This window comes from Ciceribacter sp. RN22, from assembly GCF_024054295.1.
Lineage (GTDB): Bacteria > Pseudomonadota > Alphaproteobacteria > Rhizobiales > Rhizobiaceae > Allorhizobium > Allorhizobium lividum.
In genome coordinates, this window is the sequence record NZ_JAMXLD010000001.1 from 2,289,515 (window position 1) to 2,346,372 (window position 56,858).

Annotated in this window: 46 protein-coding genes and 1 other RNA gene (1 of these 47 cut by a window edge); 26 read left to right on the top strand and 21 right to left on the bottom strand. The window is 64.8% G+C overall.

The features are described 5' to 3' along the window. A protein-coding gene (locus tag NHF53_RS11225) for a pyridoxine 5'-phosphate synthase (protein WP_112688200.1) crosses the window boundary here: on the bottom strand, positions 1-94 show its 5' portion. It extends 659 nt beyond the left edge of the window; the window shows 94 of its 753 coding nt (coding positions 1-94); its start codon is at positions 92-94; its stop codon lies off the left edge, out of view. Between the two features lie 394 nt (positions 95-488). Between NHF53_RS11225 and NHF53_RS11230 the strand changes: the two genes are divergently transcribed. After that, positions 489-1,184 (top strand): MerR family transcriptional regulator, encoded by a 696-nt coding sequence (locus tag NHF53_RS11230; protein WP_252834242.1) that lies wholly within the window; start codon positions 489-491, stop codon positions 1,182-1,184. Between the two features lie 130 nt (positions 1,185-1,314). Beyond that, positions 1,315-1,815: a DUF4405 domain-containing protein gene (locus NHF53_RS11235; protein WP_252834243.1), complete on the top strand. Its 501-nt coding sequence runs from the start codon at positions 1,315-1,317 to the stop codon at positions 1,813-1,815. A 14-nt stretch (positions 1,816-1,829) separates the two neighbouring features. Here the strand turns inward: NHF53_RS11235 and NHF53_RS11240 are convergent, their stop codons facing one another. Both NHF53_RS11240 and NHF53_RS11245 read right to left on the bottom strand, forming a co-directional pair. Beyond that, positions 1,830-2,957 carry an ATP-dependent RecD-like DNA helicase gene (locus tag NHF53_RS11240; RefSeq protein WP_252834244.1) on the bottom strand — a complete coding sequence of 376 codons (1,128 nt, stop codon included), beginning with the start codon at positions 2,955-2,957 and terminating at the stop codon, positions 1,830-1,832. A 53-nt stretch (positions 2,958-3,010) separates the two neighbouring features. After that, positions 3,011-4,057 carry a phosphatase PAP2 family protein gene (locus tag NHF53_RS11245; protein ID WP_252834245.1) on the bottom strand — a complete coding sequence of 349 codons (1,047 nt, stop codon included), beginning with the start codon at positions 4,055-4,057 and terminating at the stop codon, positions 3,011-3,013. 268 nt (positions 4,058-4,325) lie between these two features. On the opposite strand from NHF53_RS11245, the gene NHF53_RS11250 reads away from it, so the two are divergent. From NHF53_RS11250 to NHF53_RS11270, 5 genes are read left to right on the top strand one after another with little or no spacing between them, the layout of a single operon-like run. Next, complete coding sequence (locus tag NHF53_RS11250; RefSeq protein WP_252834246.1) at positions 4,326-4,700, top strand: hypothetical protein; 375 nt, start codon at positions 4,326-4,328, stop codon at positions 4,698-4,700. Beyond that, positions 4,684-5,238, top strand: coding sequence for an RNA polymerase sigma factor (locus tag NHF53_RS11255; protein WP_252834247.1), 555 nt, complete (start codon positions 4,684-4,686; stop codon positions 5,236-5,238). Before NHF53_RS11250 ends, NHF53_RS11255 begins: the two co-directional genes overlap by 17 nt. Further along, complete coding sequence (locus NHF53_RS11260; protein WP_252834248.1) at positions 5,238-6,026, top strand: anti-sigma factor; 789 nt, start codon at positions 5,238-5,240, stop codon at positions 6,024-6,026. The genes NHF53_RS11255 and NHF53_RS11260 overlap by 1 nt, the downstream gene beginning before the upstream one ends. 50 nt (positions 6,027-6,076) lie before the next feature. Continuing rightward, entirely contained in the window at positions 6,077-7,363 is a 1,287-nt protein-coding gene (locus tag NHF53_RS11265) for an SDR family oxidoreductase (protein ID WP_252834249.1), read from the top strand. Then, positions 7,363-7,842 carry a DUF2269 domain-containing protein gene (locus tag NHF53_RS11270; protein ID WP_252834250.1) on the top strand — a complete coding sequence of 160 codons (480 nt, stop codon included), beginning with the start codon at positions 7,363-7,365 and terminating at the stop codon, positions 7,840-7,842. The genes NHF53_RS11265 and NHF53_RS11270 overlap by 1 nt, the downstream gene beginning before the upstream one ends. Here NHF53_RS11270 and NHF53_RS11275 read toward each other — a convergent pair. Further along, positions 7,834-8,427, bottom strand: a complete 594-nt coding sequence (locus NHF53_RS11275) for a LysE family translocator (protein WP_252834251.1) — start codon at positions 8,425-8,427, stop codon at positions 7,834-7,836. The two genes, NHF53_RS11270 and NHF53_RS11275, sit on opposite strands and share 9 nt — an antisense overlap. A 177-nt stretch (positions 8,428-8,604) precedes the next feature. On the opposite strand from NHF53_RS11275, the gene NHF53_RS11280 reads away from it, so the two are divergent. The 3 genes from NHF53_RS11280 to NHF53_RS11290 all read left to right on the top strand — a co-directional run bounded on the left by NHF53_RS11280 (position 8,605) and on the right by NHF53_RS11290 (position 11,702). Beyond that, entirely contained in the window at positions 8,605-9,450 is an 846-nt protein-coding gene (locus NHF53_RS11280) for an aldo/keto reductase (RefSeq protein WP_252834252.1), read from the top strand. A gap of 175 nt (positions 9,451-9,625) precedes the next feature. Next, positions 9,626-10,096 (top strand): metalloregulator ArsR/SmtB family transcription factor, encoded by a 471-nt coding sequence (locus NHF53_RS11285; protein WP_252834253.1) that lies wholly within the window; start codon positions 9,626-9,628, stop codon positions 10,094-10,096. Positions 10,097-10,412: 316 nt separating this feature from the next. After that, a complete protein-coding gene (locus NHF53_RS11290; protein WP_252834254.1) occupies positions 10,413-11,702 on the top strand; it encodes a methyl-accepting chemotaxis protein in 1,290 nt (429 codons plus the stop codon). Between the two features lie 99 nt (positions 11,703-11,801). Here NHF53_RS11290 and ilvN read toward each other — a convergent pair whose 3' ends face one another. Then, positions 11,802-12,374: an acetolactate synthase small subunit gene (gene ilvN / locus NHF53_RS11295; protein WP_112688176.1), complete on the bottom strand. Its 573-nt coding sequence runs from the start codon at positions 12,372-12,374 to the stop codon at positions 11,802-11,804. Between the two features lie 16 nt (positions 12,375-12,390). Beyond that, a complete protein-coding gene (locus tag NHF53_RS11300; protein ID WP_252834255.1) occupies positions 12,391-14,169 on the bottom strand; it encodes an acetolactate synthase 3 large subunit in 1,779 nt (592 codons plus the stop codon). A 331-nt stretch (positions 14,170-14,500) separates the two neighbouring features. Here NHF53_RS11300 and NHF53_RS11305 point away from each other — a divergent pair, with 331 nt between their 5' ends. Further along, complete coding sequence (locus tag NHF53_RS11305) at positions 14,501-16,552, top strand: ATP-binding protein (protein WP_252834256.1); 2,052 nt, start codon at positions 14,501-14,503, stop codon at positions 16,550-16,552. 25 nt (positions 16,553-16,577) lie between these two features. Here NHF53_RS11305 and miaA read toward each other — a convergent pair whose 3' ends face one another. Further along, a complete protein-coding gene (gene miaA / locus NHF53_RS11310; protein ID WP_374591073.1) occupies positions 16,578-17,468 on the bottom strand; it encodes a tRNA (adenosine(37)-N6)-dimethylallyltransferase MiaA in 891 nt (296 codons plus the stop codon). Between the two features lies 1 nt (position 17,469). On the opposite strand from miaA, the gene serB reads away from it, so the two are divergent. Beyond that, entirely contained in the window at positions 17,470-18,360 is an 891-nt protein-coding gene (gene serB / locus NHF53_RS11315; protein ID WP_252834258.1) for a phosphoserine phosphatase SerB, read from the top strand. A gap of 14 nt (positions 18,361-18,374) precedes the next feature. Next, positions 18,375-18,923, top strand: coding sequence for a GNAT family N-acetyltransferase (locus tag NHF53_RS11320; RefSeq protein WP_252834259.1), 549 nt, complete (start codon positions 18,375-18,377; stop codon positions 18,921-18,923). Between the two features lie 131 nt (positions 18,924-19,054). Here the strand turns inward: NHF53_RS11320 and NHF53_RS11325 are convergent, their stop codons facing one another. The 7 genes from NHF53_RS11325 to NHF53_RS11355 all read right to left on the bottom strand — a co-directional run bounded on the left by NHF53_RS11325 (position 19,055) and on the right by NHF53_RS11355 (position 24,785). Continuing rightward, positions 19,055-20,596, bottom strand: a complete 1,542-nt coding sequence (locus NHF53_RS11325; RefSeq protein ID WP_374591076.1) for a Do family serine endopeptidase — start codon at positions 20,594-20,596, stop codon at positions 19,055-19,057. 95 nt (positions 20,597-20,691) lie between these two features. Then, positions 20,692-20,877, bottom strand: coding sequence for a DUF2065 domain-containing protein (locus NHF53_RS11330; RefSeq protein ID WP_112688163.1), 186 nt, complete (start codon positions 20,875-20,877; stop codon positions 20,692-20,694). Between the two features lie 12 nt (positions 20,878-20,889). After that, complete coding sequence (gene hflC / locus NHF53_RS11335) at positions 20,890-21,816, bottom strand: protease modulator HflC (protein WP_170141779.1); 927 nt, start codon at positions 21,814-21,816, stop codon at positions 20,890-20,892. 2 nt (positions 21,817-21,818) lie between these two features. Further along, positions 21,819-22,892, bottom strand: a complete 1,074-nt coding sequence (gene hflK, locus NHF53_RS11340; protein WP_252834260.1) for an FtsH protease activity modulator HflK — start codon at positions 22,890-22,892, stop codon at positions 21,819-21,821. A gap of 140 nt (positions 22,893-23,032) precedes the next feature. After that, positions 23,033-23,554: a dihydrofolate reductase gene (locus NHF53_RS11345; RefSeq protein WP_252834261.1), complete on the bottom strand. Its 522-nt coding sequence runs from the start codon at positions 23,552-23,554 to the stop codon at positions 23,033-23,035. 34 nt (positions 23,555-23,588) lie between these two features. Further along, positions 23,589-24,383, bottom strand: coding sequence for a thymidylate synthase (locus NHF53_RS11350; RefSeq protein ID WP_252834262.1), 795 nt, complete (start codon positions 24,381-24,383; stop codon positions 23,589-23,591). Between the two features lie 93 nt (positions 24,384-24,476). Beyond that, complete coding sequence (locus tag NHF53_RS11355; protein ID WP_114361822.1) at positions 24,477-24,785, bottom strand: DUF2853 family protein; 309 nt, start codon at positions 24,783-24,785, stop codon at positions 24,477-24,479. Between the two features lie 267 nt (positions 24,786-25,052). On the opposite strand from NHF53_RS11355, the gene NHF53_RS11360 reads away from it, so the two are divergent. The 6 genes from NHF53_RS11360 to NHF53_RS11385 all read left to right on the top strand — a co-directional run bounded on the left by NHF53_RS11360 (position 25,053) and on the right by NHF53_RS11385 (position 27,530). Further along, the gene (locus NHF53_RS11360; RefSeq protein WP_252834263.1) at positions 25,053-25,439 is read left to right on the top strand and encodes an AprI/Inh family metalloprotease inhibitor; all 387 of its coding nucleotides are present in this window, start codon (positions 25,053-25,055) and stop codon (positions 25,437-25,439) included. 120 nt (positions 25,440-25,559) lie between these two features. Beyond that, positions 25,560-25,778, top strand: coding sequence for a hypothetical protein (locus NHF53_RS11365; protein ID WP_252834264.1), 219 nt, complete (start codon positions 25,560-25,562; stop codon positions 25,776-25,778). Positions 25,779-25,955: 177 nt separating this feature from the next. Next, positions 25,956-26,334, top strand: a transfer-messenger RNA (tmRNA) gene (gene ssrA, locus NHF53_RS11370). A 123-nt stretch (positions 26,335-26,457) separates the two neighbouring features. Continuing rightward, positions 26,458-26,967, top strand: a complete 510-nt coding sequence (locus NHF53_RS11375) for an SspB family protein (RefSeq protein ID WP_114361486.1) — start codon at positions 26,458-26,460, stop codon at positions 26,965-26,967. A gap of 54 nt (positions 26,968-27,021) precedes the next feature. Next, entirely contained in the window at positions 27,022-27,225 is a 204-nt protein-coding gene (locus NHF53_RS11380; protein WP_112688149.1) for a DUF4169 family protein, read from the top strand. Between the two features lie 65 nt (positions 27,226-27,290). Further along, positions 27,291-27,530 (top strand): ribbon-helix-helix domain-containing protein, encoded by a 240-nt coding sequence (locus tag NHF53_RS11385; protein WP_252834265.1) that lies wholly within the window; start codon positions 27,291-27,293, stop codon positions 27,528-27,530. 22 nt (positions 27,531-27,552) lie between these two features. Here NHF53_RS11385 and NHF53_RS11390 read toward each other — a convergent pair whose 3' ends face one another. The 3 genes from NHF53_RS11390 to NHF53_RS11400 all read right to left on the bottom strand — a co-directional run bounded on the left by NHF53_RS11390 (position 27,553) and on the right by NHF53_RS11400 (position 34,601). Beyond that, positions 27,553-29,217 carry a hypothetical protein gene (locus tag NHF53_RS11390; RefSeq protein WP_252834266.1) on the bottom strand — a complete coding sequence of 555 codons (1,665 nt, stop codon included), beginning with the start codon at positions 29,215-29,217 and terminating at the stop codon, positions 27,553-27,555. A 100-nt stretch (positions 29,218-29,317) separates the two neighbouring features. Then, a complete protein-coding gene (locus tag NHF53_RS11395) occupies positions 29,318-33,079 on the bottom strand; it encodes an AsmA-like C-terminal region-containing protein (protein ID WP_252834267.1) in 3,762 nt (1,253 codons plus the stop codon). Between the two features lie 112 nt (positions 33,080-33,191). Next, entirely contained in the window at positions 33,192-34,601 is a 1,410-nt protein-coding gene (locus NHF53_RS11400; protein WP_252834268.1) for an FAD-binding oxidoreductase, read from the bottom strand. Positions 34,602-34,784: 183 nt separating this feature from the next. Here NHF53_RS11400 and NHF53_RS11405 point away from each other — a divergent pair, with 183 nt between their 5' ends. Beyond that, entirely contained in the window at positions 34,785-35,747 is a 963-nt protein-coding gene (locus tag NHF53_RS11405) for an alpha/beta hydrolase (RefSeq protein WP_252834269.1), read from the top strand. Positions 35,748-35,752: 5 nt separating this feature from the next. Here the strand turns inward: NHF53_RS11405 and NHF53_RS11410 are convergent, their stop codons facing one another. Beyond that, on the bottom strand, positions 35,753-38,881 hold the full coding sequence (locus NHF53_RS11410; RefSeq protein ID WP_252834270.1) for an efflux RND transporter permease subunit: 3,129 nt from the start codon (positions 38,879-38,881) through the stop codon (positions 35,753-35,755). Continuing rightward, a complete protein-coding gene (locus NHF53_RS11415; protein ID WP_252834271.1) occupies positions 38,878-40,041 on the bottom strand; it encodes an efflux RND transporter periplasmic adaptor subunit in 1,164 nt (387 codons plus the stop codon). Before NHF53_RS11415 ends, NHF53_RS11410 begins: the two co-directional genes overlap by 4 nt. Before the next feature lie 278 nt (positions 40,042-40,319). Between NHF53_RS11415 and NHF53_RS11420 the strand changes: the two genes are divergently transcribed. From NHF53_RS11420 to NHF53_RS11430, 3 genes are all read left to right on the top strand, one after another. Next, entirely contained in the window at positions 40,320-42,911 is a 2,592-nt protein-coding gene (locus NHF53_RS11420) for an ATP-dependent helicase (RefSeq protein ID WP_252834272.1), read from the top strand. Between the two features lie 279 nt (positions 42,912-43,190). After that, positions 43,191-45,773, top strand: a complete 2,583-nt coding sequence (mprF, locus tag NHF53_RS11425) for a bifunctional lysylphosphatidylglycerol flippase/synthetase MprF (protein ID WP_252834273.1) — start codon at positions 43,191-43,193, stop codon at positions 45,771-45,773. After that, positions 45,770-47,131: a virulence factor family protein gene (locus NHF53_RS11430; RefSeq protein ID WP_252834274.1), complete on the top strand. Its 1,362-nt coding sequence runs from the start codon at positions 45,770-45,772 to the stop codon at positions 47,129-47,131. Before mprF ends, NHF53_RS11430 begins: the two co-directional genes overlap by 4 nt. A 36-nt stretch (positions 47,132-47,167) precedes the next feature. Here the strand turns inward: NHF53_RS11430 and NHF53_RS11435 are convergent, their stop codons facing one another. Next, positions 47,168-47,461, bottom strand: a complete 294-nt coding sequence (locus tag NHF53_RS11435) for a DUF6074 family protein (RefSeq protein ID WP_114361819.1) — start codon at positions 47,459-47,461, stop codon at positions 47,168-47,170. Between the two features lie 91 nt (positions 47,462-47,552). Beyond that, entirely contained in the window at positions 47,553-48,605 is a 1,053-nt protein-coding gene (locus NHF53_RS11440) for an endonuclease/exonuclease/phosphatase family protein (RefSeq protein WP_252834275.1), read from the bottom strand. A 284-nt stretch (positions 48,606-48,889) separates the two neighbouring features. Here NHF53_RS11440 and NHF53_RS11445 point away from each other — a divergent pair, with 284 nt between their 5' ends. From NHF53_RS11445 to NHF53_RS11455, 3 genes are all read left to right on the top strand, one after another. Next, on the top strand, positions 48,890-50,479 hold the full coding sequence (locus NHF53_RS11445) for an MBL fold metallo-hydrolase (protein ID WP_252834276.1): 1,590 nt from the start codon (positions 48,890-48,892) through the stop codon (positions 50,477-50,479). A gap of 10 nt (positions 50,480-50,489) precedes the next feature. Beyond that, positions 50,490-51,725 carry a TIGR03862 family flavoprotein gene (locus tag NHF53_RS11450; protein WP_254007840.1) on the top strand — a complete coding sequence of 412 codons (1,236 nt, stop codon included), beginning with the start codon at positions 50,490-50,492 and terminating at the stop codon, positions 51,723-51,725. A 145-nt stretch (positions 51,726-51,870) separates the two neighbouring features. Beyond that, on the top strand, positions 51,871-56,858 hold a 4,988-nt coding region (locus NHF53_RS11455; RefSeq protein WP_374591079.1), incomplete at its 3' end, for an MG2 domain-containing protein.

Below are 56,858 nucleotides of genomic sequence, written 5' to 3' on the forward strand. Positions count from 1 at the left end.
TGCGCCCGAAACGGGCGAGATCCGGCCAAGGCAGATCCCGGCGGTTTCGCAGCATCGCGATGGCGTTAAGGTTGACGGAAAGCTTGGCGGGCATCGGCGCGGTTCCATGAGGGCGTGGGTCTTGCAGATCGTCATTTACGGCATCGCTCGAAAGAACGCCAACGACAAAAACACATGGCTTCATGTGAAGTCTTGATGGAAACCGCCCATGGTTGGTTGCAGCCAGTACAGCCAATTGCAATCGGCGATAGGGACGAGCCGTCGGAAAACGACCCATTCCGACCGGCCCGGTTGCAATTACCAAAGTTGGGCACCTGCAGAGGTTTACAACCTTCGCAGGAGGTCGTTAATCTGCACGTTTATTCAGGAAGCTCCATGTCCAAAAGCCTTGCGCCGCCGCGCCCGAAAGGCTTGATACGGATCATCGAGGGTCAAGCAGGAAAGACGTAGACGAGACGATGTAGACGCGAGAAAGCAAGGGGGACATCATGGCGGAACGGTTGCAGGAGGGCCCGCGACAGGGCAATCGATCACTGTCCTCTGGCGGCGGCGTTCCCGGCTACCTGCCGCAGATACCGCTTCCCGGCAACGTGCCGGCGGAGCCGGTCGCCATAGCCGACATGGCGAACATGTTCCGCATCACCCATCGCACGCTGCACTTCTATGAGGAGAAGGGTCTCATCAAGGCGGGGCGCATCGGCCTCATGCGTGTCTATACCCACGCCGACATCGCACGCATGGCGCTTATCAATGCGTGCCGGGAAATCGGCATGCCGGTCGCCGTCATCCAGGAGCTGATGGTCGAACTCGCGACCGCCGCCTCGGAGGAGGACGCGAGCGCAATCTTTCAGCAGGCGCTCGTCGCCCGCAAGCGCGAACTCATCGCCGCGCTCTCGACCATTCGCCGCCAGATGCAGCAGATCATCGCCCTTCTCTCTCCCGATGGCGCAGCCGACCAAGCCTCCGTTGCCGACCTGGGCGACGGTGTCGAGCTTTCCGATCTGGAACGGCGTTGCCTGGAGCTGATAGCCGAGGGCTACACGCCAACGCGGATCGCCCGCACCCTCGACATGGCAGGCGAAGAGATCACGGCCATAGAGGCCACCATCATCCGCAAGTTCGACGCCAGCAATCGCTTCCAGGCCGTCGCCAAGGCGGTCCTGTCCGGAGTGATCGCCTCGTAATTCCCGCTGAGAGCCGTGCGGACAGGTTGTCGCATCGTTGACGATTGTCGTACCTGACAACTTTGTAACACGACGACAGGGTCGACTCCGCCTATCACAGGTCCGTCGCCAACAACGATGGACAACGAAAATGCCCGCGCTTCTTTCCCGCTACGCCACGCCATTCACCACCGGTCTATTTCTCATATCGCTCGTCTCCGGTGTTGCCCTCTTCTTTCACTTCGGCACGAGCGCGTTCCGGGAGATGCACGAACTGCTGAGCATGGTGCTGATAGCACCCTTCCTGCTGCACGTCTGGCGAAACTGGCGCCCCTTCGTGAGCTACTTCAAGCGCCCGCCGATGGCGATTGCGCTCGGCCTCTCGCTCGCCGCCGGGATCGCCTTTGCCTGGCCGGCGATGACCGGAGAGACGAGCGTCAGCCCGCAGGTGGCAATGATCGAGCTGGTGGTCGGCGGCACGCCGGCGCAGATCGCGACGCTCTACGGCCAGACGGAGGAGGCCTTCGTCGCAACGCTCAAGGAAAAGGGTTTTGCCGCCGCGGAGGCCGGCAAGCCGTTGACCGAGATCGCCACCGCCTCCGGCAAGACGGAGCGTGATGTCGTGATGACGCTGACGACGCTAAAGCCGTAAAGCGCCTGAAACGCTCACCGCACGATGGTGAGCGTTTCCGCCGCGCGGGTGACCGCCGTATAGAGCCAGCGCTCGCGCGTATCGCGGAAGGCGAAACTCTCGTCGAAGAGAACGACATTGTTCCACTGCGAGCCCTGCGCCTTGTGCACCGTCAGCGCATAGCCGTAATCGAACTCGTCGTAACGCTTGCGGGTCGTCCAGGGAATTTCCGTCTCGATGTCCTCGAAGGCTGCCTTCAGGAGCTTGATCTTGGCCGCGCCCCGGTCCATGTCGTCGTCTTCGGGCTTGATCAGCAGGTTGATGCCGGGCTTTACGGTCTCGCGCGACGACGTCATGACCTGCCAGAGAGAACCGTTGAGCAGCCCCTTCACCTGGTCGTTGCGCAGGCAGACCAGCTTGTCGCCCGCCTGCGGGTACTCGGCGGTGAAGCCCTTCAGTTCCCTAAGCCGCTTGTTGTAGCGCCGCCGCGTACGGTTGGTGCCGACCAGCACCTGATCGGCTTCGAGGACGAGATCCTGCGAGACCTCGTTCTTGGAAATCACCTTCGCCGTCCCGTAGTCCCCGTGCATGATCTCCTTGCCCTCGCGGATGTGCATGGCAAGCTCGATGATCGGATTGTCGCGGGCCTGGCGGTGGATGTCCGTCAGCAGGAAATCCGGCTCGTGATCGGTGAAGAAGCCCCCGCCCGAGACAGGCGGCAGCTGGCCGGGGTCGCCGAGCACCAGGATCGGCGTTCCGAAACTCATCAGGTCTCGGCCGAGCTGCTCGTCGACCATCGAGCACTCGTCGATGACGATCATCGCAGCCTTCGCCACCGGGCTCTGGCGATTGATCGCGAACATCGGCGAGATCGAGGTCTTGCCGGTCTCCTCGTCCTCGACCGCCTCCTCGCCGCGCGGCCGATAGATCAGCGAATGGATGGTCTTGGCGTTCGACGCACCACGCGAGCGCAGCACCTGCGCCGCCTTGCCGGTAAAGGCTGCAAACAGCACGTCGCCGTCGACATGCTCGGCAAAGTGTTTCGCAAGCGTCGTCTTGCCGGTGCCGGCATAACCGAACAGGCGAAAAACCGGCTGCCTGCCCTCCTTCAGCCATTTCGAAACGGCCTTCAAGGCGTCGTCCTGCTGGGGTGCGAACTGCATGCGCCGTGCTTGGCAGGATTCGTACTGCCAATGCAAGCAAATTGCTCCCGCACTCAACTGTCCGGGGGCCGATTCGGCAGCGCGGGAAGCCCGTAGTAGCGGCTGAGACCGACCCAGATCGCAGAAACCACCAGGAAAGACACTACTCCGTCGAGCAGGTAGTGCCAGCCCGTGTAGACGGAGCTTACGCCGATGACGGTCGCGTACACCCAGCCGATGACGGCCAGCCATCGATGATGACTCGTCAGGAACCATGCCGTCAGCACCGCCACCGCCACGTGCAGGCTGGGCATTGCCGATATACCGGAACCGAGTTGCGGCTGGTTCTCCCGGTAGCTCCACAGGAGAAAGTCCGCATATTGGCTGATGTAAACGATGCCCGGATTTGCCTGCAAGGCGTCGGTGAGCTCGGCAAAGCGATTGCCCGCATAGAAGTCGTCATAGAAAATCGGACCGACGCACGAAAAGACCAACGCGAGGATCGAACCGAGACCCGCGTAAATCGCCAGTGCAGTCCACATAAAGCGCTTGAAACGTGCTCCCTCCTCGATGACCGCCGCAAAGGCATAACAGCAGATCAGCCCGACGAACCAGAATTTCGAATAGATGAAATCGACCACGCCCGCGACACGATCCGGAACTATCGCGTGGGCAAGCCTCCATGCGTCGACACCGAGAATTGTTCGCTCGAGGCCCGCTATGTATCCGTCTGCATAAAACGGAACCACGTTGGGGATATTCACCTTTATGGTGGAGAATGCCGACAGTCCGAAGACGAGCGCACCGAAGGCGGCAAAGACGACCAGGCCGCGTCTCCTTACATACGCGCGAAAGGACGACCAAGGCGATGCAGGCGTCCGTATGACGGAGACGAAGACCACAACCAGAATGGCGAACGAGAACGCCGTCGCGAGATGATGAACCTTGGCCGTCCAGAAATGTGCGTAGGTCTCCGGAAAGAAGACGATTGCGCATGCAACATAACCGGAGAACGCCACAAGAAGGCGTTGGGAACGGGCAGGTTTCAGCCATGCAACAAACGCTGCACTCACCCCTTCATTCGTCCGAACCGTCGTATCTGCCGACTGTTCAAGGCTCATAGAATACCCCCTCAAAAGATGAACTTGCACAACGTTTGCAATCATAAGTGATATGGAAAATCTTAAAGGGAACTAAACCTGAGGTGGCAAAATTCACTAATGAACGCCCGCGTGCATAGGGGGAGCCGGCGAGCGAGAACCTGCCCCTTGCATCGGTCCCTCTCTTTTTTCGTCAAGCCGGGAATAAAACGCGCCGCTCCGGTGTCTTAGACATCAGGCACGGCCGATCCGGACGTGCCCGACAACCGCAGACTCGGAGGATCCCGCCATGAAATCCCGTCTCCTTCTTTCTCTCGCCATCGCAGCGCTCGCCAGTCCGGCCCTTGCGCAGGCGCCGGTCAAGACCGTCAAGACCGACAAGGGCGAGGTCGTCGCCGGCGACAACGGCATGACGCTCTACACCTTCCAGAACGACCAGAAGGGCGTCTCGAACTGCTATGACGACTGCGCCAAGAACTGGCCTCCGTTCCTCGCCGCTTCCGGTGCCAAGGCGGACGGTGCATACTCGCTGGTGGACCGCAAGGATGGCTCCAAACAATGGGCCAAGGACGGCATGCCGCTCTACTTCTGGGTCAAGGACATGAAGGAAGGCGATGCCACCGGCGACGGCGTGAAAGGCGTATGGGATGCCGCAAGGCCCTGACAGGGAGAATGCGACGCCGGGGAGCCCAGCCCCCGGCACCAGCCCTTTCGAAGAGGGCATGCTGGCGCTGCTGCCCGGCCTGCGGCGCTATTCGCGCAGCCTCACGCGCTCGGATCCCGACGGCGAGGATCTGTTGCAGGACTGCGTGGAAACGGCGCTCGCCAAACGCGGGACGTGGCGCGGCGGCAGCCTGAAGGCCTGGGTCTACACGATCATGACCAATCTGCACCACAATCGCGGCCGCAATGCCCGCCGGTTTCCCGCCGTCGACATCGGCGAGGCAGACCACCTCGAAGCGCCGACGGCCGCGGCCGATCCGCTCGAACGGGATCGCCTGCACGCCGCCCTCGACGGGCTTGCCCCGGAATATCGCGCCGTCCTGATGCTCGTCGTCGTCGAAGGCTATGCCTATCAGGAGGTCGCCGATATGCTCGGCGTTCCGATCGGAACGGTCATGTCGCGCCTCTCCCGCGCCCGTGAGCGGCTGCGGCTCGTGCTGGCCGAACAGAACATCGTTACTCTCCGGAGACCAAAGTAATGCCCGATCCCGGCTCCATCGACGAAAAAGACCTGCACGCCTATGTCGACGGACAGCTCGACGCCGCGCGCAACCGTGAGGTCGAAGCCTGGCTCGCGGCGCACCCGGACGACGCCGCCATGGTCGCCGACTGGCGGGCGCAGAACGACGGCATCCGTGCGCTCTTCTCCAATTACGCCCGTAGCGAGCCGGGCGATCCGGAACTCCTGCGGAAGCCGGAGGCGAAGGCAGTGCGACGGCCACGCCCTTTCCCCGTCCCGCAGATGGCCGCGTCGCTGGTCCTTCTCGGCGCCGGCATCGCGATCGGACAGGCGATGCCCTCTCTCCTGGGAAGAGCGCCCCTTTCGGTGCAGCAGACGGCTGCCGCCTTGCCGCAAGAGGCCCGCTCCGCCTTCCTGATCTATGCGAGCGATGTCCGCCATCCGGTGGAGGTCGGCGCCGACGAGCAGGAGCATCTTGCCGCCTGGCTCGGCAAGCGGCTCGATCATCCGCTCCGCATCCCCGATCTCTCCCGCTTCGGATATCGCCTGGTCGGCGGCCGGCTGGTGCCTGTCGGCGGAAAGGCCGGCGCCATGCTGATGTACGAGGATGCCGGCGGCGAGCGGGTTACCGTGCTCGCAGGGCGCAACGACGCCAACCGCACGACGAGCTTCCGTTACGCGACCGAAGGCACCATCGAGACCTTCTACTGGATAGACGGACCGGTCGGCTATGCACTGAGCGGCGAGATCTCGCGCGAACGGCTCCGCAAGATTGCCGAGGAATGCTACCGGCAGTTCGAAGGGTAATCGGCCCAGCCCTGGTCTGACGACACGCGTCTGACCTGCTAGTCTCGGCCATGCACATTCTGATTCTCGGCGGTACAGGTTTCATCGGTTCGGCGGTCATGCGACGGCTGGCCAGCGACGGACATGCGGTCACCGGGCTCGCCCGCACCGTCGCGCAAGCACGCGCCCGCTGGCCGCAGGCACAATGGATTGCCGCCGACCTGGCCGAGCTCCAGACCGCGGAATCCTGGCGGCTGCACCTCGACGGTTTCGAGATCGTCGTCAATTGCGCCGGCGCCCTTCAGGACGGCCTTGTGGACGATCTCGCCGCCTCCCAGCAGAATGCCATGCTCGCGCTCTACGAAACCGTGAAGACGAGCGGCATCCGCCGCATCGTGCAGATCTCCGCCCGGGTCGACGGCGGCGGCGCCGACCTGCCGTTTCTGGCGACCAAGCGCCGGGCCGATACGGCGCTCGCGGAAAGCGGCCTGCCGTTCGTCATCCTGCGGCCGGCGCTCGTCGTCGGGCGCAATGCCTTTGGCGGAACCGCCCTGCTGCGGGCGCTCGCCGCCTTCCCCTTCGTCCAGCCGCTCATCCATGCCGAAAGTCCGGTCGAAACGGTGGATGTCGAGGATGTGGCAAGCGCCGTCGCGCTCGCCGTCGAAGGCGCGATCCCGTCAGGCAGCGACCTCGAGCTCGCGGCAGCGGAGCGCCTGACGCTTGCAGCGACACTCGCGCTGCATCGCCGCTGGCTCGGTCTCGCCCCCGCCCCGACGGTCGTCGTGCCGGCGATCCTCGGGCGAGCGGTTACGGCACTGGCCGACCTCGCCGGCCGGTTCGGCTGGCAGTCGCCGCTGCGGTCGACCGCCATGACCGTGATGGAAGGCGGCGTCACCCGCCGCAATGACGGGGAACCGGCACCGTTCGCCTTGCGGACGTTGGCCGAAACGCTTGCCGCCCACCCGGCCGGCGTGCAGGACCTCTGGTTTGCGCGCCTCTATCTCATGAAGGCGCCGGTGATCGTCACCCTGTCGCTCTTCTGGCTGCTCTCCGGCCTCGTGCCGCTTGCCGATGTCGAGCGCGCCGCAAGCCACCTCCTGCCGCTGTTGCCGCCGGCGGCCGCGACGGCTGCGACGCTGCTTTCCTGCCTTCTCGACGTCACGCTCGGGATCTGCGTCCTCCTGCGTCCGCTCGCCCGCCGCGCCCTCCTCGGCATGCTCGCCGTCACCGCGCTCTACCTCGCCGCCGCATCGGTCGTGGAGCCGGCCCTCTGGCTCGATCCGCTCGGCCCGCTGGTCAAGGTCTTGCCGTCGGCGCTGCTCACCCTCACAGGCCTTGCGATTCTGGACAACCGCTGATGCCAATCGATATTCTCCTCCGCTTCTTCCATGTCATCGGCGCGACGGTGCTGCTCGGGACGGGCGCGGGCATCGCCTTCTTCATGGTGGCTGCGCGGCGTACACGCGATCCGGCGGTCGTCGCCCACGTCGCCGGCACCGTCGTGCTTGCGGATGCGGTCTTCACGGCAACCGCCGTGGTCGTGCAGCCGATCACCGGATATCTGCTCGCCAAAACCATAGGCTGGCCGCTCACCGAGGGCTGGATCGTGCTGGCGCTGGTACTCTATGTCGTCACCGGTCTTTTCTGGCTGCCGGTCGTCTGGATTCAGCTGAAGCTGCGCGATATTGCGCGTGCGGCCGCCTTGGCCGGCACGGCTCTGCCGCCGGCCTTCACATCGCTCTACAGGATCTGGTTCGCCTGCGGCTTCCCGGCCTTCTTCTCCGTGCTCGCGATCATCTGGCTGATGCTCGCGAGACCGTCGATCGCGTTATTTTAGCATCGGCCACAAACTCGCGACCAGCAGCACCGCCATGGTGATGTTGAACCACTTGAGCCTGACGGGATCGGACAACCAGCCCTTGAGCGCCGAGCCGAAGCCCACCCAAGCGGCCGTGCAGAAGATGCCGACCGACATGAAGGCGAGAAAGATCAGCGTGGAGTCGCGGATGTAGGAATTGGGGCTCTGATAGGCGGCGACCGCGCCGGCCGCCATGACCCAGGCCTTCGGGTTGACGAACTGGAAGAGAGCCGCCTGAACGAAACTGAACGGGCGCGCCTCACTGGCCGCCTCCCCCATCTGCCGCGTCATGGCGATGTGCCAGGCCATCCAGAGAAGATAACCGCCGCCCAGCACCTTGAGGCCGAGATAGAGCCGGGGTTCGGTCGACAGGATCGTCCCGACGCCGAGGCCGACGGCGAGGATCAGCGCTCCGAAGCCGAGCTCGATCCCGAGAATATGGGGAACCGTACGCCGGAAACCGAAGTTCACGCCCGAGGCAAGCAGCATCATGTTGTTCGGCCCCGGCGTGATCGAGGTCGAGAAGGCAAACAGCATCAGCGCGATCAGCATTTCCGAGGTCATGACCATCCCCTTCGGAGACTTGTTTTTCGTCAGGTCAACATAGCTGACCCAATTTGTCGGTCCAGCGCGGAATTGTTGCAGTGACACACGAGCCCGACCCGATCCGGCAATGCCGGCTGCTTGCCGGTCCGACACCGCCTGCTATGCTCGACTGACAGATGCCAGAAGGAAGAAGCGATGCACGACCCCATCCCGACCGTCACCCTGCCCGGCGGCGTCTCCGTTCCCGCGCTGGGGCTCGGCACCTGGCAGATGGGCGAGATGAAGGCCCGCGCCAACGAAGAGATCGACAGCATGCGGCTCGGTCTCGACCTCGGCATGACGCTGATCGATACGGCCGAGATGTATGGCGAGGGCGGCGCCGAGCGCGTGGTCGGGATTGCCCTCGAAGACCGGCGCGACGATGTATTTCTGGTCAGCAAGGTCTATCCGTGGAATGCCAGCCGGTCCGGCACGATCGCCGCCTGCGAGAACAGCCTCAAGCGCCTGAAGACCGATCATCTCGACCTCTATCTCCTGCACTGGCGCGGCGAACATCCGCTCGCCGATACCGTCGCCGCCTTCGAAGAACTGAAGGCTGCCGGCAAGATCGGCGCCTGGGGCGTGTCGAATTTCGACGTTGCCGACATGGAGGAGCTTTTCGCCCTGCCCGACGGCGCCAATTGTGCGGCCAACCAGGTGCTCTACAATCTCGGCCAACGGGGCATCGAATACGACCTGTTGCCCTGGTGCCGGGCTCATGATGTGGCGGTCATGGCCTACTCGCCGATCGAGCAGGGCCGACTGGCCCACCATCCGGAGCTGATCCATATTGCCAAGGCCTACCAGGCGACGCCCGCGCAGGTCGCCCTTGCCTTTCTTCTGAGGCGCGAAGGCGTGATCGCCATCCCGAAATCAGCGAACCTCCGCCGTGTGCGCGAAAACCGCGACGCCGTCGATCTCCACGTGACCGAAGAAGACTGGGCGGCCCTCGACGCGGTCTTCCCGCGGCCTGAGCACAAGATGCCGCTGGCGATGATCTGAGCGGAGCCCGAAAGCACGACGCTCTGCCGTGACGCTGTCGAGGAACCCATTCAACACGAATTACCGAATTAGCTTGTTAACTAACCGTCACCCACCCATCTGGAGGTGCTGGAGGGGATTGCCTGACGCCGCGATTCCGGAAATATCTGCGTCGATGCAAACGAGGCGACGGGACATGCAGAAGCGCGGCAAGAAGACGGCAACAGCCGGTAGGGACGAAAAGCGGGAGCAGAAGATCTTTCAGGCGCTGGCGGCAGCACCGCGCCGGGCGATCCTGAGGCATCTCGCCGCCTCCAGCCTGACTGCCGGCGAGATCGCCTCGCACTTCACCATGGCGAAGCCGTCGATATCGCAGCACCTCGCGATCCTCGAAGGCGCCGGTCTCGTCTCTCGGGAAAAGCGCGGCCAGTTCGTCCACTACGCACTGGCGCACAAGGTGCTGGAACCATGCCTTGCGGGATTTCTGCAGGACGTCGGCATGACCCGGCACGCGACCCCGGCGCCGCCCGAGGACGAGAAGCCGGCAGGAACCCGCGCAAGAGGCGCCGCAAGATCCGCTTCGACGGAGAAGGCCACGCCGGCGGAACCCGAGGCGGACGCAGGACCTGCAGAGAAGCCGGCTCCGGCCCAGATGTCGATGTTCTAAAGCATGATAACGAAAAGTTGCGACCAGAGACATGGCGCAAGCGAAGCGCTCACGCACGTCCATAAAGCATGATCATTACAATACCGATGAATTTCTAATTTATAACCGTTTAAATAAAGTACATTTCCATATTCTCACGGACAAATGTCGGGAAGTTACTGGTATTGGCGTCACACTTTAAGTTTGATTAAGGATAAAATTCTAAAGTCGTGCTTACCGCGGCAGATACCTTGAGCCGCGCCATGATCTTTGGAAAGCCGAAATGGGACTGCCGCTACTTCAAGAGACTCCTTCCTCCGAAGCACATCAGGTGGACATGCTCACAGCCCTGCGAAGGGCAGCCGCCGGAGACTACAATTCCGTCGTGGAGGGTAGCGACGACGTCGCGGCCGCCCTCAACGGACTTCTCTCCAGGCTTGGAAGTCAGGCCGCCACCGTCCTTACGAGCGTCGTAGACACGTCCGTCGCCGTAAACGAGACCGTCGTCCAGGGGGCGAACCTGCTCTACGGCCTTCGCCGGGTAGACGACTACTCCCAGTCGATTGCCACTGCCGCGGAACAGATGGCCGCAACCGTTGCCGAAATCGGCCGCAGCGGCGAGGAGATCTCGGCAAGCGCGCTCCAGGCGAACGAAAGCGTCGCGAAGGGCGCGACGGCACTCTCGACGGTCGAACGGGAGATCGGCAAGATCTCGGCGTCGGTCTCGGAGACCGGGGAGCGCCTCAGTGCCGTCCACGCCCTGACCGGCAATATCGCCACCATTGCCGACACCATCAAGAAGATCGCCGCACAGACCAACCTGCTCGCCATCAATGCCGCGGTGGAGGCCGCCCGCGCCGGCGATGCCGGCAAAGGATTTGCCGTCGTCGCAAGCGAGGTGAAATCACTCTCGGACCGAACATCCGCGGCGACGCGGGAGATCGGCGAAATCGTCTCCCTTCTGACCGACGGCATGCAGAGTATGATGCAGGCGATGCAGGCAAACACCGCCTCCGTCGGAGCGGGCGCCACGGCTGTCGGGCAGCTTGGAACTGCGATGGGCGCAATCGACGGCAATATTTCCGCAGTGGTCCGAAACAGCCAGGACATCGCCATTGCGCTCGAACAGCAGAAGGAAGCCGCCGAGAGCGTTGCCGGCGGGGTCGCACGCATTGCGAGTCATGCCGGCAAGTCGAGCACTGCGCTGGAGACCGTCCTTGCCACCATGGACAAGGGTCAGGGTGCGGTGAACGTGCTCCTCGGCGTCGTTGCCGAGACGCAAGTGCCGAACAGGCTGGTGAAGCTTGCACAATCCGACCACGTCATCTGGAAGCGGCGGCTCGCCAACATGATCATCGGGCGCGAAGGCTTGCGGGCGAACGAACTCGCCGACCATCACCATTGCCGGCTGGGCAAATGGTACGACCAGGTAGAGGACGTCCGGTTCAGGCGACATCCGGCCTTCGCCGCACTCGAGGCGCCGCACTGCAGGGTGCACCAGCAGGGAATCCAGGCAGTCGAATGCTTCAACAACGGCGACATCAGAGGGGCACTCGAACGGATATCGGCGGTCGAGACAGCCTCGCACGAGGTGCTCGATCTCCTCGGCAAACTGGAAATCGAATAACACCGGATCGCGGCACGCGAACGTCGCGCATACGGCAGGCCCCAGAAAGAAAACGGGCGGCACAAGGGCCGCCCGTCCAGTCCATCGGCAGAGATTGCCTCACATTCCCTGCGAGCCACGGTTCATCGCGGCAATCCCGGTGCGGCAGATCTCGTTCAGGCCGAGCGGCTTCATGATCGCCACGAACTGGTCGATCTTCGAGGATTTCCCGGTGATTTCGAAGATGAAGTGATCGACGGTCGCGTCCACCACCTTCGCCTGGAAGGCGTCGGCAAGACGCAGGGTCTCGGCGCGCATCTCGCCGGAACCGGTGACCTTCACCAGCGCCACCTCGCGTTCGATCGGCCGCTCCTGACCGAGCTCGCGCGCACGCACCGTCAGGTCCACGACACGGTGGACCGGAACAATGCGCTCGAGCTGCGTCTTGATCTGCTCGAGCACGCTCGGCGTCCCGCGCGTGACGATGGTGATCCGCGAGAGGTGCGCCTCGTGCTCGGTTTCCGAGACGGTGAGACTTTCGATGTTGTAGCCGCGGCCGGAAAAGAGGCCGATGACGCGGGCAAGGACGCCCGGCTCGTTGTCGACGAGGACCGAAAGCGTATGGCTTTCGACACTCGCCGTTTCCGGGGCGATGAAGTAGGCGGAGCCCGTGGGCTGAAGGTGTGCGTTCATTGTAAACCCCTTGAAATCAAACGAGCTGGCGGCCCTTGGCGTCGATGGCGTTGGCGACCGCCTCATCGGTGGCCTCGTCGGGCAGCAGCATTTCGTTGTGTGCCTTGCCGGACGGGATCATCGGGAAGCAGTTGGCGAGATTGGCGACGCGGCAGTCGAAGATCACCGGCTTCTTGACGTTGATCATCCCCAGGATGGCGGCGTCCAGGTCACCCGGTTTTTCGCAACGCAGGCCGACGGCGCCGTAGGCCTCGGCGAGCTTCACGAAGTCCGGCATCGCCTCGGTATAGGAGTGCGACAGGCGGTTGCCGTGCAGGAGCTGCTGCCACTGGCGGACCATGCCCATGTACTGGTTGTTGAGGATGAAGATCTTGACCGGCGCCTCGTACTGAACGGCGCACGACATTTCCTGGATGCACATCTGGATCGAGGCGTCGCCGGCGATGTCGATGACGAGGCTTTCAGGATGGGCGATCTGCACGCCGATTGCCGCCGGGAAGCCGTAACCCATGGTGCCGAGGCCGCCCGAGGTCATCCAGCGGTTCGGCTCCTCGAAGCCGAAGAACTGGGCCGCCCACATCTGGTGCTGGCCGACTTCGGTGGTGATGTAGGTGTCGCGGTCCTTGGTGAGCGCCGCAAGCCGCTCGATCGCGTATTGCGGCATGATGACGTCGCTCGACGGCGTGTAGGCGAAGCTGTTGCGCGCCCGCCAGCGGGCGATGCTGTCGCGCCATTCCGCCGTCTGACCGGCATCCGGTTTCTTCGGAAGCGCCCGCCAGAGGCGGACCATGTCTTCCAGCACATGCCCGACATCGCCGGCGATCGGAACGTCGACCCGGACGTTCTTGTTGATGTTGGACGGATCGATGTCGATGTGGATCTTCTTCGAATTCGGCGAGAAGGCGTTGAGGCGGCCGGTGATGCGGTCGTCGAAACGGGCGCCGATGCAGACCATGACGTCACAGTCGTGCATGGCCATGTTGGCCTCGTAGGAGCCGTGCATGCCGAGCATGCCGAGCCAGTTCTTGCCCGAGGCCGGATAGGCGCCAAGCCCCATCAACGTGGAGGTGATCGGAAAATCGGTGAGCGAGACCAGTTCGCGCAGCAGCTTGGAGGCTTCCGGACCGGAATTGATGACGCCGCCGCCGCTGTAGATGATCGGGCGACGGGCGTTCGCCATCAGTTCGACGGCAGCCTGGACCGCACGGGCATCGCCCTGGACCTTCGGCTGGTAGCTCTTCTGGATCCGGTGGGCCTCCGGCGGCGTGTAGGTGCCGGTCGCGAACTGGACATCCTTCGGAATATCGACGACGACCGGACCCGGACGACCGGTTCTCGCGATGCGGAAGGCCTCATGGATGATGCGGGCGAGATCGTTGACGTCCTTGACCAGCCAGTTGTGCTTGGTGCACGGCCGGGTGATCCCGACGGTGTCGCATTCCTGGAAGGCGTCGGAGCCGATGAGCGGCGTCGGAACCTGTCCCGAAATGCAGACGATCGGGATCGAATCCATCAGCGCGTCCTGCAGCGGCGTAACCGCGTTGGTCGCGCCGGGGCCGGACGTCACGAGCATGACGCCGACCTTGCCCGTCGAGCGGGCATAGCCTTCGGCCGCGTGGCCGGCTCCCTGCTCGTGGCGCACGAGGATGTGCTGGATATCGTCCTGCTGGAAGATCTCGTCGTAGATCGGAAGCACGGCGCCGCCCGGATAGCCGAAGATGTGCTCAACTCCGTTGTCCTTCAGCGCCCTGATGACGATCTCCGCGCCGGTCATCTGATTGTCTGTACCCGTCATGCCTGTTTCCGTTTGCCTTCTGGATTTCTTGTCAGGGCTTTCACCCGGTTCTGGCCATAAAAAAAGGCCCCTTGAGGAGCCTGTCATCTAGCGCATGGGTGGCTATCGCCGGATGGTTACACCATCCTGCCCATGCGCTTTCCCACCACGATAAGAACTGCCGAAATAGTCATGGTCGAGAGTGATAGACAGAAATTCAGACCCCGTCAACGCGCATTCGCCGCAAGAAGCGCCGTTGTGCTCGAAAGGACGACACGCCTTGCGACCGTCAAGCCCTTACACGGCTTATTAAACCTCTCTTGCTACAAGTTGCCGTAGCAGGAGTTTATTATTGCGTAACAACGACCTCCATACGTCGGGCACGGCCGGCGAACAGGATCGCCGCGACCAGCAGCGGCCCGGCAACCGCATGCTGGGGCGCGTCGTCGCATGCAACGGATCGCGCGCGACCATCGCCGCCGTCGCCGAAGCGGGCGGCACCGAGCTCAGCGAACTCTGGTCGGTCGGCCGCCTGATCTCCATTTCCGTCGGCAGCAATCGCGTCGTCGCGCTCGTCTACTCCATGCAGACGGACACCAAGGCCTGGGGCGAGAACCTCGACAACACCTTCCTGATCGAGGTCGAGCTTCTCGGCGAGGTGCATGTCGGCATGAATGGCCGCGAGGAGTTCTCGACCGGCATCTCGCGCTATCCCTATCTCGGGGCGATCGCCCACCGCATCCGCACCGCCGATCTCTCGCGCATCTACGACACCGGCAAGAACGATGTCTGCGTGATCGGCAAGCTCACCCAGGACGAGAGCATCGATGCGACGATCCATGTCCCCTCGATGCTGTCGAAGCACTTCGCGGTGGTCGGCTCCACCGGCGTCGGCAAGTCGACCGCCGTGTCGCTGCTTCTGCGCCAGGCAATCAAGGCGGACCCGAAGCTGCGCGTGCTGATCCTCGATCCGCACAACGAATTCGCCGCCGCATTTCCCGAGCACGCCGTCGTCATCGACACGGAGACACTCGATCTTCCCTTCTGGCTGATGAAGCTCGAGGAGTTTGCCGAGGTCATCTTCCGCGGGCGCCCGCCGGTGCCCGACGAACTCGACATTCTCCGCGACCTGATGCCCGAGGCAAAGCGTGCCTTCCGCGGCAGCGACACCGGGCTGATGCGCCGCGCAAACGAGAAGAGCTCGGTCACCGCCGACACGCCCGTGCCCTATCGCATCGCCGACCTTCTGGCCCTGATCGACGAACGCATCGGACGGCTCGAAGGCCGGGGCGAGAAGCCCTTCCTGCGGTCGCTGAAGATGCGGATCATGTCGGCGATCAACGATCCCCGCTACCACTTCATGTTCTCCAACAACACGATCAACGACACGATCCTGGAGACCATCGGACACATCTTCCGCATCCCCGGCGACGACCGCCCGATCTCGACCTTCCAGCTCGCCGGCATTCCGTCCGAGGTGGTGAACTCGGTCGCCTCGGTGCTCTGCCGCATGGCCTTCGAACTGGCGCTCTGGTCGAACGGCGCCGTTCACATGCTCGTCGTCTGCGAGGAAGCGCACCGCTACGTGCCGTCCGATCCCAATCTCGGCTTCTTCCCGACGCGCCAGGCGATCGCCCGTATCGCCAAGGAAGGCCGCAAATACGGCTGCTCGCTCGGCATCATCACGCAGCGACCCGGCGAACTCGACCAGACCATTCTTTCACAGTGCTCGACGCTGTTTGCGATGCGGCTTTCCAACGACCGCGACCAGGAGATCATCCGTTCGGCCATTCCGGACTCGTCGATCTCCACCACCAGCTTCATCTCCTCGATCGGCAACGGCGAAGCGATCGCCTTCGGCGAGGCGATCTCGGTGCCCATGCGCATGCGCTTCACCCGCGTCGAGCAGAACCATTTGCCGAAGGCGAACGGGGTCACCGTCAAGGGCTCCGACGAAACCCCGGACACGGTCGACCTGCGCAATGTCGTCAGCCGTATGCGCGCCGTATCCGGACCGGACATCTCCGCCTTCCAGCGCAGCTACGAGGCGGCCGAACAGCCAGCGTCGTTCGTGGACGACCTGCCGATGCCCGCAGACGTGCACCGTAGCGATCCCTTCCCTGCCACCACTCCCTCCATGCTGCAGGACACGCCCTCCATCGAGCCCTACCGTCCGGACATGCTGCCCATGGGGAACGGCGCGGGGGACGAATTGCAGCCGCTGCGGCGCCGAACCGACTTGTACGAGCCAGCGCCCCGCCACGAGTACGAATCTCGCCTTCAGCCCTCCGACAGGACGATCGAACCGCCGCAACCGGCTTCGAGCTTGCGCCGGGAGCCCGGCCTGTCGCTTCGCGAAAGCATCCTGAAGAAGCCTCTCTCCAGCCTCTACCGGAAGGACTGAGGCGGCCGAAGACAAAGACAGCATCTCAGCGCGTCCTTTCCCAGCTCTCGTCCATCTGGTTGCGGGACCAGGTCATCTGACGCTTCGCATACTGGCGAGTGGCGGCAGAAGCCTTTTCGATGACGTCCTCGTGGCTCATCTCATCCTTGAGCATCGCGGCGATCTGCGAAACGCCGATCGCCTTCATCACCGGCATCTCCGGCGGCAGGTCGAGTGCCAGCAGCGCCTTCACCTCTTCCACCGCGCCGCTCTCGAGCATCGTCGAAAAGCGCCGGTCGATGCGAGCATAGAGAATATCCCGCTCCGGCAGCACGACGAACTTTTGCGCCCGCCCGGGGTCGACGATCATCGGTCCGGCCTTGCCCTGGAACTCGGAGATCGACCGGCCGGTCACCGTGACCACCTCGAGCGCCCGGAGAATCCTCTGCCCGTCCTGCGGATTGAGCTTCGCCGCCATTCCCGGATCGGCATGTTCGAGCAGCGTATAGAGGGCAGCAGTCCCCTCCTCGGCGAGACGTCGCCGCAGATTCTCCCGGATATCGGCCGGAATAGGCGGCATGTCGGAAAGCCCGCCGGTCAGCGCCTTGAAGTAGAGGCCGGTGCCGCCGACGATCACCGGAAGCGTCCCCTCGGCCTTGAGACGCGCGAGAAGCTCGCCCACCTCCCTCAGCCAGTCGCCGGTCGAATAGGCTGCGCCTGCCGGCACGTGGCCGTAGAGATGATGGGGGATGCCCTCCATCTCCTCCTCGGATGGTCGTGCCGTCAAGAGCCGCAGCGTATCGTAGACCTGCATGCTGTCGGCATTGACGACCACGCCACCGTGGCGTTTCGCCAGCTCAAGCGCCAGCGCGGACTTGCCGCTGGCGGTCGGCCCGGTTATCAGGATCGCGTCGATATCGTCCACAGGGTTCCTCATCATGGCCTTCGTTGCCACGCTTCTTGCCAATCCGTCAAATCCCGCCGTCACCCCGGCACTCGCCGAAAAGGCTGCGGAAGCGGTCGGCGCCTCCGGCCTCTACTGGCTCGCCGACGGCATCGCCTGCGACATCGTGCTGAAAGACGGCAGCGATCCGGTCGAAGCGAACGTCGACATCCGGGCAATCCTCGACACGACCCCGGTCGATCTCGCGATCCAGGATGCCGATCACCGCCGCAAGAAGTTCCTGATCGCCGACATGGATTCGACGATGATCGGTCAGGAATGCATCGACGAGCTCGCCGCCGAAGTGGGATTGAAGGACAAGGTCGCGCAGATCACCGCCCGCGCCATGAACGGCGAGATCGCCTTCGAGCCCGCGCTGCGCGAACGCGTGGCGCTCCTGAAGGGCCTGCCGATTTCCGTTGTCGACGAGGTGATCGAGAAGCGCATCACGCTCACGGCCGGCGGACCGGAACTGATCGCCACCATGAAGGCGCGCGGCTTTCACACGGCGCTCGTCTCCGGCGGCTTCACGGTCTTCACCAACCCCATCGCCGACCGCCTCGGCTTTCACGAGAACCGCGCCAACATCCTGCTCGAGAAAGACGGCTACCTGACCGGGGAAGTGGCCGAGCCCATCCTCGGCAAGCAGGCCAAGGTCGATGCCCTCGTCGAGATCAGCGAGCGTCTCGGGATCACCCCGCACGACGTGATTGCCGTTGGCGACGGCGCCAACGACCTCGCCATGCTCGGTCTTGCCGGCAGCGGCGTCGCCCTGCACGCGAAGCCCGCGGTGGCGGCCCAGGCGAAGATCCGCCTCGATCACTGCGATCTCACCGCCCTTCTCTACCTGCAGGGCTATCGCAAGACCGACTTCATACTCCCCTGACAGGCGGGGGCACCATGATCATCACCGAAACGCCGCGGCTCATCATCCGCAACTGGACGGACACCGACCGCGACCTCTTTCGCGAGATCAACGCCGACCCGAAGGTGATGGAGTTCTTTCCGATGCGTCGCACCCATGCGGAGGCCGATGCGATGATGGACCTCCTGCGGCAAATGATCGAGGAGACCGGCTACGGCTTCTATGCGCTGGAGCTGAAGGAAAGCGCCGAGCCGATCGGCTTCTGCGGCCTTGCTGAGGCGAAGATCGCCCCTGTCCTCCCCGAAGGCACGGTCGAGATCGGCTGGCGGCTTGCCACACGCTTCTGGGGCAACGGCTACGTGACGGAAGCGGCCCGTGCGCTGCTGCGGTTCGCCTTCGAGGAAAAGACGCTCGACGAAGTCGTCTCCTTCGCCGTCGCGGCCAACATCCGCTCGCAGGCGGTCATGCAGCGGATCGGCATGAGGCGCGATGCAGACGGCGATTTCGACCATCCGCGTGTACCCGACACCCATCCGTACCTGAAGCGCCACGTGCTCTACCGGATCGGCAGAGGCGACCTCTGATCGTCCCGCAGGCGGGCCACTGCGCCGGCTCCAATTTCAGAAAACGGATTCCCCGCCAAAGGCTTGATGCCCAAAGCGCGATCACAGGATCAGGCAAGCGGGCTGGAACCCGCTCGCTCTGATACCTGGCTCTATTCGAGCGGGATTGCCACGAAGCGCAGGTCGCCGGCGGGATTTGCGATCATCATGTGGGCGCTGCGGCGTCCCTCGCCCTTCAGGCGCTGCAGCACCTCGGCGACGCGGTCCGGCGTTTCCATGAATTCCTGGGCCACCTCAACGATCACCTCGCCGGCGACAAGCCCCTTTTCAGCGGCCGCCGAACCGGCCTCGACGGCGGTGATCACCACGCCTTCGACGCTCTCGGCGATCGAGAACTTCTGGCGTGCCGCGTCGTCGAGCGCAGCAAGCGACAGCCCGAGCCTTTCCACGCTCGCCGGCGCATCGGGTGTTGCCTCGTCGGACGGCTGGTCGCCCGGCTGCTGCTCGCCGGTCTCCGGCGACGGCGTCCCCTCACCCTGCGGGGCCTCCGTCACGTCGCTCTGCGAATCGGCCGGCTCGTCTTCGAGACGGCCGAGCTTCACCTTGACCGTCTGTTCCTTTCCGTCGCGAACGAGCACGACCTCGACCTCGGCGCCGACCGTGCTTTCGGCCACGCTCCGCATGAGATCGCGGCTCTCGCTGATGTCCTTGCCGTCGAAGCGAAGGATCACGTCGCCGGTCCGGATCGGGCCGTTTTCGACCGGACCGCCCTTGATGACACCGCTGACGAGCGCGCCCCTGCTGCTCTTCAGCCCGAGGCTCGCCGCGACCGCGTCTGTTACAGGCTGGATGCGCACGCCGAGCCAGCCGCGCCGCGTCTCGCCGAATTCCTTCAGCTGGCGGATGACATTTTCGGCAAGCTCCGTCGGTACGGCGAAACCGATGCCGATCGAGCCGCCGCTCGGCGAGATGATCGCCGTATTGATGCCGATGACTTCGCCGTCCATGTTGAACAGCGGGCCGCCGGAATTGCCCTTGTTGATCGCCGCATCCGTCTGGATGAAGTTGTCGTAGGGGCCGGCATTGATGTTGCGGCCACGCGCCGAGACGATGCCCATCGACACCGATCCGCCGAGCCCGAACGGGTTGCCGATGGCCATCACCCAGTCGCCGATGCGCATCTTGCGCGAATCACCGAACTTCACCGCCGTCAGCGGCTTCGGCGGCTCCACCTTGAGCACCGAAAGATCAGTCTTTGTGTCCGTGCCGACCAGCTTGGCCTTGAGCTTGGAGCCGTCCGAGAAGATTGCCTCGATGTCGTCGGCGTTTTCGATCACGTGGTTGTTGGTGACGATGAAGCCGCTCGGATCGATGACGAAACCGGAACCCAGCGAATTGACCTTCTGATTACCGCCGCCCTCGCGGTTCTTGTAGAAATCGTCGAAGAACTCCTGGAAAGGCGAGCCCTCGGGCACCTGCGGCATCGGCCCGCGCTCCTCCTCCTTGACGTTCTGCGAGGTTGCGATGTTCACGACCGCACCGATCAGGCCCTCTGCGAGATTGGCCACCGACTCCGGACCGGTCGGCTGAGCCTCGGCCACCGCGACAGGCCCCATCGTCGCGCCGAACGCGAAGGCCGCCCCGACAAGGCCGGTGATGAGGCGCGTCGATCTCGTGGAGGCGTTCGCAGTCATGAGGTTTCCCCGTTTGTCATCGTTGGTTCAGGGCCCGAACTGATTTGGCCCAGTGCCCGAACCATAAGGCGGATTGATGACCGGCGAAACGGCTTTTACCCGCGCACCAGCCAGACGATCACGACCCCGAGCGCCACCGCGGCAAGACCCGAAAACCTCAGGTGTTGCTCGGGTATCTCCGGCAGGAGTTTCGCCATCGCCACCAGAAAGTGAGGGGCCAGTGCGTACACCAGCCCCTCGATGATCAGGAAGAATGCAAATCCGGTGACCAGATCCGACATCGCCAGACCCGGTCAGTTGCCGGTCTGCGGTTCAGGCTGCGCCGGTGGGGCGGACGGCTTGCCGTCCGAACCGTTGAAGAAGCGGAAGAACTCCGACTTCGGCGACAGCACCATGCTGCTTCCCTCCGGCGTGTCGAAGGCGCCGGTGTAGGCCTGCATCGAGCGATAGAACTCGAAGAAGGACGGATCGCGGGTGAATGCCTCGCCGAAGATACGGTTGCGTTCGGCATCGCCCTGACCGCGCAGGATTTCCGAATCCCGCTGGGCCTCGGCCTGAAGCTCGACGACCTGGCGGTCGGCGATCGCGCGGCGGCGCTGGCCTTCTTCGTTACCGCGGGCGCGGATCAGTTCGGCTTCGGCCAGACGCTCCGCCTTCATGCGCTCGAACGTCTGCTGGGAGACTTCCTGCGTCAGGTCGGTGCGGCGGATGCGCACATCCTCGATGGTGAGGCCGAGCGACTCGGCGTCGGTCTTGAGGTCCGCTGCGACCTCCTGCATCATCGACGAACGCTCGTCCGACAGTGCGGCTTCGAAGCCGCGCAAGCCGTAGACGCGACGCAGCGATGCGTCGAGGCGGGTACGCAGACGTGCCTCGGCGGACTCACGGTCACCGGAGACCGTCTCGCGGAAGCGGCGGGCGTCGGTGATCTTGTAGACGACGAAAGCATCGACCTCGTAGAACTTGCCGCCGGAAACCTGCACGCGGATGTTGTCGAGGTCAAGGCGCAGGGCGAGGTCCTCGACATACTGAACCCGGTCGGCATCCATGAAGGCGAACGGCAGTTTGAAATAGAGGCCCGGCTCCTTGTGTACGGCCTGGATCTGGCCGAAGCGCACGACGATCGCCTGCTGGCGCTCGTTGACGACGAAGACCGACGAATAGACCAGAAGCAGCAGGGCTGCGAAAGCGATCAGGAAATAGGGCAGACGATTGGACATGATCAGTTGCCCCCCTGCGACTTGCGGCCAAGTTCGTTGAGCGGCAGGTAGGGAACGACCCCCTCCTGCTCATCGATGATCACCTTCTGCGAATTCTTCAGAACCTGCTCCATGGTTTCGAGATAGAGACGCTTGCGGGTGACGTCCGGCGCCTTCGTGTACTGCTCGTAGACCGAAAGGAAGCGCTGGGCTTCACCTTCGGCCTCCTTGACGACGCGGTCCTTGTAAGCGGCAGCCTCTTCACGGATCTGCGCCGCCTGGCCTCGCGCCTGGCCGAGCTTCTGATTGGCGTACTTGTTCGCTTCCTCGACGAAGCGGTCTTCGTCCTGTTCGGCCCGCTGCACCTCGTCGAAGGCGTCAGCGACTTCGCGCGGCGGTGCCGCATCCTCGATCGCAACCGCGTTGATCGCGATGCCGGCGCCGTAATGGTCCATCGTGCCCTGGATGATGCCCTTCACGTCGGCGGCGATCTGCTGACGCGCGTCACGGAAAATGTCCTGCGCCGGGCGACGGCCTACCACTTCGCGCATCGCGCTCTCGGCGACCTGCTGCAGCGTTTCCGGCGGGCTTTCAAGGTTGAACAGGTACGCCTTCGGGTCGGTCACGGTGAACAGCACCGAGAACTGCACGTTGACGATGTTCTGGTCCCCGGAGAGCATCAGGCCGGCCGTCGATGTCGAAGACGCCTTGGCGCCGATGTTCTGCTGCTGCTCGGTCACCTTTACGATTTCGACGGTTTCGAGCGGCCAGAAATGGAAATGCAGGCCCGGCATCGAGACCTCGTCCTTCGGCTTGCCGAAGCGCAGCTCGACACCGCGCTCATCCGGCTGCACCGTATAGATGGACTGGATCAGCCAGAAAGCGGCGAGCACGACGACCAGAGCGAAGATGACGCCACCGTTGAATCCGCCCGGAATGATGCTCTTCAAGCGGTCCTGGCCCCGGCGAATGAGCTCCTCGAGATCCGGTGGGGTATTGCCGCCGCCGCGTGGACGGTTCGGCCCCTGCCCCCAGGGACCCTGATTATTGCCGCCGCCGCCCCAAGGGCCGCCGCCGTTCTGATTGCTCCAGGGCATCAAGACCTCTTCTGTTGAAAATGCTCCCAGCCTCGCCCGCATCACGGGGATGCGCCGATCCTCGGACCGTTATAAGTATCGCGTGAGCCGCTTTCAACGGAACGGCGCGAACTTCTTCGGAAGAACGGCAAAATAGTCGACTATGCCGCAGCCCGCCGGTGATAGATGGCGTAACGTGTTGGGTACGTATCCTTTTCGCCCGCAGGCACGGAGGTCTCCGTCACCCTTTCGAAAAGCGCGGGATCGATCGGCGGAAAGGTCGTGTCGCCCTCAACCTCCGCCTCGACATGGGTCACGTGCAACTCGTCGGCGAAGGAAAGCGCCTGCCGGTAGATTTCGCCGCCGCCGACGATGCAGATTTCGCCGGCACCGGTCTCGGTCGCGATGACCCTGGCACGCGTGATGGCGGCATCGACGGTCTCGAAGACTTCGACGCCCTCGGGACGGAAATCGGCACTGCGGCTGACGATCAGGTGCGGACGACCCGGCAACGGCCGCCCGATCGATTCAAACGTCTTGCGCCCCATCACGAGGGGCTTGCCGAGCGTCAGGGCCTTGAACCGCCTGAGATCGGTGGAGAGCCTCCACGGCATGTCGCCCTCGCGGCCGATGACGCCGTTCTCGGCGACGGCAACGACGATCGTGGTCTTGATGGGGCTCACGCCATTCTCCCGCATGTTGTTCGCACGGCAAACGTCAGACCGCGATCGGTGCCTTGATGGTTGAATCGGCTTCGTAGCCTTCGAGCGTAAAGTCCTCAAACTTGAAGGAGAAAATGTCCTTCACCTGCGGATCGATCCGCATCAGCGGCAGGGCTTTCGGCGTGCGCGTCAGCTGCAGCTTCGCCTGTTCGAAATGGTTGGAATAAAGATGGGCGTCGCCGAACGTGTGGACGAAATCGCCGGGCTCGAGACCGGTCACCTGCGCGACCATCATCGTCAGGAGCGCGTAGGAGGCAATGTTGAACGGCACGCCGAGGAAGATGTCGGCCGAGCGCTGGTAGAGCTGGCAGGAGAGCCGCCCGTCAGCGACGTAGAACTGGAACAGGCAGTGGCAGGGCGGCAGCGCCATGTCGTCCACTTCCGCCGGGTTCCAGGCGCTGACGATGTGACGGCGCGAATAGGGATTCTTGCGGATGCCCTCGACCAGATTGACGATCTGGTCGATACGGCGACCGTCCGGCGCCGGCCAGGAGCGCCACTGCGCGCCGTAGACAGGGCCTAGATTGCCGTTCTCGTCGGCCCATTCATCCCAGATCGTCACGCCATGCTCATGCAGGTAGGCGATGTTGGTATCGCCCTTGAGGAACCAGAGAAGCTCGTGGATGATCGAGCGCAGATGCAGCTTCTTGGTCGTCAGGACCGGAAAGCCCTCCTGAAGATCGAAGCGCATCTGGTATCCGAAGACGGAACGCGTGCCCGTGCCCGTACGGTCGCCCCGGTCGCTGCCGTGTTCCAAGACGTGGCTCAGAAGGTCGAGATATTGCTTCATGGTTCCGCCGCTGATTCATCCAAGGCCCCATACTAGAGGCCGTTCACGGCAGAACCAAGCTTCTCGCGCTCTTTTCCCCGGGAACTCGATGCCTCAGACGGCGTCGAGCTTCCCGAGTTGCTTGGCGACCAGGTAGTAGAAGGTCACGCGCGACTTCGAGCGGTCGTCGGCCATGGCGAGGCAGGTACTTTTGATCGCCGCGTCGGCCGCATCGCCGTCGACGCCTAGCTTCTTGCCGCACCAGCTTTCCTTCACGCGGGCAAGCTCCGATTCGGACGAGCAGGAAACCAGAGCGGAATCCCTGTCGCGCAACGCAATCCCGAGATGACGGACGATCCGACCGACCGTCCCTTCATCTGCAGCACTGTCGTACTTATGAACATCTGCAAGATAGTCCTTCATGTCACTGTCTCCGCCGATACTCGATGCCGCGTTCTTTGCATTCATTGCAGGTGAAGGATGCTCCCGGCAGAGAAAACCGTCAACAAGTTCGGTTGACGCACCCGGACGGAGGCTTCCTTGCCTGCAGAAACACCGGTTACATCATCCGCGTCACGGGCGGACACCAATGTCCTTTTTCGGGCCTTTCTTGAAAACGCGGCAAAAAGGCTGGCGAATACTTGGCGAATTCGGCAGAAGATCCGAACCGAAGAGAAGGACGAGAGACTGATGACTGGTAGCGTATTGATGTCTGCGTTCGCGTCCCGCACCGCCACGAGCCTTTTGGTCATCATTGCCATGCTGTTTGCTGCACCCGGCGCCGACGCCGGCCCCGCCCCCGGACAGTTCGCCGGCCGATGGGTCATTCAGTCCGGTGGCACGGATGGATGCACCCTCGAGCTGCAAAGCGAGCGGAGCGGCGGTCGCCTCGTCGCCCGCAGCAAAGGCTGCAAAGGAACACTTGCCTCGGTTCGTGCGTGGAAGCCGGTCCCCCGCGGCCTGTCATTGCTCGACAAGGACGGAATCACGATCGTCACCTTCGAACCGGTCCGCGGCATCCTCTTCGGCCGGCTCGTCGACGGCACACTGGTCGCGATGCGGCGCATGCACGACTGAGCCGTTCAATTGAACCTTTAGATGCACTTCATATTGACACAACCATAGATGTAAATCATCCTCCCTCTCAGCCTCGGCGTGGGCTTTGAAGCAAGCGAAACGAGAGGTGTTGAGATGAGAGTGGAATACGAACTATCCGGCCTGAGCGCCGTTCAGACCCTTGGCCTCGATCCGATAGCCTTTGCCGGCGCCGTGCAGGTATGGGTCAACAACAACAAGGAAAACATCGATCCGAAAGGCGGCAATGCCAGGATCGCCTTTCAGAACCACACCTACACGGTGACCTACACCGTCAACGGCGACATGACGGTGTTCTTCATCGTCAACGTACAGCCCTGAGGAGTACGGCGCCACGCGGCTCTCCGCAGTGCAGGCAGCGGCGGGGGCGGCAAAGGTCGCCCCTGCATCCGCAGGACAACGCCCGCGGAGGCGCCACCCCTCGCCCTCCGCGGGCGTACCCTGTCCGGCCGCCCTTTCCCCCTCCGCACGCCGGGACTGAAAAAACGGCAGTGTCCCACCCTTTTCATCCGCCCCGGAACGACCTATATGGGGAGTGCCGGCTCTCGGGCCGGCTATGGCAATAAACGGTCGGTGTAATAAACCTATTGGACCCGGGGGCGGTACCCGGCGCCTCCACCAAAAACCGGTCGGTGACGGAGTTCTTTCCGGACCGGCTTTTGATGGGGGCGAAATAGGATCGACAAGGGCGTAAAGATCGAACTTTTGCTCGGCATGATACCGCCGTTATCGGGTCACAAGAGTAGTTGCAAACGACAACAACGCTCAGGGTTATGCTCTCGCTGCCTAATGGCGGTGCGGGAAACCCACACTAAAGCCCTTCTGGTTAGCACCTGAAGGCGGGGTTCGAAGGCACCTGGCAACAGAAGCCTTCACCTACTCCCCTGATAACAATTCATGTATTATGCTTCCGTAAGACTCGCCAACCGGGGCTTTCCCCGCATCCGGTGCCATGGCATATAGCCTTGGAAAAGACGTCACAGAAGAAAGACAGGATCACATGGGGCAGGACCATATTCGCTACGACATTCTGGCTCAGGACGCGCTGCGCGGTGTCATTCGAAAGGTTTTGACGGAAGTGGCGGCGACAGGCCGCCTGCCGGGTGATCATCACTTCTTCATCACCTTCCTGACCGGTGCGCCGGGTGTCAGGATTTCCCAGCACCTGAAGGCGAAGTATGCCGAACAGATGACCATCGTCATCCAGCACCAGTTCTGGGACCTGAAGGTCACCGAGACCCAGTTCGAGATCGGCCTTTCCTTCTCCGACACACCGGAAAAGCTGGTCATCCCGTTCAACGCGATCCGCGGCTTCTACGATCCCTCCGTCAACTTCGAGTTGGAATTCGACGTTCCGCTGGCCGACGAGGACGAGGAGAGCGCCGAAATCACCGCCTACCCGCTGGCCGCCGCCGAGGAACCGCAGGAGCCGGTCGCCACCAAGGACGGCGAGGAAGACAAGAAGCCGGCTTCGGTCGTTTCCCTCGACGCCTTCCGCAAGAAGCATTAGCAGGCCTGCGCGGGCGGGAACGTCCCGCCTGCAAGCCTTGCCCGGAGCCGAGTCATGGCTGCAGACGTCGTCAACCTTCGCCAGTACAAGAAGACGAAAGCCCGCGCCGAAAAGGACAGGACCGCGGAGCAGAACCGTATCCTCTTCGGACGCACAAAGGCGGAAAAGGAACTGACACGGGCGGAGCGGGAAAAGGCCGAAAAGACGCTCGACCAGGGCAAGCTCGAACGCCCGAAACCGGACGACAGCAAATCCTGATAGAGATTCAGCCTCAACATCTTACGGGCAGTTCGGGACTCATTTTCTCAGGGACTTGAATCAGTTTGGCAACGGCGACGATTCGCAAACGCTCGGCGACCCTTCACGGCCACCGCACGAGCTTTTCCCTCGAGGATGCATTCTGGGACGAGCTGAAGATCATCGCGGCAGAGCGCGCCCTGCCGCTTGCCGCCCTCGTCGCCGAGATCGACGACAAACGTCCGCCGGGCAGCAACCTCTCCTCCGCCCTCAGGCTCCACGTGCTCGACTGGCTGAAGAGCGGCCGGCATTTCCAGGAAGAATAGGAAAGGCAGGCCGCCCGGCCGCTTACGGCTTTGCCGGACAGGGCGCGGCCTTGACCGGGGTCAGCCCCGCCTCCATGCGGCTCACCGAATGCTGCCAGATGTCGGCGCCGTCCCTCTCGAAGATCTGGCGGTCGAGCCAGTATTCCCCCTCGCCCGTACAGAGCGCCCCGGTGACGACGCTGTCGTGCAGCACGTCGGCCCGCCCGATATGGCAGATGTACTCATAGCCGCTGACGGCGACGATACCCTTCGCCCGCGCCTCTTCGAAACGGGTCGGCCCCATCGCGCAGCCGCCCTCCGTCGTGTCGCCCGGCGCGCTGTAACCCGTCTTCGTCTTGGCGAGCTCGCCGAAGAACGCCGCCGCCGGTTCGCTGATCGCCGGCTCGATGTCGTAGCCCCAGTCCTTGAGCCGGAAGGCGACCGCCTCCTGGAAATCCTTGAAATCCCCCCGTCCTCGGCAGGCCGCGGAATCGGAGCACTTGAGATAGCTGCCCTCGAGCTTCGGGTTGATCTCGTCGAAGACCATGAACTCGAAGGCGCTGCTGTAGAGGCCGAGAAGAGCGGCGTTGGCGAGCGCCCCCGCACATGCGCCGGGATACTGCTCCTCTCCGCACAACTTCATCGTTCGCAGCAGCGCCTGCTTGACGACCGGCCGGTATGCCGCCTCCTTGGTCACGTCGACGAACTTGCCGTCGCGTAGCGCCTGGATCTGAACGGGAGGCACCGATCCCGCATAGGGCGCGAAGGCATAGAGGAAACGCTGGTCGGCAAGCTCGAACTCGTAGATGCCGTCGCCATCGAGGTCGGCCGGGTGAACCACGTCGCCGTCGAACTGGCCGAGGTCAATGATATTGATACCGTCATCCGTCGAGAGCGCCACCCGCGCCTCGATGCAGCAATGGGCACCGCCCGTATAGGAGGTGAAGAGGACCGCCGGATCGGACCAGTCGAACTTGTAGATGCCGAGCGTGCCGAAGCCACGCCCCTCGGGGACGCTCTCGGCCTTGATCGTCGCAGACCCCTTCCCCTCGCGGGAAACTTCGAGGTAGGCGGTCGCCGTACCGTCGACATTGTCCTGGCCCTTGAGCGTCAGCGTCCATCCTTCGGACGTGTAGCTCTTTCCGAAATCCTCCGACTTCCACGACACGAGATCGTTCATGCCGATGTAATCGGGTTCGGCCGGCTTGAACTCACCACGCTCCACCGCCTGTGCGCAGCCGAGGATCTGCTTCAGCGTATCGCTCGATCCGCCGAGCGAATAGGGTCCATAGTTGACGTTCTCCACCCGCAGGCTAAGCCGCGACGCGCCCCTCAAGGCGGACATGAAGCTTTCGCTCGGATCAGAGACATAGAGGCCGCCAAAACCCTCGTCGGTATCGGCCCGCATCGTTCCGTCCCAGCGCTGCCGGTCAGTGCGGATCTCGACCTTGTAGTCCTTCTCGTCGGTCACCCAGGCGAATTTCGGCCCGGCGATCATGACGACGATCTCGCGGCTCGACGGACGGATGAAATAGAGCCCGTCCGAGGCCTTCGGAACGGCGATACAGTTGTTCTGCTGCCGGTCGTAGCTCACCGTCCAGCCGCGGTTCTCGGCGAAGGTGACATAGCGTTCCTCCGCCCGAACCTCCGCGGCGAAGAGGAACGGCATAACCAGGATCGCCTGAACGAGATATAGAAGTATGCGCATGTCATGTCCCCCTGTCCTCAACGCGCCGGAACGCCATCGCCCGGCGCCCTGACCACCCCTCTGCCGTACCCCCTCGCACGGTCGAGATCATTGATACCGGTCAGTTCACGCCCGGCAGATCCTCGAACCGTAATTTCGGCGGGGTCCCTCCGGTCGTCGGGCCGGACGGCGGTGGTTTCTCTGCCGGCGGCGTTGCTGCGCCCGCAGGCGGTTGCGCCGTTCCGGCACCCTCTTCGATCGCCCGCTGCCGCGCCGCCTCTTCCTCCGCAGCCCGGCGCGCAGCTTCCTCCTCCGCCGCCTTGCGGGCCAGAGCATCAGCCTCCGCCTGCCTGCGGACCTCTTCCTCCAGCCGGGCCCGTTCGGCCGCCTCGGCCTTCTCGCGTTCCGCCGCCCGGAACTTGTAGAGCGCCGCCTCGCGTCTCAACCGCTGTTTTTCGAGCACGTTGGACTGCAACGTCTCTACCCGACGGCGCTCCCGCTCGAAGGCCCGCAGCGAAAGGTAATTGGTGACGTCCGTGACGTCGAGCGTGCGTTCCGGCGCTGGCAGGCGGCCGGAAAACCTGACGCGAATATCGGGATCGGCGCCGGCGAGATCGTCCGTTCCCACCTCGGGTGAAACGGTAACGACGGCCTCCGTCTCGCCGCTGCGCAGGTCGATCCTCGCATCGCCGCCGAGTTTGGCGAGCGCATTGCCGGCGACGAGGTTCTGCGCCCGCACGACGCCGTCACCGATGTTGAAGGGAATGGTCAGCGCCCCGAGGGAGGCACTCCTTTCAGACACCAGATTCTCCACGAGCGGCCGCACCTTGCTTTCGTCTGGCTCGCCCTCGATGAGGTCGGCGGCGGCGAGCAGCGGCGGCAGATAGCCGAGGTCGAAGTGCGGCATGACGACGTCCGAAAGCCGCATCTCGCCCGAGCCGTTGATCGACGAGACGAGGCCCGCGACGGTCCCGCCGGTCGCCTCGGCGACCGCAGTGAGATCGAAACGCCCGGTGATCTGCGGCGGCGTCACGCCCTCGCCGGCGCCGGCGAAAACGGTTGCGAGATCGCCGTGCTCCAGCGTCAGGCGGCTCTGCAGGAAAGCCGTCTTCTCGGCATTGGAAAGACTGATCCGCCCCTTGAGATCGCCGCCCAGCCACTTGCCTGCCGCATCCTCCAGCACCAGTTCGCCGGTGCGGCCGGTCAGATGGCCGGAGAAATCCTCCACCTTTCCGAGAACGCCCGGCCAGAACGTTGACGAACGGAGCGAGAGATCGAGGTCGGGGACCCCGATCGGCGCGGCGATGGCGCCGGTCGAGAGGCCTCCGGTCGCAGGATCGGTAACAGGCCCTGCCACCGCCTCCGCAAGCCAGGCGAGGTCGATTGTATCGACGTCAAGCGTCCCACCCGCGCGTAGTCTAGGCTCCGTCCAGTCGAGCGAGAGACTGCCATGGACGGCATTGCCGGCAAGGGCTCCGTCGATCGCGTCGATCTTTGTCGTACCGTCGCCGATCTCCGCCGCGGCCGCGAGCGCCACCGGCAGGCCGGCGCCGGATTGCGGAAGCCCGATGCCTGCGATCATCAGATATGGTTCGAGATCGGAGCTGCGCAGCGATGTCTGCAGGCTCCCTTGCAGGAACCGCCCTGCCCGGAGATCGAGCCGACCTTTTGCCGTCAGCAAGGTCTCGGTCCCGGAGAATGTCACCACAGTGTCGGCCGGGGCATCCGCTTGCGCCCTGAGCGAGACCGAGAGACGGCCGGGCTCGGAAGACGGGATCGGCAACGGGTCCAGTCCGGCCTGTCCGAAAAGGATTTGCGCGTCCGGGTTTTCGAGACTCGCCTCGAGTGTCATGGCGCCCGGCAGCGGTGGAATGGTCTCCCGGCCGTAGTCGAGCGCGACACGGCTGCCGTTCGCCACGCCGTCCAGCTTGACCGACATGGCGGCATCCGCCCCCGAAAGGACAATATGCGCCTTGAGGTCCGCCCCGGCGTACCAGCGGGCGTTGCGAACGAGCGCATCGAGCGCCGGGTGAGCCGGAACACGCGCCTTCAGTATGGTGAGAAACGGGCCGGGGTCTGCCGCCGCAAATGCGAGGTCGGCCTCGCCTGTCGGATCCGAAAACCCGCCCTCGATCGTCCCGGTCGCGGAGATCTTCGCGCCCGAAAGGTCGCCGATGTTGAGACGCTCGACCGCCATCCTCTCGCCGTCGGCCGTAAAGACCGCGTCGACATTCTTCGCGACGATGTCGGAGGCGGCCAGCCTCTCGACCTTGAGGCGGCCCGCAATCCGCTGCGCGAATAGATTTGCTCCGGCCTCGTCGCCGGCGACGAGAGTTGCAAGCGCACGGACCGCGTTCAGGTCGATCTCGTTCCCGGTGAGGTCGACCGACAGGTTTGGCGCCGTACCGTCGCGCGACTCGCGTTCGACACGGCCGTTGAGAATACCCGCTCCCATCGCAAGCTCCAGCCGCTCGAAGCGCTGGAGCTCGGGCGTCAGGTCCACTTTCGCCGAGAAACCGGCGGTCTTCATCTCGCGGATCGCCGGATCGACATCGCCGGTAATCCATGCGGCGAGCCCTGAAGGTTGCGTCGAGGCAACCAGCAGGTCGCCACGGAAAGACGGCTCGCCCTTGAGGTCCAGCGTTCCGCTCGCCTCCACCTGCGTGCGGCCGGGAAGCGTCGCAAGCGCGCGCTCGACCGTCCAGCCGGTGCCGGCGGGTCGCACGTCGAGCCGGATGTCGCGCAACACCGTGTCGCCGGCGACGATCGCCGGCAGTGCGAGGCTCGCCTTGCCCGGGACCGATGGGATCGGGATACGGGCGGCAATGGCGACCAGCCGGTCAAGACGCTCGCGGACCGAGACCACGACGTGCCGACTCGTCTTTCCCTTCTGAGCCCCCTCGCCGATGCGGTTGACGTCGATCTGCTGGCCGTCGGCCGTCAGCAGAAATTCCGGGTGCGCGCCGGTATCCAGCGTCGCCTCGCCGGTGACGGCGTAGGGGTTTTCGGTATCGCCGAGCTCGAGGCGGTAGGAAGGAACGCGGACGCGCTCGTTCGTCAGCTCGAATTCACCCTTGACCTTCGGTGAGACCGGATTGGCGCCGCCCACCTGAGGCTCGGCAGCGGCAGCATCACCCTCGGCCATGAGCCAGCTCGCCTGGAAACTGCCCTTGTAGAGAGGTTTGCCGTCGCTGAGCGTCAGACCACCGGAAAGATCGATCTCGAACGGGCGTGTGTCCGGCAGAAGACGGACGTTCAGCGGCACGGCGCCGGTCTTCGTATCCGGCTGCAGGCTCGAAAGGTGGAAGCGGCCGGCCTCGCCGTCGACGGAGGCGTGCCCGTCCACGGTCCAGGGGCCTGCAAGCGAGCGAGCGGACATGTCAGCGTCGAAGCCGGAAACGATGCGGGTGCGGCCCGACTGCTCGTCGATGAATTCGACCACGCCGCCGCTCACATGCACGCGCTCCAGCACGACGGTCCGCGCCGGGATCTCGGCCGCGCTGCCGCGCGCCCAGTCGAGCGTCCCGTCGGGAAGCAGGCGGATGCGGGCCTTCGGCTCCTCGATGCGCATGTCGAAGATGCGCGCCTCGCCGGAGAGGAACGGCGCCAGTTCCGCATCCATCGAAAAGCGCGCGACACTGACGAGCGGCGAGCCGTCGCGGTCCGATCCGACGGTGACGTCATGCAGCGTGACGGAGGGGAACGGCAGGATGCGGGCCTCGACCGCCCCGTGGACGGTGACCTTCTTGCCGAGGATACGGCTCGCCTGATCCTCGAAGTCGGATCGGAAATTCGTCCAGTCGACAAAGAACGGCGCCAGCAGCGCCGCGAAGAGCGCCGCCACCAAGAGACCACCGAGTGCCACCAATATGCGTCCGAGCACGACCCGTCGACTCCCGTTGCTCCCTACCCAAGATACCAGTGGTCCAGGGCGAATATTTGCATTCCGCTATGGCAATCGCCAGCCCAAATGTCGGATTCGGCACTCCTTTCCGTCACAGGCGGAAGATCTTGCCCGGGTTGAAGATGTTGTCCGGATCGAGGCTCTTCTTGATCGCCCGCATGACAGGCAGCGCCGAGCCGAGCTCCTGTTCGAGGTAGGACATCTTGCCCTGTCCGACGCCGTGCTCGCCGGTGCAGGTGCCGCCCATCGCGAGCGCCCGGCCGTTCAGGCGGGCCATGAACGCCTCGGCGCGGGCGAGATCCGCCGGCTTCTTGTCGTCGAAGAGCATCAGCACATGGAAATTGCCGTCGCCGGCATGACCGACGATCGGCGCCAGAAGCCCCGTCTCGCTGATATCCGCCTGGGTCTCGGCCACGCAGTCGGCGAGCCGCGAGATCGGCACGCAGACATCCGTCGAAAGGCCGTTCAGCTCCGGCGCCAGCGCGCGCCCTGCCCAGTAGGCGTTGTGCCGCGCCCTCCAGAGCTGCGCACGCTCCTCGGCATTGGCGGTGTAGCGATATTCGTCGGCGCCACATTCCGCGGCGATTTCGGAAAACTGCTCCGATTGCAGCGCCACGGTCTCCTCGGTGCCGTGGAATTCGAGAAAGAGCGTCGGCTTCTCCGCATAGGAGAGCTTCGAATAGGCGTTGCAGGCCTTGATCTGCATCTCGTCGAGAAGTTCGATGCGGGCAACAGGAATACCCATCTGGATCGTCATGATGACGGCGTCGCAGGCGGCTTTCAGGCTCGGGAAGGCGCAAACGCCGCCGCCGATCTTCGCCGGTATGCCCTGCAGCTTCAGCGTCACCGAGGTGATGATGCCGAGCGTTCCCTCCGACCCGACATAGAGCCTTGTGAGGTCGTATCCGGCCGACGACTTCTTCGCCCGCTGAGCGGTGCGGATTTCCTCGCCGTCGGCGGTCACAACGGTGAGCGAGAGCACATTGTCCTTCATCGTGCCGTAGCGCACGGCATTGGTGCCGGAGGCCCGCGTCGCCGTCATGCCGCCGATCGAGGCGTTCGCACCCGGATCGATCGGAAAGAAGAGACCCGTGTCGCGCAGATAGGTGTTCAGTTCCTCGCGCGTCACGCCCGGCTCGACGGTGCAGTCGAGGTCCTCGGCATTCACTTCCAGCACCCTGTTCATGCGGCTGAAGTCGACGGATATCCCGCCGCTCGGCGCGTTCAGGTGCCCCTCCAGCGAAGAGCCGGTGCCGAACGGGATCATCGGCACCTTGTGGGCTACGCATGTCTTCACCACCGTCTTCACGTCGTCGGCGCTTTCCACGAAGACGACGCCGTCGGGAAGCTGGGCCGGCAGGTAGGTGGTCGTGTGGGTGTGCTGCTCGCGAAAGGACTGGCCGGTCTGGAAACGCTCGCCGAAGGTCTGTTTGAGGATGCCGAGAACGGCCGCGATCCCCTCCTCGTTGCGCGTTCCCGGCTGCACGTCCTTCATCGCCATGTCGTCACTCCCCCTGTCCCGACGTCCCCGGCGCGCCGCGCCATTCAACGTCTGTCCAATGTGGTATGGGACAGGAGTTCCCCCCTTGTCCAGTGACGAGGCCCGGCCGCGAGAGCCAATTCACAGCGCTGCCGCGTCCCGCCGCATTGCGGAGACCGCCGGCGATCGCCTATGAATGCGGGGATGGTCAGGTTCATCAAATATCTCGCCCTGGTGTTCATCGCGATCGGTATGGCCGCCGGCTATGCCTGGTGGAACTACGACGCCATCGTCGCGGCGATCCTGCATCCGCAGACGAGCGCGGCAAGCGCCTCCGACGACAGCTTTTCGCTCGTCACCGCCGACGGCCGCCACTTCGCCCTTTCGGACCTCGACGCCGCGATCGCCAGCTTTCCTGCCGCTGACGTTCAGCAAAAGCCGCTCGTTCTCTACGTCCACGGCTTCGGCCCCGAACCGGACGGCGATTTCGGCCTCTACACCATGGAGGAACTCGCCAAAGGTGCCGGCGCCGACGTCATCATGTTCCGCTGGCCCTCCTGGATATCGGTGAGGGAGTTTCCGGTCCTCAATGCGAAAGCGGCAAGCGAGCGGCTCGTCGCGCTCCTGCGCCAGGTGGCAGAGCGCCGGGAGCCCGGAGGAACGCTTGCCGGCAGGCCGCTGGTGATCGTCGCCCATTCGCTCGCCGGAGAAGTCTTCCGCCATGTCGGAGAGGCCGATGCCGCCCTGCCGCAGGGGCTCGTGGCGCGGATCCTCTTCGCCGTGCCCGAGACAGGACTGCCCGGCCACCGTATCTGGATGGAGAAGCTCACCTTTGCGGACGAGATCTTCGTCTTCATCAACAAGGACGATCCGGCGCTCCAGGTGGCGACGACGATGTTCGGCGAAGCGAGACTCGGACGCTCGCTCGAAAACCTCGACGGCAGCGCTGAACCACTCGCCGCCAATGCCGACTACATCGTTCTCGATCCGGAAAGCTGGCGACACTACTTTTTCGTTTCGGGCCAGCGCAACGAGGCGATCGACGAAGTCTTCGGCGAGATTCTTCGCCGCGGCAGCGCCGCGCTCTCCAACCGCTACCTGCGCCGTGAGCCGGCCGGCAACGCCTACACGGTCGTCGGCCCCGGCACCGAGCAGCCGGAGGGCTGACGCGCCTACTCGCCGGCCTCGACCTTGGCCGCGATCGCCATCTCCTGATGCAGGCGCTTTTCCTCGTCCGCATGCGGTTTGGAGAAGCGCGCCAGTGCCAGATAGGCCACCGGCGTCACATAGAGCGTCACAGCCGTGGCGAGCCCGAGCCCGCCGACCATGACCCAGCCGAGTGCGACGCGCGCCTCCGCTCCGGCCCCCGTTGCGAACACCAGCGGTACGCCGCCGAGCACGGTGGAGATCATCGTCATCATCACCGGCCGCAGGCGCAGGTTGGCCGCATTCTCGATCGCCTCGCGCACCGGCTGCCCCCGGTCGCGCAACTGGTTTGCAAACTCGACGATCAGGATGCCGTTCTTGGCCATCACGCCGACCAGCAGAACCAGGCCGATCTGGCTGTAGACGTTGAGTGATGACCCCGTGAGGAGCAGCGCGAAGACGGCGCAGGCAAGGCCGAGCGGCACGGTCGCCATGATGATGAGCGACGAGATGACGCTCTCGAACTGTGCCGCCAGAACCAGGAAGATGATGATGATCGCAAAGCCGAAGGTCGCGCCCATGCCCTTCGAGTTCTCGGTCAGCGTCTTCGCTTCGGCGAGAGGCATGATGCGCACGCCGGGCGGCAGCAGCGGCGCGGCGATCGTCTGCGTCTCGTTGAGCGCATCGCCGAGCGAAAGCCCCGCCGGCAACCCGGCCGTGATCGCGACCGACGCGAGCTGCTGCTCGCGGGTCAGCGACGGCGCCACCGCCTTTTCCCGCAGCGAGGCGATCACCGACATCGGTACGGTCTTGCCGTCGGCGGTTCTCAGGAAGACGTTCTCGAGATCGGTCGGATCGTCGATCGGCCGGGTGGTGGAGGCAAGCTTCACCGGATAGGCCTCGCCGTCGACGAAGACGTCGCCGATCGAACGACCGTCGAGGAGCGATTGCAGGGCTTGCGACAGCCCCGTGAAGTCGATGCCGAGTTCGGCGGCCCGTTCGCGGTCGACGGTGACGGAGAGCTGCGCCTGACTTATGTCGTTGGTGAGCCGCGGACCGTCGAAATGGCCGCTTTCCTCCATCGCCGCAACGAGCCGGGTCGCAGCACTCGTCAGGGTCTGGTGGTCTGCGCCGACGAGCGCGAACTGCAGGCCGCTGCCGCCGCCGCGGATCCTGAGGCTGTTCGGCTGCATGGCGAAGGCCCTGACCGCCGGCACCCGTGCTGCGGCGGCGTTGACGTCTGCGGCGATCTCGTCCTGGCTGCGGCTGCGCTCCTCCCACGGGGCGAGCGTCAGCACCATGAAGCCGCTGTTCTTGCTGCTGCCGAAACCCGAAATGGAAAAGAGGTTGGCAACTTCGCCGCTCTTGCGGAGCGGTTCGAGATTCTCCTCGATCCGCTGCATCTGGTCGCGCATGAAGTCGAGGCTGACCCCCTGCGGCGCCGTCACCCTCAGCATCAGCGCCGAGCGGTCTTCCCGCGGCGTGAGTTCGCTGGTGATCAGCGAGAAGGCGGCGAGTGCGGCGAGCGAAAACAGGGCCGCGACGACGAAGACGAGCATCGGCGCACCGAGGCACGCGTGAAGCGTCTTGCGATAGAAGCGCGAAAAGGCGTCGCCGAAGCGACCGAGCGGATCGCCACCTTCCCGGTGTTCGTGCGGCTTCAGCAGTCGCGAGGCGAGCATGGGGCAGAGCGTGAGCGCGACCAGCGAGGAAAGGGTGACGGAGAAGGCGAGCACGAAACCGAATTCGCGGAAAAGCCCGCCCACCTGGCCCGGCAGGAAGGAGAGCGGCACGAAGACGGCGGCGAGCGTCGCCGTCGTCGCGATGACGGCGAAGAACACTTCCCGCGTGCCGAGAACGGCAGCGGCCCGCGGACCGAGCCCCTGCCCGCGCCTTCGCACGATGTTTTCCAGCACGACGATCGCGTCGTCCACGACCATGCCGGTCGCAAGCACGACGGCAAGCAGCGTCAGGATGTTGATCGAAAAGCCGGCGAGATAGATAGCGGCCACCGTACCGATCAGCGCGACCGGCATCGTGACGGCGGGAATGATCGTCGCGCGCGCGTCGCGCAGGAAGAGATAGATGATCGCGACGACGATCACGGCGGCAAGCACCAGCGAGCGCACCACTTCCTCGATCGAGCCGCGGATGAAGACGGCGTCGTCGCTGGTAATGCGCAATGTGGTGCCTTCGGGAAGTGTCTTCGAAAGCTCGGCGACCGCCGCCGCCACACCCTTCGAGATGCTGAGCGTGTTCGACTGCGCCTGCCGGATGATCCCGAGACCGATGCCGGCGCGGCCGTTCGAGCGCAGGCTCGTCGTTCCGGTGTCAGCGCCAAAGGTTACCGTGGCCACGTCTCTCAGCCGGACCCGGTTCTGCACGATGAGGTTGCCGAAATCCTCGGGTGTCCTGAGGTCGGCGGTCGCGCGCACGACGATGTCCTGCGTCGGGCTGGTGAGCGAGCCCGCCGGCACGTCGAAGGCGAGGTTGGAGAGCGCGGATGTCAGCGATGCGATGGTGAGCCCGCGGCTTGCCAGCGCCGCCTGGTCGACGTCGATGCGGAAGATCTTCTCCTGATCGCCGTAGATTTCGATGTCGGCGACACCGTCCACCGTCGCGAGACGGTCGGAAATCTGATTGTCGACCAGCAGCGTGAGATCATCGAGGCTCATCCGGTCCGAGGTTACGGCGAGCCGCATGATCGGCTGCGAGTCGGAGTCCGCCTTGACGATGCGCGGCTCGTCGGCATCGTCCGGCAGGTCGTTCGAAACCCGAGAGATCGCGTCGCGCACGTCCGTCGACGCGACGTTGAGATCGGTGCTGTCGGAAAATTCCAGCGTGACGCGGCTCTGCCCGAACTGCGAGGTCGAGGACATGCTCTTCAGCCCCGACACGCGCGCGACCGCCCCCTCGATGACCGTCGTCACCTCCTGGTCGATCGTCTCGGGCGAGGCGCCGGAGAAAGTCGTGCGCACGGTGATCACCGGCTGGTCGACGTCGGGGAGCTCGCGAACCTCGATGCCGTAGAAGGCCGCAAGCCCGGCAACTACGATCAGTGCGTTGAAGACCAGTGCGAGGATCGGCCGTCTGACGAAGAGGGCAGTGAAGCCCGCGCTGCCGCCGCCGGGGAAATCGGAAAACGGCCCGTTCATTGACTTGCGACCGGAACGCCGGTCTCCTCTCCGGCCGGCCGGACCGTCCCGCCCTGGCGCACCCGCTGGATGCCTTCCGTCACGACCCTGTCGCCGGATCGAAGCTCCGCGTCGACCAGCACGGCGTCGGGATTGCGCTGGACGATCCGGACGCGCACCTTCTCCGCCTTGCTCTCGCTTCCGACGCGCCAGACGAACGCGCCTTCGCCGTCCCATTGCACGGCGAGCGGATCCACGGAGGGATAGTTCTCCCCGGCAAACGCCATGGTGACGGTAAACGACATGCCGGCCCTCAGGTCGTCATTCGCGTTGGCGATGCGGGCGCGCACGTGCAGCGTACGGCTCGCCTCGTCGATGCGGTTGTCGATCGCCTCGACCGTCCCGCGATAGAGCTGCCCGGGACGTGCGACGGCGGTCGCCTCGACCGCCTGCCCGACCTTGAGGATGGGCGCGAAGCGCTCAGGCACCCAGAAGTCGACGAGGATTTCGGAACGGTCGTCGAGGGTGGCGATCACCGTTCCCGTGGTGACGTTGTCCCCCGGATTGATGGTGATGATGCCGGCAATGCCGTCGATCGGGGCGACGATGTCGCGCCGCTTCAGGTTGAGTTCGGCGGTGTCGAGTGCAAGCTTCGCCGCCTCGACGGCGATCTGCGCATCGAAGGCGTCGATGCGCGACACCGTGGATTTCAGATTGGCGTAGAGGTTCGCCTTCTCGGTCGCGCTCTTCAGCGCCACCCGCGCCTGATCGCGCGCGATCGTCTGCTCGTCGTTGTCGAGCTGGGCGAGAAGATCGCCTCTCGTCACCTTCTGTCCCGAAACGATCGCCACCTTGGCGAGCGTGCCGTCGACCTGCGGCGTGACCGCGACGGACTGCACGGCGTCACCGGTGCCTATCGCCGAGAGCCGGTCGTTGACGGTGCCGAGGCTGACGGGTTGCACGACGACCACGGGCGCGCCGTTGCCGCCCCGACGGTTGCCTTCACCACCCTTGGCATCCGGTCCCGCAGTCTCGCCGGCCGGCGCCAGGACCGCAACCAGCCCGGCGGGCGCCCCAATCCGCAGCAGCAGGTCTCCGGCTCCCGGCACGAACCTTGCCCAGCCGACGACGAAGGCGGCAACCACCGCGAAAATGACGATCACCTGTTTCCAGAGGGGCATTCAAAAGCTCCGGCAAGGACTGCCGGACCGCGGCGGATGTGCGGGCGGTCGAAGGCGTCCAAATTCGGTCGACATATGCGCCAATATTTCCGCGGGGTCGACTCTCGGCAAGGCCTGCCGGCCAACATTACCAAATTGTCATCGGCCACCCGAGACGGATGCGGACCGGCCGCGGTCACCCGATATTTCCTGTAGAAGAGCCGGGAACCGGCCCGAGCAGGAATGAAACCAGAACGTCTTGACTCGCCTTTCCGGTCCGAATCACTACATTGGGCGCCATGAGTAACGGTTACGACGACATTCCCTTCTTCGACGAAGAGCCGCCGCCGCGCAAGCCGGCAGGACCGGCGACAGGCGGAATTGCCGCCCGTGCCATGGCCGCCCGCGATCAGGCCCGCACCCCGGACTATCTGTCCGGCCTCAATCCCGAACAGCGCGAAGCCGTGGAAACGACCGAAGGTCCGGTGCTCGTCCTCGCCGGCGCCGGCACCGGCAAGACCCGCGTGCTGACCACGCGCATCGCCCACATCCTTGCGACAGGACGGGCCTTTCCCTCGCAAATCCTCGCCGTGACCTTCACCAACAAGGCCGCCCGCGAGATGAAGGAGCGCATCGGCATGCTGGTCGGCGGCGCCGTCGAGGGCATGCCCTGGCTCGGCACCTTCCACTCGATCGGCGTGAAGATCCTTCGCCGCCATGCCGAGCTGGTGGGGCTCAAGTCCGATTTCACCATCCTCGACACGGACGACGTCATCCGCCTGATCAAGCAGCTGATCCAGGCCGAAGGGCTCGACGACAAGCGGTGGCCGGCCCGCCAGTTCGCGGCGATGATCGACACCTGGAAGAACAAGGGTCTCGATCCGGCCCAGATCCCGGAGGGCGACGCCCGCGCCTTCGCAAACGGCAAGGGACGGGAGCTCTACGCGGCCTACCAGAACCGGCTGAAGACTCTGAATGCCTGCGATTTCGGCGATCTCCTGCTGCATCCGATCCGCATGTTCAGGGCCAATCCGGACGTTCTGCGCGACTACCATCAGCGCTTCAAGTACATCCTCGTCGACGAGTACCAGGACACCAACACCGCCCAGTACATGTGGCTGAGATTGCTTGCACAGAGGTCGGCCCGCAGGCCGATCTCCCCCCTTGAGGGGGAGATGCCCGGCAGGGCAGAGGGGGGTACCCCCTCCAATGCCGGCGCCAGAACACCCCCCTCTGTCGGCTCCGCCGACATCTCCCCCTCAAGGGGGGAGATCAATTCCTCCGTCAATATCTGCTGCGTCGGTGACGACGATCAGTCGATCTACGGCTGGCGCGGGGCGGAGGTGGACAACATCCTGCGCTTCGAGAAGGATTTTCCCGGCGCCAAGGTCATCAAGCTCGAACGCAACTACCGTTCCACCGAGCACATTCTCGGCGCCGCCGGCCACCTGATCGCCCATAACGAGGGTCGCCTCGGCAAGACGCTGTTCACTGACCGCACCGAGCCCGAGGACGAGAAGGTGATCGTCCACGCCGCATGGGATTCCGAGGAGGAGGCCCGCGCCGTCGGCGAGGAAATCGAACGGCTGCAGCGTGGTGACGCCGACGGCAAGAAGCACGCCCTCAACGGCATGGCGATCCTCGTGCGCGCCTCCTTCCAGATGCGCGAGTTCGAGGACCGTTTCGTGACCCTCGGCCTCAACTACCGCGTCGTCGGCGGACCGCGCTTCTACGAGCGCCTCGAAATCCGCGACGCCATGGCCTATTTCCGCCTCGTCTGCCAGCCGGCCGACGATCTCGCCTTCGAGCGCATCGTCAACACCCCGAAGCGGGGCCTGGGCGACACCACGGTCCGGGCGCTGCACGACTATGCCCGCGCGCGCGACATTCCGATGCTCGCCGCAGCCGCCGAGATGGTCGAGACCGACGAGCTGAAACCGAAGGCGCGCAAGGCGCTCTCCGACGTGATTCAATACTTCCGCCGCTGGTCGGAACGCCTTGAAACGACTCCGCATACCGAGTTGGCCGAGCAGATTCTCGACGAGTCCGGCTATACCGACATGTGGAAGAACGACAAGTCGGCGGAAGCGCCGGGCCGGCTCGAAAACCTCAAGGAACTCGTCCGCTCGATGGAAGCCTTCGAATCGATGCGCGGCTTCCTCGAACACGTCTCGCTGGTCATGGATACCGAGCAGAACGAGGACATGGACGCCGTCTCGATCATGACGCTCCATTCCGCCAAGGGGCTCGAATTCGACACCGTCTTCCTGCCCGGCTGGGAGGAAGGCCTCTTCCCCCACCAGCGCGCCCTCGACGAAGGCGGACGCTCGGGCCTCGAGGAAGAACGCCGCCTCGCCTATGTCGGCATCACCCGCGCCAAGCGCCGTTGCCACATCTGGTTCGTCTCCAACCGCCGCATTCACGGCCTCTGGCAGTCAACCATGCCCTCGCGCTTCCTCGATGAACTGCCGCAGAGCCATGTCGAGGTCGCCGAAGCCGAAACGTCCTACGGCGGCTACGGACGCGGCGGCTACGGCCAGTCCCGCTTCGATCGCGCAGATCCCTTCGCCAACTCCTATTCGACGCCCGGATGGAAACGCGCCCAGCAGAACAAGTCAGACGCCACCCGCGACAACTGGGGTACCCGCTCCGGCCATGCGGTGGAACGCATCGGCTACGGCGAGAGCGGCCCGCGCGGCAGGACGATCGAGGGCGAACTGGTGGCGAAATCCACCAGTTCGGAGCCATCGAAATTCAAGCTCGGCGACCGCGTCTTCCACGTCAAGTTCGGCAACGGCAACGTCTCTGCGATCGAGGGCAACAAGCTTACGATCGATTTCGACCGCGCCGGCCAGAAGCGCGTGCTGGACGGCTTCGTCGAGCGGGTGTAAGTCCCCTCGCGACCTGCCGCCGGATACAATCCCGTGACCGTCCGGCCGCTTGCCACTATTCCTTCGCATTCCCGTTGTCTGAAAAAGACCTGAACCAAGCGCGTCCCCGCCCCCGGGGCTGCGTCAGCCTGGACAAGGATCGACGAGAGATGATGCCGGCCGACCTCCGCCAACCCGGCTGCACGCGAAAGTCCCCTGCCCGGTCCGCGTCCGATCATTGGCACGGGCCTGTCATCGAATCATGCGAAACCCGCCAGACCTTCCGCAATGGATAAAGGCATGCTGCCCGACAGTGAAACGCAATCCGGTGCTAGCCGGCTCCTTTCCCGCTATCGCGGCTATCTGACGGCCGTCGCCGTCGTCGCCGTGTTCACGATGATGATCTTCGCGATCCACCGCCTGACCGCGGAGGTGCGCTATGACGACGTCCTCGCCGCCCTCGGGGATACCTCCTGGTGGTCGCTTCTCTGGGCAGCGTTCTTCACCGCGCTCAGCTACGGCGCGCTCGCCTTGTACGACGCCAACGCCATCGACTACATCGGACGCAAACTGCCGCTGCCGTCGGTCGTGACAACTGCCTTTATCGCCTACGCCGTCGGCAATACCGCAGGCTTCGGCCCCTTGAGCGGCGGCGCGATCCGCTATCGCGCCTATTCGCGGATGGGGCTCCAGCCAGGCGAAATCGCCCGCGTCATCGCGTTTGTAACGCTCTCCTTCGGCTTCGGGCTCGCCGCTGTGAGCGCGCTCGCGCTGCTGGTCGTCGCGCCGCGGGTCGCCGATATCGTCGGCCTGAATGGTCCGGCGCTTCGCTTCGGTGCCGTGGCCGTCGTCGTGGTGCTGGCCGTTCTCGTCTTCCTCAGCAGAAACGGACGCGAGATCACTATCGCCGGCGTGACGCTCCGCCTGCCTGACACGCGCACCTCGTCCCGGCAATTTCTCGTCACCGCCTTCGATCTCGCGGGTTCGGCTTCGGCCCTTTACGTCCTGCTGCCGGAGACACATATCGGCTGGCCGGCCTTCTTCGCGATCTACGCGACAGCCGTCGCGCTCGGGGTTCTGAGCCACGTTCCCGCCGGCCTCGGCGTCTTCGAGACGGTGATGATCGCCGGCCTCGGCAACGCGATCAGCGCCGACCAGCTCCTCGGCAGCCTCGTCCTCTACCGTCTGGTCTACTACGTCCTGCCGTTGCTGTTTGCGCTCGCGCTTGCCGTCGTCGGCGAACTGCGGAGCTTCGCGAAACAGCCGCTCGCCGCCGAGATCGCCCAGATCGCCGCGCGGCTCGTGCCCGCGCTCCTCTCCACCTATGCGCTGATGCTCGGCGCCATGCTGATCTTCTCGAGCGTCACGCCGACGCCCGACGGCGACCTAGACCTTCTGGCCGGGCTCCTGCCCCTGCCGATCGTCGAGGCGGCACACTTCCTGTCGAGCATCCTCGGCCTCGTCCTCGTCATCGCCTCCCGCGGCATCGCCCAACGCCTCGACGGCGCCTGGTGGGTCGGGCTCGCAGCAGCGGCGATCGCCTTCCTCTTCTCGCTGATGAAGGCGCTCGCCGTTTTCGAAGCCATCGCGCTCGGCCTCTTCATCGCCGCGATGCTCGTCAGTGCCGGCAGCTTCACCCGCCACGCCTCGCTCTTCGGACAGGCGCTGGGTCCCGCCTGGCTGACGGCGATGGCGGTCACCGTCGTCGGCGCCGCCGGCATCCTGCTCTTCGTCTACCGCGACACCCAATACAGCCACGAACTCTGGTGGCAGTTCGAGTTCTCCGAGGAAGCCCCGCGCGGCCTGCGGGCGCTGCTTGGCCTTGCGATCAGCTCGGCGGCGGTGGCGATGTTCAGCCTGCTGCGCCCGCTTGCCCACCGACCTGACGAGGCGATTGAAGACGATCTCGCGCGTGCGGTGGCGATCGTCGAAGACCAGGATGTCGCCGACGCCAACCTCGTGCGCATGGGCGACAAGAGGCTCCTCTTCTCCGGGAGCGGCAAGGCCTTCATCATGTACGGCATCCAGGGACGCTCCTGGATCGCGCTCGCCGACCCCGTGGGGGCGGAAGAGGATTTTTCGGACCTCGTCTGGCAGTTCGTCGACTTGGCCCGCGCCTCGGGCGGCCGCGCCGTCTTCTACCAGATCACGCCGGCGCTGCTGCCCTCCTGCATCGATGCCGGCCTGCGCGCCTTCAAGCTCGGTGAGCTCGCGACCGTTGATCTCGGACAATTCGACCTCGCCGGCAGCCGCCTTGCGGGCCTGCGCCAGTCCTATAACCGCGGCCAGCGCGACGGCCTCGTCTTCTCGATCGTCGAGCCGCCGGACGTGCCGCCGATCCTCGACGAACTGAAAGCGATATCGGACGCCTGGCTCGCCCATCACAACACGCGCGAGAAGTCGTTCTCGCTCGGCGCCTTCGATCCTGAATACGTGCTTTCGCAGCCGGTGGCGATCCTCACCAAGGACGACCGGATCGTCGCCTTCGCCACCGTGATGACGACGGATACGAAGGCGGAAGCGACGGTCGACCTGATGCGGTTTGCGCCCGACGCGCCGCGTGGCGCCATGGATTTTCTCTTCATCAGCCTGATGAAACACATGCGCGAGGCGGGCTTTTCCCGCTTCAATCTCGGCATGGCGCCGCTCTCCGGCATGTCGCGCCGCGAGACCGCGCCGGTCTGGGACCGCATCGGCGGCCTCGTCTTCGAACACGGCGAGCGCTTCTACAACTTCAAGGGGCTCAGGGCCTTCAAGTCCAAGTTCCACCCGCAATGGGAGCCGCGCTACCTCGCCGTCACCAACGGCACCGGCGCGGCGCTGGCGCTCATGGACATCACCTTCCTGATCAGCGGCGGCATGAAAGGCGTGGTAGCGAAATGAAATCTATCGGACTCTCCGGCTTTAGCCTGGCTGCAAGCCTTCTCGTCTCCTCCAGCATCGCCGCCGCCCAGTCGCCGACCTATCAGCCCGGCATGATCCCGGCCGACCATATCCTGCTGCCGAAGGGGGACGTACGCGCCGACATCTTCCTGATCTCGGACGCCGGCGGCTGGGGCGACAACGAGGAGCAGCAGGCGCAGGCGCTCGTCGACAAGGGCGCGATCGTCGTCGGCATCGACTTGCCCACCTACCTCAAGGCACTGCGCGCCGACGACGGCGACTGCGTCTACATGATTTCGGATGTGGAATCCCTCGCCCACCAGGTCCAGCGGGCGGCGGAAACGAGCGTCTTCAATCCGCCGATCGTCGCCGGCATCGGCGAAGGTGCGGCACTGGCGCTCGCGATGATCGCCCAGAGCCCGGCAGCCACCATCGGCGAGGCGATCGCCGTCGATCCGGTGGCCAGCATTCCGCTGGACAAGGAGCTTTGCACGCCCGCCACCAAAGAGCGGGTCGGCGACCGCATGGTCTACGGTCTGACCGACGGCCCGCTGCCGGCTCCGGTGACGGTTCTCTTCTCGCCCGCAGCCGACAAGGCCGGTCGCGACCACGTCGCCTCGCTGGTGAAGGATCATGGTGACATCGAGGTTCGCGATGTCGAGGATACCGCCGGCGACGCCCTTGCCCAGGCGCTCGGCGACCGGGTCGATGCCGGCGGCAATGCCGACGACCCGCTCGGGCTTCCGCTCACGCTCCTCGATACGACACCCGCCATGGACACGATGGCGATCATCTATTCGGGCGACGGCGGCTGGCGGGACCTCGACAGGCAGGTCGGTGCAGTATTGCAGGAAAAGGGTATCCCTGTCGTCGGCGTCGACTCGCTGCACTATTTCTGGTCGCAGCGCACTCCCAAGGAGACCGCCGAGGATCTCGCGCGGATCATCGACACCTATCGCCGCAAATGGAAGGTCCGCCATGTGCTGCTGGCCGGCTATTCCTTCGGGGCCGACGTCCTGCCGGCGACCTACAACCTGCTGCCACCGGACGACAAGGCACGGATCGCCCAGGTAACCCTGATGGCGCTGTCGCATCAGGTCGACTATGAAATCTCGGTCGAGGGCTGGCTCGGTGTCGCGGGACAAGGTGCCGGCGATCCCGTCGACGACATCGCGAAGATCGATCCGAAGCGCGTCCAGTGCATCTACGGCACGGAGGAAGACGACGATCCCTGCCCGACGCTCAAGGACCGCGGCATCGAGAGCATCGGCATAACCGGCGGACACCACTTCGACGAGGACTACGAAGCCCTCGCCGGACGTATCCTCGCATCGCTCAAGACACGGCTCGGCGAGTAGAACGGCACGACCGGCGTTTCGAAATAGCGCTTTCGCTCAGCTGTCGGCGCGGCCCTGGCGGCGGTCGCCGCAATGCAGCCACTGGAGTTCCTGCTGGACCATGTCCTGGAAGTCGAGGATCTGCCGGCGCATCTCCGGCTCCGGGCAACCACGCTCCAGAAGCTCGGCCCCGAGCCCGCGGCAGGTCGTGCGCCAATAGGTGAGCGCAGCCTCACCGTTCCTCTCGTCGAGTTCGCGGGCGCACCGGCGAATGAGGGCACGACGCCCCTTGAGGGGGAAAAATGCGACCTTCGGCGTTGCGGCCGGATACTCGGTCTTGATTACGGTCATCCATACCATCCTGACGTGATGCTTCCGGTCTAGGACGGTCATGGTTAACGTTCGGTTTCCTCACCTTGAAAATGGATCGTTTTCGGTCATTTCACGCCCCGAGCTCGTCGAGATAGGCGTCACTGTCGTCCACCTGGAACTCGACCCACATCGGCAGGTGGTCGCTCATCTGGTAAGTGCGCCAGTCGCGAAAACTGCGACCCGGCTTCTCCTGCCGTTCGGCGGCATAATCGGCCTCCTGGTCCTCGCAATAGACGCAGTCGTAGAAATCGAAGACGCCGGCCCTGCCCGTCGGCCGCATGCTGCGGAGCTCCTTGTAGTAGGCGATCTGGTCGTAATGCTTGTCCTTGGTGACGTTCGAGCCGGGAATGCTCTGCAGCGCCTCGGGAACGCGGAAACCGGCCGAGGTCAGCGCCTCCATCGTCACATCTTCGCGGTTGAAGATGTTGAAGTCGCCGAGCAGCAGCAGGTTGTCGCGCTTCGGCTTGTCCTCCGGACCGTAGACGTTGGCGCCGGAAAAATCGCCGGCATAGCTCGCGATCGTCTTGCCGAGCGCGGTGATCTCGGCAAGACGCCGCGCGTCGACGGGCGTTCCCTCGCCGTAGTAGATATGGACCGTCACCAGCGTGAAATAGGCCCAGCCCGCCCGGAAGCCGGCGACGTAGGGCGAGCGGGCGAACTGAACCTGCCGGTCTGCGGCGGGGATCGCCTCCTCGAGCACCAGCTCGGCGGCAAGCCCGGTGAAATCGACCTTGCGGCGATCGTAGAAGAAGGCCATGCGCTCGGAATTACCGGACCGGCCGAGCGTCACGTCGGTGACGAGAAAATCCCACCAGCTCCCCAGCATGCGCTTCAGCTGCTGCAGCGGGAACAGGCTTTTCCGGACCTCCTGGATCGCGACGATGTCGAAGCGGTTTATGATCTCGGCGATGTAGTGATAGGGCTCGACATCGCGGTAGCGGTACTTGCCGGAGTCGAATTCGCGGAGGTTCCAGGAGGCGAGCAGCAGCGTGTCGGACGCCGTTTTCGGCGGGATCGCGCCGCCTTCCGCATTGATCCCCGCCCGCAGGGCCTTGAGGCCGCGGACGATCCGCTTGCGCTTGTCGACGTCCGTGATCCGCTTGAGGTCGGCATAGTTCGGCATCACACCCCCTCCGGCACAGCCGTCACCTGTCGGCGCGGCTCGGCAGGCATCATACACGTATGGCGCGAATTTTCCAGCCGGAACCAGGGGTGTCCGTCTGCGAAGAAGACCAAGGTTCATCGTCATTGCCTCGGCAGGGCGGCGTTGATCCGGGATGTTTTCCACCATCGGCCTGTGGACGCGAACACCTCTTGCGGCTTATCAGGGATTGATGCCTGTCAAATGACCGGTAGCCGATCCCGGCTATCCTGGTGCCGTTGAACCGCAATTTGGAGGAGCCGCCCATGAACGACCATCCCGTCCTGCGTTTTCATGGCGCTGCCGGCACCGTCACCGGATCGTGCTTCCGGCTAGACATCGGCAAGCGACAGATCCTCGTCGACTGCGGCCTCTTCCAGGGCTCGAAGACCGAGAAGGAACTCAACTACCGCGATTTCCCGTTCGACCATTCGGCGATCGACGCGGTGATCCTCACGCACGCCCATATCGACCATTCCGGCCTGCTGCCGAAGCTCGCCAAGGCGGGGTATCAGGGGCCGATATACGCGACCCGCGGGACGATCGATCTCTGCTCGGTCATGCTGCCGGATTCCGCCCATATCCAGGAAAGCGAAGTCGAGTTCCTCAACCGGCGCAACCTCCGCCGCGGCCGCGACCCGGTGACGCCAATCTACGAGGCCCGCGATGCGGCAATCGCCGTCACGCTGCTGCGCCCGGTGGAACTCGAAGCCTGGCAGCGCGCGACGGATGGCGTTCGCTTCCGCTTCTGGAACGCCGGCCACCTCCTCGGTTCGGCCTCGGTCGAGATGGAGGTCGAGACGCCGGAGAAGACGCTCCGCATCCTCTTTTCCGGTGACATCGGCCCCAGCCACAAGCTGCTGCAATACGCTCCCGAGGCACCGTCCGGCTGGGACTACGTGATCTGCGAAAGCACCTATGGCGATACCGACCGCGAGGAGGCGAACGACGCCACGCGCCGGGAGGCCCTGCGGGCCGAGGTCGCCGACGCCTATAACCTGGACGGGGCGCTCCTCATCCCCTCCTTCGCGGTCGAACGCACGCAGGAACTGCTCGCAGACCTCATCTTCCTGATGCGGTCGGAGAAGATCCCGACCTGCCCCGTCATCATCGATTCACCGCTCGCCACACGCGCGAGCGAGATATTTCTTCGCCACGCCCGCGAGCTGGAGGACGGTCATCTGCTCGCCGACGCGCTGCATGCCCGCAACGTTCGGTTCACGGAATCGGTCGAACAGTCGAAAGCGCTCGACCACATGCGCGGCTTCCACATCGTCATCGCTGCAAGCGGCATGTGCGAGGCGGGCCGCATTCGTCACCGGCTGAAGAACTGGCTCTGGCGCGACGAGGCAACGGTTCTGCTCGTCGGGTTCCAGGCGACCGGCACACTCGGCAGGATTCTAGAGGAAGGCGCCTCCGTCGTGCGCATCCAGGGCGACGAGATCAATGTGCGGGCCCGTATTCGCCGCCTCGACATCTACAGCGGCCACGCCGACGGGCCGGAACTCGCCGCATGGCTGCGGACGCGCCAGCCGATCCGTGCCGGCCTCTTCCTCGTCCACGGCGAAGAGGACGGCATCGCCGGCCTGCGCAAGCGCGCCTCCGCCTTCCTTGCCGAGGAGATGATCAACGTGCCGCACCTCGACAGCGCCTTCGAACTCAGGCCGGAGCATGCCGTCGATATCTCGGAGAAGCTGCCGGAACCACGCATCGACCCCGCGCGGGTCGGTCACCGCGACTGGCACAACGACTTCCAGTCCCTCGTCCTCGACCTGCAACAGGAGCTGGCGAAGGCCGCCGACGACAAGGCCCGCGGCGTCATCCTGCGCAAGCTGCGTCGCGCGCTGACCGAGTAACGGATAGCGGATGGTGGTTTCGGTGGAGCAGACAGATGTCGCGATCGTCGGCGGCGGGCCGGCCGGCCTCGCCGCCGCGGAGCTTCTGTCGCGCGACGGCTACACGGTTACCGTCTACGACGCCATGCCGACCGTCGCGCGCAAGTTCCTGCTCGCCGGCAAGTCGGGCCTCAACATCACCCATTCCGAGCCGTTCGAGCGCTTTGCCGAACGCTTCGGCAGCGCTTCGCCACGGCTCCGTGCCGCCCTCGACGCCTTCACCCCGCATAAAGTCCGCGAGTGGGCCGCAGGGCTCGGGACGGAGACCTTCGTCGGTTCGTCGGGCCGCGTCTTCCCCAAGGTGATGAAGGCCTCGCCGCTGCTGCGCGCCTGGCTGCGGCGGCTCGAGGCGCAAGGCGTGACGATCCGCACCCGCCACCGCTGGACAGGCTTTGCGAGCAGTGACCTCCTCTTCGAGACGCCGGACGGGGAGAAGCGCGTCGCGAGCAAGGTCACGCTCCTTGCTCTCGGCGGCGCGAGCTGGCCGAGACTGGGATCCGACGCCGCCTGGATCGGGGCGCTTCGCGAAAGGGGCGTCGACATCGCTCCCTTCCGGCCGGCCAATTGCGGCTTCGATGTCGCCTGGAGCGAGAGCTTCCGAGAGCGGTTCGCCGGCGAACCGGTCAAGGCGGTCACCGCCTCCTCGGCCGCCGGCACGCTGCCGGGCGAATTCGTGATCAGCCGCCACGGCATCGAGGGCAGCCTCGTCTACGCCCATGCCGCAAGCCTCCGCGATACGCTGGAGCGGGAGGGCCAGGCCTCCCTCCTTCTCGACCTCGCACCGGGGCGCCCCCTCGAACGGCTCGCCCGCGACCTTGCGAAACAGGACCCGAAGGCAAGTCTCTCGACGCGGCTGCGCAAGGGCGCCGGGCTCGCGGGCGTCAAGGCCGCGCTCGTCCGGGAATGTGTCCCGGAGGCCGGCAGGGCGACGGCGGAAACGCTCGCCACGGTGATCAAGCGGCTGCCGATCCCGCTGCTTCGCCCGCGCCCGATCGCCGAAGCCATATCCTCCGCCGGCGGCATTCGCTGGGACGCCATCGACGAGCATTACATGCTGAAGGCGCTGCCGGGCATCTTCGTCGCCGGCGAGATGATCGACTGGGAGGCCCCGACCGGGGGCTATCTCCTGACCGCCTGCCTTGCCACGGGAAAGGCCGCCGCCGAAGGCATGAAATCCTGGTTGCACGACCAGGCAAGTCACGGTTGAGCGTCAGACACGCCTTCCACGTCAACGTTCACCCAGTTTTCGACGAAGGCTGACGCATGACTTGCGCATGCGCGCGATTGACAACCGACCGCTTTAGTCAGAACACTTTAGCCGTCTGGACAGACAGCATGGAGGAGGCATGTCGATGCGCAGGTCTATCGGTTTCTTCGTTTTTGCCTTCAGCCTCTTGAGTTCGGCGCTCGCCGCCGGCGCCGCCGAGCCGACGCGCTCGGTCGTTATCACCAGGGACGGCGACTATTTCGGGTTCGATCTCAGGACCGAACAGAACGTCTCCCTCGACCAGTGTCGCGAGAGCTGCATCGCCGACCAGTCCTGCCGCGCCTTCACCTACAACCCGAAGGTGAAGTGGTGCTTCCTGAAATCCGACTTCAGCCGCCTCGACACTTTCCCCGGCGCCATCGCCGGCAAGATCGTCGTCACTGCCGCCGAACCGGACATCGGCGCACCGTCCCGTCTGCCCTTCGTCTCCGACCAGCTGCGCCAGGATGCGCAGGCGATGCGCGCCAACCTCTCGATCACCGAGGAGCAGGAGCAGCTCGGGCAGGCCGGCCTCCTGATGCTCGCCAACAACGAACTCTCCGCCGGCAACTACGATTCGGCGCTCGCCGTCTTCAAGGCCGCACTGTCCGTCACACCGGACGACGCCGCACTGTGGACGGAAACTGCCCGCTCACTCAATACCGTCACTGGCCGGACCGACATCGCCGCCGAAGCCGCAGCAATGGCGCTGAATGGCTATCAGCTCACCCGCACCGCGCAGGCGCGCGCCGACGTGCTCGCCGTGCTCGCCAAGGCCTTCGAAAACAGCGAGAACTACCGCGCCGCGCTCAGCTCCTACAAGGCGAGCCTTGCACTGGTGACGGCGAAGACCGTCCAGACCGCCTACAACGAACTGCGCGAGACCAAGGGCTTCCGCGTCGTCGAGCATACGATCGACACCGACAGCGCGACCCCGCGGGCCTGCGTCCAGTTTTCCGATCCGCTCGTCAAGCGCGGCGTCGACTATGCACCCTTCGTCCTCCTCGACGGCGCTCCGGCCAAGGCGGTGGAGGCCAAGGACAACCAGATCTGTGTCGAGGGCCTGCAGCACGGCGCGCGCTATACGCTTGCGCTGCGTGCTGGCCTGCCCTCTTCCGTCGACGAACCGCTGCTCTCCCAGGTCGACCTCTCGATCTACGTCCGCGACCGTTCGCCGACCGTCCGCTTCACCGGCGACAGCTTCGTCCTGCCGTCCACCGCCCGGCGCGGCATCCCGATCGTCTCGGTCAACACCGACGGCGCCGACCTGAAACTCTACCGCATCGGCGAGCGCAACATCGCGCCGCTGCTTGCACAGTCGAAATTCCTGACCCAGCTCGACGGCTATGATGCGAGCCGCATCGAGGACGAATCCGGCGAACTCGTCTGGCAGGGCAAGATCGAGATCGGGAGCGAGCTCAACAAGGACGTCGTGACGAGCTTCCCCGTCGACGAGGCCCTGCCGAAGCGCCAGCCGGGCATCTACGTCCTGACGGCAGCCGCCGCCGGCAGCCGCGTCGAGGACTGGAACCAGCGCGCCACGCAGTGGTTCCTCGTCTCCGACATCGGGCTGCAGACCTTCGCCGGCACGGACGGGCTGAACGTCTTCGCCCGCTCTCTCGCAAGCGCGAAGCCGCTTTCCGGCGTCGAATTGCAACTGCTGGCGACCAACAACGAGGTCCTCGGCACGGCTGTGACCGATGCCGACGGCCACGCCCGTTTCGATGCCGGGCTGATCCGTGGCGGAGCGGCACTCGCCCCCGCCGCGATCACCGCGAAGAAGGGCGAGGACGACTACGTCTTCCTCGACATGAAGCGGGCCGGCTTCGACCTCTCCGACCGCGGCGTGACCGGCCGCCCGGCACCGGGAGCGATCGACATCCTGCCGTGGACCGAGCGCGGCATCTACCGTCCCGGCGAGACAGTCCACGCCGCTGCACTTGCCCGCGACACCGGCGCAAGCGCCATCACCGACCTGCCGCTCACCTTCGTCTTCACGCGGCCCGACGGCGTCGAATACCGCCGCATGGTCGAGACGGACTCGAAGCTCGGCGGCTATGCGGTCGACCTGCCGCTGCTCGCAAGCGCCATGCGCGGCACCTGGACGATGCAGATCTACACCGACCCCAAGAAGGCGGCGATCGGCCAGAAGCAGTTCCTCGTCGACGATTTCGTGCCCGACCGCACCGAGTTCGACCTGACGAGCGAGGCGAAGGACATCGCGATCGGCACGCCGGTGACCGTCGACGTCGACGGCCGCTATCTCTACGGCGCGCCGGCAGCGGGTCTGGTACTCGAAGGCGAGGTCAACCTGAAGCGCAGCCGCACCAGCGCAGCGTTCGAGAACTACCAGTTCGGCCTCGTGGACGAGGAGACGGATGAAGAGACCCGCCTGACGCTCGAAGACCTGCCGGTCCTCGACGAGGAAGGCAAGGCGAGCTTCGAAGTGTCGCTGGACGAGGTGCCCTCGACGACGCAGATGCTGAACGCCGACGTCGTCGTGCGGATGCAGGAAGGTGGCGGCCGCGCCGTCGAGCGGACGCTGACCCTGCCCGTCCGCCCCGAAGGGCCGATGATCGGCATCAAGCCGGAATTCTCCGGCGACCTCGCCGAGAACACGCAGGCCCGCTTCCACGTGATCGCGATCGACGCGGAGGGCAAGAAGCAGCCGCTCCAGGGTGCCAGGTGGCGCCTCGTCAATCTCGAGCGTAATTACCAATGGTACCGGGACGGCAGTTCCTGGACCTATGAACCGATCATCACGACCAAGCAGATCGCCGACGGTACCGTCGACGTCACCGCCGACGGCGCCGCGCTCTCGGTGCCCGTCGCCTGGGGGCGCTATCGCCTCGAAGTCGAGTCCGCCGTCGCCGACGGACCCGCGAGCAGCGTCGAGTTCGAGGCCGGCTGGTACGTCGAGGCAAGCTCGACGGAAACGCCCGACGCCCTCGAAATCGGGCTCGACAAGGAAAACTACGAGATCGGCGAGACCGCCAAGCTCAAGGTGTCGCCGCGCTTCGCCGGCGAACTGCTGGTGACCGTCGGCACCGACAACCTGATCACCACGCAGACGGCGACGATCCCCGCCGAAGGCGGCGAGGTCGACCTGCCGGTCACTGACAAGTGGGGTGCCGGCGCCTATGTGACCGCGACCCTCTTCCGCCCCGGCGAGGCCCAGGAAAGCCGTATGCCGATGCGGGCGATCGGCGTCAGCTGGCTTGCCGTCGATCCCGGCGCCGACAAGCTTGAGATCAGCCTCGCGCCACCGGAAAAGACCCTGCCGCGCCAGCCGCTCACCATTCCCGTTCAGGTGAAGGGCGCCGGCATCGGCGAGGAGGCCTATGTCACGGTCGCTGCCGTCGACGTCGGCATCCTGAACCTGACGCGCTACGAAGCACCCGACCCGGAGGGCTGGTATTTCGGCCAGCGCCGCCTCGGCCTCGAGATCCGCGACCTCTACGGGCGGCTGATCGACGGCTCGCTCGGCGCCATGGGCCGGCTTCGCACCGGCGGCGACGGCGCGCAGATGCCGCTGCAGGGCAAGCCGCCGACCGAAAAACTGGTCGCCTTCTTCTCCGGTCCGCTGAAGCTCGACAGCGAAGGCAAGGCGGAGGTGAGCTTCGACATTCCGCAGTTCAACGGCACCGCCCGCGTCATGGCGGTCGCCTGGAGCAAGACCGGCGTCGGGCATGCCAGCACCGATGTCGTCATCCGCGATCCGGTCGTCGTCACCGCCAGCATGCCGCGGTTCCTGAGCCCCGGCGACGAGAGCCGCCTGAGGCTCGAAATCGCCGCGACCGACGCGCCGTCGGGGGACTACCAGCTCCAGGTCACGACGAACACCGCGCTTGCGGTCGACACCTCGGCCGCCAGCCAGACGGTGAACCTGACCCAGGGCGGAAAGACCGCGATCAACCTGCCCCTCACCGGTACCGAAGCGGGGACCGGACGCATCGACATCGCGCTCACCGGCGCCGGGCTTTCAATCGACCAGTCGCTGGAAATCCCGGTCCGTCCGGCCACGCTGCCGGTTGCCGAGCGTCGCTCGCTGACGATTGCCGCCGGCAAGAGCCTGATCGTCGACGGCGAACTGCTTGCCGACAGCATCCTGCAGGATGCCTCGGTCAGCCTGAACGTCATGCGCGCCGAAGGCTTCGACATCCCTGCCCTGCTGATGAGCCTCGACCGCTACCCCTACGGCTGCGCCGAGCAGACCACCAGCCGCGCCCTGCCGCTCCTCTATTTCAACGAGCTGTCGGCCGTCTCCGGCCTGCCGCAGCAGGAGGAAATCACCAAGCGCGTGCAGGATGCGATCTACCGCGTCCTTTCCTACCAGTCGTCGAGCGGCAGCTTCGGCCTCTGGTCGCCGGGCTACGGCGACCTCTGGCTCGACTCCTACGTCACCGAGTTCCTGACCCGCGCCCGCGAGCAGAATTTCGAGGTGCCGGACCAGGCGATGATCCAGGCGCTCGACAACCTGCAGAACCAGACCGGCTACGACATCGACGTCAAGGACCGCGGCGACGAGCTGGCCTATGCCCTCTACGTGCTCGCGCGCAACAAGCGGGCGGCGATCAGCGACCTGCGCTACTATGCCGATACCCGCCTCGGCGAGTTCCCGACGCCGCTCTCCAAGGCCCATCTCGCCGCGGCGCTTGCGCTTTACGGCGACGGCCAGCGCTCCAAGGCGATCTTCACCGAGGCCGCCGGCATGACGGAAAAGGCCGTTCTGACCAAGGTCAGCTTCAACTATGCCGACTATTACGGCAGCACGCTGCGCGACGGCGCGGCGATCCTCGCGCTCGCCGCCGAGAGCCGGCCGGTGCCGCCGATCCTGTCGGGGCTCACCAAGACCGTCTCCCGCGAGCTTTCGACGAAGCGCTACACCAGCACCCAGGAGCAGACCTGGACGCTGCTCGCCGCCCGCGCGTTGCAGAAGGGCGACGATGCGCTGAAGGTCGACGTCAACGGCGCGAGCCATACCGGCGGCTACATGGCGACCATTCCCGGCGACCAGCTGCTCGCCCAACCGGTCGTGCTCACCAACCGCAGCAGCGCGCCGATCACCGCAGCGGTGACGACGGTCGCCGCACC

Coding starts and splice junctions, on each gene's coding strand:
- NHF53_RS11230 (WP_252834242.1), top strand. CDS start 489: ATGGCGGAACGGTTGCAGGAGGGCCCGCGACAGGGCAATCGATCACTG.
- NHF53_RS11235 (WP_252834243.1), top strand. CDS start 1,315: ATGCCCGCGCTTCTTTCCCGCTACGCCACGCCATTCACCACCGGTCTA.
- NHF53_RS11240 (WP_252834244.1), bottom strand. CDS start 2,957: ATGCAGTTCGCACCCCAGCAGGACGACGCCTTGAAGGCCGTTTCGAAA.
- NHF53_RS11245 (WP_252834245.1), bottom strand. CDS start 4,057: ATGAGCCTTGAACAGTCGGCAGATACGACGGTTCGGACGAATGAAGGG.
- NHF53_RS11250 (WP_252834246.1), top strand. CDS start 4,326: ATGAAATCCCGTCTCCTTCTTTCTCTCGCCATCGCAGCGCTCGCCAGT.
- NHF53_RS11255 (WP_252834247.1), top strand. CDS start 4,684: ATGCCGCAAGGCCCTGACAGGGAGAATGCGACGCCGGGGAGCCCAGCC.
- NHF53_RS11260 (WP_252834248.1), top strand. CDS start 5,238: ATGCCCGATCCCGGCTCCATCGACGAAAAAGACCTGCACGCCTATGTC.
- NHF53_RS11265 (WP_252834249.1), top strand. CDS start 6,077: ATGCACATTCTGATTCTCGGCGGTACAGGTTTCATCGGTTCGGCGGTC.
- NHF53_RS11270 (WP_252834250.1), top strand. CDS start 7,363: ATGCCAATCGATATTCTCCTCCGCTTCTTCCATGTCATCGGCGCGACG.
- NHF53_RS11275 (WP_252834251.1), bottom strand. CDS start 8,427: ATGACCTCGGAAATGCTGATCGCGCTGATGCTGTTTGCCTTCTCGACC.
- NHF53_RS11280 (WP_252834252.1), top strand. CDS start 8,605: ATGCACGACCCCATCCCGACCGTCACCCTGCCCGGCGGCGTCTCCGTT.
- NHF53_RS11285 (WP_252834253.1), top strand. CDS start 9,626: ATGCAGAAGCGCGGCAAGAAGACGGCAACAGCCGGTAGGGACGAAAAG.
- NHF53_RS11290 (WP_252834254.1), top strand. CDS start 10,413: ATGCTCACAGCCCTGCGAAGGGCAGCCGCCGGAGACTACAATTCCGTC.
- ilvN (WP_112688176.1), bottom strand. CDS start 12,374: ATGAACGCACACCTTCAGCCCACGGGCTCCGCCTACTTCATCGCCCCG.
- NHF53_RS11300 (WP_252834255.1), bottom strand. CDS start 14,169: ATGACGGGTACAGACAATCAGATGACCGGCGCGGAGATCGTCATCAGG.
- miaA (WP_374591073.1), bottom strand. CDS start 17,468: ATGAGGAACCCTGTGGACGATATCGACGCGATCCTGATAACCGGGCCG.
- serB (WP_252834258.1), top strand. CDS start 17,470: ATGGCCTTCGTTGCCACGCTTCTTGCCAATCCGTCAAATCCCGCCGTC.
- NHF53_RS11320 (WP_252834259.1), top strand. CDS start 18,375: ATGATCATCACCGAAACGCCGCGGCTCATCATCCGCAACTGGACGGAC.
- NHF53_RS11325 (WP_374591076.1), bottom strand. CDS start 20,596: ATGACTGCGAACGCCTCCACGAGATCGACGCGCCTCATCACCGGCCTT.
- NHF53_RS11330 (WP_112688163.1), bottom strand. CDS start 20,877: ATGTCGGATCTGGTCACCGGATTTGCATTCTTCCTGATCATCGAGGGG.
- hflC (WP_170141779.1), bottom strand. CDS start 21,816: ATGTCCAATCGTCTGCCCTATTTCCTGATCGCTTTCGCAGCCCTGCTG.
- hflK (WP_252834260.1), bottom strand. CDS start 22,892: ATGCCCTGGAGCAATCAGAACGGCGGCGGCCCTTGGGGCGGCGGCGGC.
- NHF53_RS11350 (WP_252834262.1), bottom strand. CDS start 24,383: ATGAAGCAATATCTCGACCTTCTGAGCCACGTCTTGGAACACGGCAGC.
- NHF53_RS11355 (WP_114361822.1), bottom strand. CDS start 24,785: ATGAAGGACTATCTTGCAGATGTTCATAAGTACGACAGTGCTGCAGAT.
- NHF53_RS11360 (WP_252834263.1), top strand. CDS start 25,053: ATGACTGGTAGCGTATTGATGTCTGCGTTCGCGTCCCGCACCGCCACG.
- NHF53_RS11375 (WP_114361486.1), top strand. CDS start 26,458: ATGGGGCAGGACCATATTCGCTACGACATTCTGGCTCAGGACGCGCTG.
- NHF53_RS11380 (WP_112688149.1), top strand. CDS start 27,022: ATGGCTGCAGACGTCGTCAACCTTCGCCAGTACAAGAAGACGAAAGCC.
- NHF53_RS11390 (WP_252834266.1), bottom strand. CDS start 29,217: ATGCGCATACTTCTATATCTCGTTCAGGCGATCCTGGTTATGCCGTTC.
- NHF53_RS11400 (WP_252834268.1), bottom strand. CDS start 34,601: ATGGCGATGAAGGACGTGCAGCCGGGAACGCGCAACGAGGAGGGGATC.
- NHF53_RS11405 (WP_252834269.1), top strand. CDS start 34,785: ATGGTCAGGTTCATCAAATATCTCGCCCTGGTGTTCATCGCGATCGGT.
- NHF53_RS11410 (WP_252834270.1), bottom strand. CDS start 38,881: ATGAACGGGCCGTTTTCCGATTTCCCCGGCGGCGGCAGCGCGGGCTTC.
- NHF53_RS11415 (WP_252834271.1), bottom strand. CDS start 40,041: ATGCCCCTCTGGAAACAGGTGATCGTCATTTTCGCGGTGGTTGCCGCC.
- NHF53_RS11420 (WP_252834272.1), top strand. CDS start 40,320: ATGAGTAACGGTTACGACGACATTCCCTTCTTCGACGAAGAGCCGCCG.
- mprF (WP_252834273.1), top strand. CDS start 43,191: ATGCTGCCCGACAGTGAAACGCAATCCGGTGCTAGCCGGCTCCTTTCC.
- NHF53_RS11430 (WP_252834274.1), top strand. CDS start 45,770: ATGAAATCTATCGGACTCTCCGGCTTTAGCCTGGCTGCAAGCCTTCTC.
- NHF53_RS11435 (WP_114361819.1), bottom strand. CDS start 47,461: ATGACCGTAATCAAGACCGAGTATCCGGCCGCAACGCCGAAGGTCGCA.
- NHF53_RS11440 (WP_252834275.1), bottom strand. CDS start 48,605: ATGCCGAACTATGCCGACCTCAAGCGGATCACGGACGTCGACAAGCGC.
- NHF53_RS11445 (WP_252834276.1), top strand. CDS start 48,890: ATGAACGACCATCCCGTCCTGCGTTTTCATGGCGCTGCCGGCACCGTC.
- NHF53_RS11450 (WP_254007840.1), top strand. CDS start 50,490: ATGGTGGTTTCGGTGGAGCAGACAGATGTCGCGATCGTCGGCGGCGGG.